Source organism: uncultured Mailhella sp., from assembly GCF_944324575.1.
Lineage (GTDB): Bacteria > Desulfobacterota > Desulfovibrionia > Desulfovibrionales > Desulfovibrionaceae > Mailhella.
Genome location: NZ_CALUWV010000007.1, coordinates 1 through 48,690, shown reverse-complemented (window position 1 = coordinate 48,690; position 48,690 = coordinate 1). Strand labels below are relative to the sequence as shown.

Here is a 48,690-nt window from a genome sequence, read left to right as displayed (position 1 = left end):
GGGTTTTCAGGCGCAGACGGTTCAGGGGAGAGCTGGAGACAGAAGAACACGCGGGAAACATTCCGTTTTTTCAGAAAAAAAGAGGCGGCGTGCCGAAGTTGTTCCGGTACGCCGCCGCAGCGCCGGGCCGCGGGGCGGCCCGGTTTCGAGGGGTTATTTTTCTTTTGCGGCGTCGAAGTCGTAGCGCAGCACGGGGGTACGGGCTGCGCGCACTTCATCGGGCCTGCCTATGGGACAGCAGTGAGGTGCGTCGTGCAGATAGGCCGGGTCACTTTTTGCCTTGTCGAGAATGGCAAGAAGCGCTTCGGCAGCACCGTCCAGCGTTTCGGGACTTTCAGTTTCCGTGGGTTCCACCATGAGGGCTTCGTGCACGATGAGCGGGAAGTACATGGTCGGCGGGTGAATGCCGTAGTCGAGCAGCGACTTGGCCACGTCCATGGCGGAGACGCCGGTGTCATTCTTGAGCTTTTCCAAGGTCATGACGAACTCATGCATGCATATGGTGTCATATGCCATGTCGTAGTGACCGGACAGCTTCTTCATGAGGTAGTTGGCGTTGAGCACGGCCATGGCCGAAGCTTCGGGAATGCCCTCGCGTCCCAGGGTGAGAATGTAGGTAAGGGCGCGCACCACCACAAGGAAGTTGCCGTAGAAGCTGCGCACGCGGCCCATGCTGTGCTCGGGCGTGGCGAAGTCGAAGGTCCCGTCTTCCTTTTTGCACACGCGGGGAGCGGGCAGGAACTGTTCGAGAAAGGCCTTGCATCCCACAGGGCCGCTGCCGGGACCGCCGCCGCCGTGAGGCGTGGAGAAGGTTTTGTGCAGATTGAGATGCACGCAGTCGAAGCCCATGTCGCCGGGGCGGGCGTGTCCCATGACGGCGTTCAGATTGGCGCCGTCGTAGTAGCAGAGGCCTCCGGCTTCATGGACGATGCGCGTGATTTCGAGGATGTTCTCGTCAAAAAGGCCAAGCGTGTTGGGGTTGGTGAGCATGAGACCGGCGGTGTCCGGCCCTGCGGCCTTTCTGAGCGCCTCGAGATCCACGCCACCCTTCTCGTTGGAGGGCACGGAAACCACGGTGAAGCCTGCCATGGTTGCCGATGCGGGGTTGGTGCCGTGGGCGGAGTCGGGCACGATAATCTTCGTGCGGGCGGTATCGCCCCGCAACTGATGATAATGGCGGATGAGCAGAAGGCCGGTATATTCGCCGTGCGCGCCGGCGGCGGGCTGGAAGCTCATGCCGTCCATGCCGGTGATTTCGCAAAGCAGCCTTTCGGCCTCGAACAGCACTTCAAGGCAGCCCTGGGCCGTGTTTGCAGGCTGGAGCGGATGGATGTCCGCAAAACCCTGGAGTCCGGACATTTCTTCATTGATTCTGGGGTTGTACTTCATGGTACAGGAGCCCAGGGGATAGAAACCCTTGTTCACGCCGTGGGTCTGCGAGGCAAGTTCGGTGTAATGCCGTCCGAGGTCTATTTCCGAAATCTCCGGCAGACGAGGCGCCGAGGCGCGCAGCACGGCGGGGGAAAACGACGCTGCAGGCACGTCACAGGCGGGAATCAGGCACTCCCGGCGACCGGGACGGCTTCTTTCAAACAGAAGTTTCATTGTGCACACACCTCCCGGATGGCGGTAATGAGTTCATCCATGTCGCCCCTGGTGCAAAGCTCAGTGCAGCACCACAGAATGCCGCCTTCCACGGGAAGGCCTCCGAGTATGCCCTTTTCGGCAAGCTTCGAGCAGAGCTTTTCGCCGTCCATGGGGCAGTCCGTGAGAAATTCATGGAAGAATTCTCTGCCTTCGTGACGCAGGGAGAAGCCGGGGATGCGGGAGAGCTCCGCAGCCAGATAATGGGCGTGGGCCGCGCAGTTTTCCGCCACGCGGGCGAGGCCCTGCGGCCCCATGGCCGCAAGGTACACCGAGGCGGTCATGGCGCAGAGCGCTTCGTTGGAGCAGATGTTGGATGAGGCCTTTTCGCGGCGTATGTGCTGCTCGCGGGCCTGAAGAGTGAGCACGAAGCAGCGGCGTCCCTCGTGGTCCTGCGTCTCGCCCACAATGCGGCCGGGCAGCCGGCGCATGAGTTCCTTTCTGCAGGCCATGAAGCCGAGGTACGGCCCCCCGAAGCCGAGAGGCATGCCGAGAGGCTGGCCTTCGCCCGTGGCTATGTCGACTCCGTATTCGCCGGGGGTCTTCAAGAGGCCGAGGGAAATGGGATTTGCTCCCATGACTACGCGTGCTCCGGCGTCGTGGGCGGCTGCCACAAGAGCATCCATGTCCTCAAGCACGCCGTAGTAGTTCGGGCTCTGCACATAAAGGCAGGCCGAGGAGTCGGAAAGCGAGGCGGCAAGGTCGGCCGGGTCCGTGGCGCCGTTTTTCACGGGCAGTACCGTGACGGGAACGCTCCGGCTTTCACAGTAGGTCTGTACCGTGGTGATGGTCTGCGGATCGGCGGTTCCGGCGAGGATGACGCCGTTTTTGCGGCGTTCAAGGCACATGAGCACGGCTTCGGCCGCGGCCACGGCCCCGTCGTACACCGAGGCGTTGGATACGTCCATGCCGGTGAGCTCGCAGATCTGCGTCTGATATTCAAAAATAGACTGAAGCACGCCCTGGCTGATTTCCGCCTGATAGGGGGTATAGGCCGTGACGAATTCCTCGCGGGAGGTCACGGTCTTCACGATGGCGGGAATGTAATGACGGTATGCGCCAGCCCCGCGGAACACGCTGCGGAAGCGGACGTTCCTGTCCGCGAGGCCGCGCATGGTGCGGGACACTTCCATTTCGCTCAGGCCTTCGGGAAGGTTCAGGGAGCGTACTCGCACGGACTCGGGAACGACGGAGTAAAGATCCTCCATGGAGCCGAGTCCGAGCTGCTCCAGCATGACCTTCCGCTCTTCGGCCGTGGAAGGGATGTAGCTGCCCATGTTTAGGCCTCCTCGGACTTGCACACGGCCTCGTAGGCGGCGGCATCCAGCAGCTCGCCGGTATTGGTAACGTCCGAAACCTTGATGAGCCAGGCGTCGTAGGGGTTTTCATTGAGCAGGGCAGGATTGTCGATGAGAGCACTGTTCACGGCGGCCACAGTGCCGGAAACCGGGCTGAACACGCCGGAGACGGCCTTCACGGATTCCACATCGGCAAAGGAGTCGCCCATGGTGACGGCGTCGCCTTCCTGGGGAAGGTCGATGAACACGATGTCGCCGAGGGAGCTCTGAGCGAAGTCGGTGAGACCGATGACGACAAGGCCGTCTTCGTTCTTTATCCATTCATGAGAAGCGGTGTATTGGAGTTCGGCGGGGATGTTGGACATGGTAGCCTCCGGAGTGTGTGATAGAGGTTCGGGTAGGGGATTCGGAAGGAAAAATAACCGCCCGGAAGATTCGGCCCGCATGGCGCAGGATTGAGAACGTCAGAAGCCTCCCGGTCGGAGCCTCTCTAGCGATGATAGAAGGGAAGCGGCACGATGACGGCGCCGACACGGCGGCCGCGCACATCGACGTCTACCTGTGTTCCGGGCTCGCTGTGCGAAACATCCACAAGCGCCATGGCAAGAGCCTTGCCTACGGCGGGGCAGTGCGTGCCCGAGGTGGTCATGCCGATCTGCTCATCACCGATGAACACGGGCTGATGCTCGCGGGCAATGCCGCGTCCCGTGATTTCAAGGCCTACGCGTACGCGGGAAGGTCTGCCCGATGCTTCAAGCGCGGCTTTGCCGATGAAGTCGGGCTTGCCCATTTTCACGCCGAAGTCGAGTCCGGCTTCAAAGGGAGTAATGGTTTCGTCCATTTCGTGGCCGTACAGCGGCATGGCGGCCTCAAGGCGCAGGGTGTCGCGTGCGCCGAGTCCGCAGGGAATGAGTCCATCGTCCTTGCCGGCTTCGCGCAGGGTTTTCCAGAGATTCACGGCATTTTCGGGCGCAGTATAGATTTCATAGCCGAGCTCGCCCGTGTAGCCCGTGCGGGAGACCAGGCACTTCATGCCGGCAATGTCCACGTCGCGCACGGCGGTATAGTACTTCTGAGGCAGCTTTTCCGCAGGAACAAGCTTTGCGAGAATGGCCGGGGCGGCGGGTCCCTGAAGAGCGAGCTGTGCCACGGAGTCGGAAATGTCCTCGGCCTTCGTGCCGGGCAGAAGGTTGGCGGCCATATGGGCGTAGTCCTTGTGCCGGTTGGCGGCGTTGACCACGACGAGGTATTCCTCGTCGGAGAACTTGTAGACCACAAGGTCGTCAATGACGCCGCCCCTGTCGTTGCACATGACGCTGTAGCGCACCTTGCCTGCTGGCATGTTCGTAAAGTCGTTGGTGAGCAGGTGGTTCAGCGTGTCGAGCGCCGTGGGGCCGGTGAAGAGAACTTCTCCCATATGGGACACGTCGAACAGGCCGGCCGCCTGACGAACGGCCATATGTTCCTTGATGACGCCGCTTGCATACTGCACGGGAAGCAGATAGCCCGCAAAGGGGACTATCTTTCCGCCTTCTTCAACGTGCACGTCATAAAGAGGGGTTTTCAGTTCCATGGAACCTTCTCCTGCAAAACAAAAAAACGAAATAAAAAAAAGAGGCACAGCAGACGAATCACTTCGTCCTCTGTGCCTCTGTTACCAACCTGAAAGATTCTCCGCCGCGCGGATTGCCTCATGGGTGCATACCTGCTTTCCAGAGTTTGTCCAAAACCGGTCCTTTTGCCTGAGAGTTTTTGCGGCCCCTTCGGCGTCACCCTGCAAGGGTGATCTCTCCCGGTTTCTTCAACCAAGTCCATGCCGGATCTCTATGCGCTTTGGCAGAGCAGCTTGCGCTGTTCTTTAATTCAAGGACAATCTACCACGGCCCTCGGGGCAGGTCAAGCGCGTGGACGGATGTTGATGAAAAAAGTTTTGTGATTTCACGGGAAAAGCGTATTTTTTCACGAGTGAAACAGGAATGTGAGCCTGGAGTGCAGGGCTGGAACGGAAGTGTTTTGGAGGCGGGGCAAGGACGGGGCGCCCCCGTCGGCGCGGGGTACGAATCAGGAGTGTGCGAGGCAGCGGCGAGGAAAAGGGAGAGGCGCAGGGCGCAGAAGGCGGGCGGAACGGAGGGGGAATGCGCAAGGGAGGGGGGGAGGAAAAACACAGGGCGAAGAGACGGGATTGCAGCGGGGAAAGGGGATCTGCGGGGGAGAGCACTCGCCGAAGGAGAGGTTGAGTACGGCGGCGAGGAACGAAAGGATGCGGCCGGTCGGATCTCGGCGCGGAGAAAGGAGACGGCGGCTTTGGGGAACCTGAATTGTCGCGGTGCGGCGGAGATATGCAGGCGCGGCGCGCGGAGGCATCGGGCTGGCAGGTGTCCCCGGCGGAAAAATTGCGTTATAACCGGATCTGCCCCGCAGGGGCAGGGAGGAGATGCAACGTGGAATTCAGTTTCAGATTTGCGGAACGAAAGGATACCGCCCTGATTTTGCAGTTCATCATGGAACTGGCAGAGTATGAGAAGCTGCGGCACGAAGTCGTCGCGGATGAGACGACACTGGAAGAATGGATTTTTGACCGGAAGAAGGCCGAAGTCCTCTTTGTCCTTGAAAACGGCAGGGAAGTCGGTTTCGCCCTGTTCTTCCATAATTTTTCCACATTTCTCGGCAGGGCGGGCATATATCTGGAAGATTTGTACGTCCGGCCGGAATGCCGCGGCAGAGGATACGGGAAGGCTTTGCTGAAGAAGCTTGCCTCCCTTGCCGTGGAACGCGGCTGCGGCCGTCTGGAATGGTGGTGCCTCGACTGGAACAGACCGAGCATTGATTTTTACCTTTCCCTTGGCGCGGAACCCATGAAGGACTGGACGGTGTACAGAATAGCCGGAGATACGCTGCAGAATCTTGCCCGCCAGCCAGAAGCTTTCGGGGCAGAGAAAAGGGGGCGTTGACAGTCTCGGTAATCTGCGGAAAAGCCGAAGCAGGTACGGTAAAAGGAAGGGCCACCCCGGAAAGGGCGGCCCTTTTTCATGCGCAGACGGCGGTCGTTCAGGCCGACTGATCGGTGAGCGTGAGCTTCTTCTTGGTTGCGGAAATGCTCTCGGTCTGTACCTTGCTGCGGTCGGTGTAATGGGTGTGCAGCAGCTCGTGCGCCTTGTGGGAATTGGGCTCGCCGAGGTACTCGTCGTAGAGCTTGATGACCTGCGGGTTGTTGTGGGACTGGCGGCGGGGCATATGGCTGTCGATGGCGTAAAGACCCTTCTGTCGTTTTCCGGTGTGAGGCTGGTAGTCCTGCTTGATGCGGCAGGTGCCGCCGCCGGCTACGCAGCCTCCGGGACAGGCCATGACTTCAATGAAGGTATAGGGCGATGTCCCGGCCACGGCCTGTTCCACGAGCTTGCGGGCATTGGCGAGTCCGTGCACCACGGCTACCTTGATGACGCCGTGCTCCTTGCCGAGATCCACGTCGGACTCGCGCAGGCCTTCCACGCCGCGCACGGGCATGACGCTGACGCCGGGCAGTTCCCTGTGGTTGAGCACGGCGTACACGGTGCGCACCGCTGCTTCCATGACACCGCCGGTAGTGCCGAATATGACGGCCGCACCGGTGGAGTCGCTCATGTAGGGATTGTCGAAGGGTTCAGGTTCCAGGCGGGCGAGGTCTATGCCGCTGCGGCGGAGCAGGCGGGCGAGCTCGCGCACGGTGATGACCACGTCGGTGTCGGGATGACTGCCGACATAGAGCTGGGAGCGGGCAGCTTCATCCTTTTTGGCCGTGCAGGGCATGATGGAGATGTTGCGTATTTTTCGGGGAGAAATGCCGGTCTTTTCCGCAAGATAGCTCTTGACGAGCGAGCTGGATACGGCCTGCGGGGATCGAGTGGTGGACACGTAGGGCAGAACTTCCGGACAGTGCTTTTCCGCATAGTTGACCCAGCCGGGGCAGCATGACGTAAACATGGGAAGTCTGCCGCCGTTTTTGATGCGTCCGAGCAGTTCCGTGCCTTCTTCCATGATGACCACGTCGGCGGCGAAGTCGGTGTCGATGACGATGTCCGCACCGAGACGGCGCAGGGCAGCCACTATTCTGCCTTCCACGTTTTCACCGGGAGCAAGACCGAATTCCTCGCCCATGACCACGCGCACCGAGGGAGCGAAGGCAAACACCGTGGTCAGCTCGGGGTTGGCGAGAAAGTCGAGAACTTCGTCGTTTTCATCAAGTTCGGCCAGCGCGCCGGTGGGACATACCAGCGTGCACTGACCGCACTGTATGCAGGCGGAAGTGTTCTGGCTGGGGGCCATGCCCACGCCTATGTGCGTACCCGTGCCCGTGCCGTCCACGGTGAGGGCGGCCACGCCCTGCACCTTGCGGCATACCTCCACGCAGCGCAGGCAGCGTATGCATTTGCTCATGTCGCGCACCATGCCGTGCATGGTATTGTCGAGAGGACGATCGTGCGGAAGGCGAGGGGCAAAGCGGTTGGTGGAAAGTCCCACGTATTCGGCAAGATCCTGAAGTTCGCAGTCGCCGTGACGGGCACAGGCCGCGCAGTCCTGATCATGATCGGCAAACACGAGCTCAACCTGAAGGCGCTGCATCCTGCGCACGTGGGAGGAAATGGTATCCACGCGCATTCCTTCTTCCATGGGGGTGTTGCAGGTGGTGACCATTTCGGTGCGGCCGTGTCTGTCGGTCACCTGGGCAAGACAGACGCGACAGGTGCCGGGCTTGTGGTTGAGCGGTTGAAAATGGCAGAGGGTGGGAATGAAGATGTCGTTGCGCCGGGCCACCTGAAGGATGGTTTCTCCCGGCTCGAAAGTGTATTCACGTCCGTTGATGGATGCGTTCATGGCGGGTTCTCTCATAAACTAGGCTTTGAAGCCGGGGATGGGGGAGCGGGTGACCACGGACAGGATGCGGTAGCAGCGCATGCAGCGCTTTGCTTCCTGCCAGGCCTCTTCCTGCGACATGCCGAGTTCCACTTCCTTGAAGTTGTGGTCGCGCTCGGCGGGGGTGAGTTCGTTCAGGCGTACGCGCGGCTTTTTTTCCTGGCCGCAGACAGGATCGTCGCCGAAGAGTCCGGCCTGACGAATGAGCTGGCTTATGCGCTCGCGCGCAAGGAACGGCGGTCTGTCGTATTCAAGGTAGCTCGCGATGGCCTGCGCGCCGATGGAGCCCTGCGCCATGCCGTGGATGAGCACGCTCGGTCCCTTGGTGCGCGGGCCGGTGGTGCCGTCGCCTCCCGCGAACACGCCGGGCCGCGAGGTGGCCTGGTATTCGTCCACGATGATGCATTTCTTGCGGTCGAGAGCAATGCCGTCGGCTTCGGTGAGCATGGAAGGATCGCTCTTCTGGCCGATGGCGGCAATGACGTAGTCGCAGGGAATGACGAATTCCGAACCGGGGATGGGCTTTACGCCGCGTCGACCGCTTTCGTCAGGTTCGGTCTGCTGCATTTTCACGCACTGCAGTCCGGTGATCTTTCCGTTTTCCACCACCAGACGGTCCTGTCCGGAAAGGAAGTGGAACTCCACGCCCTCCCGGCCGGCTTCCACGATTTCTTCGCGATCAGCCGGCGCGTCGGACTCGGTGCGGCGGTAGACAAGATGCACCTTGCCCTTCGTCATGCGCACGGCGGAACGGCAGCAGTCCATGGCCACGTTGCCGCCGCCCACGACCACCACGTCGCCGTCAAGTTCGGGAGTGACGCCGGCTTCAAGTGCGTCGTGCACTTTTTCCAGAAATTCTATGCCGTTTTCATACTCGGGAATGCTCGTGTCTTCGCCTTCCATGCCGAGGTAGCCGCCGAGCGGACAGCCCGTGGCGATGAACACGGCCTTGTAGCCGCGCCTGAACAGGTCGTCGATGTTGAAGTCGCGACCGAGTTTCTGATTGAAGAAGAACATGCCGCCCATGTCCTTGACGAGCTCGTTTTCCTGCATGAGCACGTTCTTGGGAAGACGGTAGAAGGGAATGCCGTAGCGGACCATGCCACCGGCCTTGTCATGGGCCTCATAGATGTCCACGGGATATCCCGTTTCCAGAAGCTGATAGGCACAGGTTACGCCCACGGGCCCTGCGCCGATGACGGCTACGCGCTTGTTTTTCGTGGTGGGGCAGGGTTCCGGCTTGAGAATGCCGGGCACAATGGTTTCGTCGGCGGCAAAGCGCTTCAGGTTCTTGATGTCTACCGGGGCGTCCACCTGACTGCGGCGGCAGGCCTTTTCACAGTAGCGTACGCATACGCGACCGCAGCTTCCGGCCAGCGGGTAATGATTGAGAACCACGCCGGCGGCAAGGTCGTTGTGGCCGTCCTGGAGATAGTCGATGTAGCGGGGGACGTTCACGTGACTGGGACAGGCCTCGATGCAGGGGCTGGTGGTCACGGAATAGAAGCCTGCGTCGCCGTGGAAGGGGAAGGGGCGCAGTTCATCGGGAAAATGGGAAAGGGCGTCAAGCAGGGGAGTAGTTCCCGTTCGTCCTACGCCGCACAGAGAGGTCTCATGCATCTGCTCGGTGATGTCGCGCACTTCTTCCCAGTGCACGAGCTCCCCTCGGCAGGCCTTTTCCAGCTCCTGGGCAAGGATGGGAGAGCCGGCGCGGCAGGGGGAACATTTGCCGCAGGATTCGGCAGCAAGGCGCTGATGATGTTTCCACAGCGCCCAGACAAGACTTGCCGTGCGGGAGAAAACCAGAAAGCCCCGGTTGCTGAGGAATATTTCCGTGGGATTTCCCTCGTTGAACTGGTCGAACAGGTCCAGCGGCAGGTCCTCGGGAGCGGTGGGAACCGCGGAGCCGCGGTTGTCGTACACGACATTGTCCCAGACTCCGTAAATCAGCTGCGGCATATGGCAAAGCCTCCTTAGTTGGGCGGTATGAGCAATGGTTGCCGGAAAAGTCGTATATTATGGTCCATGACCTTATGCTCTCGTAAACTATCGACTATATGTAGGGAAAAAAGTCGGATTCGTAAAGAGAGAAGATAAAAGGAACACGCCGGCTTTTTCTGCATTGCCGGGAGCGCCGGGATTTGTGAGTCGTTTACAAGACAGAGCCCTTCACGTTATGGTCACCTCATCAAACGGTGAGGTGAGACATGAATCATCAGATTGTTATGCTGGTTGTCAGCGGCTCGTTGGTGGGTTGTCTTTTCAAGTACCTGAATATCCCCGGAGGCTGCATGCTCGGCGCCGTGGTGGGCAGCATGGCCGTGAAGCTGCTTGGTCTTGCCGACATTCAGATGCCTTCGCTTTTCTACAATGCGGCTCAGCTTGCCATAGGCATCTGCGTGGGATCCATGCTTTCTCTGGATCTGCTCGTAAGCATGAAGGATCAGATTCCCGTGATGTTGCTGAGTACCTTCATTCTGCTTGCGGCGGGGCTGGGATCTGCCTTCGTGGTGCGTCATATGACCGACATTGATGTGATCGGCTCCATTCTCGCCACGTCGCCGGGCGGACTCAATGCGGTCATCGGTCTGGCCGACGCCAATGAGCACCTTCCCAAGATCATGGCTTTTCAGATGACGCGTCTTTACATCGTGATTCTTCTGGTGCCGGTGTTCTGCTGGTGCATGAAGTTCTTTTTCCACAAGTAGCGCGCAGGACTTCGCAGAAGCCGGGAGCGGCGTGCATGTGTGCACAGGGGGCTTCGACGATGAGGCTCCATGTCGCTTGCTCCGTCTGGAGCAGGCTTTCGCCGACGGCTTTTCCATGCACGAAAAACGCCCGCCGTTTCAAAAACGGCGGGCGTTTTTCATTGAAGAGTGCGGGATTTTTTTTTGGGAAATCTTTCGGTTTTTTCGTGTCGGTGGGGACCGGAAATGCGGCCCTCTATCGACGATGACCGCCAGGATGCGTCATGTCAGGTCGGACGCCGGAAGGTTTTCCGGGGGAAGGCCTGGGGGTTCCTCCCGAAGGATGCATGACCGGAGGTCTCGGGTGCGCGCCGGCAGGACGGAGCACGGGCGGGCGCTGGGAATTTCCCGCCGGTCGAACCATGGGCGGACGCGGAGGCCGGGGGGCCGATCCGGGACGCATTGCGGGAGGCCGTGGCGCACCGCCTGCGCCCGGCTTTATCATGGGCGGGCGGGGAGCGCCGGGTCTGCCCGGAGCAACGAACGGAGGTCTCGGTTTGCCGGGAACACCGGGATGCATGGCCGGAGGTTTGATGCCCGGCGGTCTTAGGCCCGGAGGGCGTACGCCGAAAGGCGGTCTGTGATCGGGCCGGGCAAATCCCGGCGGGGGCGGAAGGCGCGGCGGCGGGGGCGGCACGATGTGATGAGGTCGCGGCGGGGGCGGTGTTATGATAACGGGGGGAGGAATAACGGGAAAGAGAAGAGACGTGCCGTAGTAGCCGGGCGAACTGTAGACGCCCGTGCCGACACTGACGCTGCCGCCATACACGCCGCCGGAGCCGACGGCCACGCTGCCCGCCACGTCGGGGCCGTAGGGGTCATAGGCGCAGCCGGAGAGCGCCACCATCAGTGCGACAGCAAGAAGCCTGAGCTTCATGGTTGTCTCCTTGACTTTTGTGTGTAGAATGCGCTGTCATTCAGCATGACGCAAATCCTGTGCCGGACACGCTGCGGAACAGGCCCGAAGCTGTCCGGCCTCCGTCGCACCAGCGACGGGGAAAAGACGGGTAATTCCGCCTTATCACTTGCAGAATAGACATATTGCAGGAAAAGACAAGTTTCGTTTTCTTTCAGATAGTCCTCATTTATTTCTGCGCGAGGGCTTCCCGTATGCGGCATACGCCGCAAATTTCCGTGGAAGTGGGGTAGCCGCAGCGCGTGCAGGGGGAAAGCGTGTCGCCCCGTTCGACTTCCTGCTGACGGAAGGCCGGTTTTCCGCGTTCCAGAAAGCCGTGGTAGAAGTCCATTTTGCGACCGGGCATTTTTTCTTCCAGGTCTATCCACAGGCTTTTCAGCGTGGAAAAGCTCGCGCCTTCGCTGTAGGGACAGGGGGCATAATGGTTTTCTATGCCCATGAGAAAGGCATAGTTGGCCGTTTCAAATTCCGTGAGACGCCAGAACGGCTTGACTTTTCGCGTGAAGCCGTCGGAATCCTCGAGCAGGGGCCCCTGATCGCTGAGGTATGCCCTGTCCCAGCGCAGCGTGTTGCTGGTGAGCCTTGCCACCTCGTCGTCGAGGTTGTGGCCCGTGGCAAGCACGTTGAAGCTGCCTTCACGCGCGGTCTTGTTGAAGTAGTAGCGCTTGATTTTGCCGCAGGCGGAACAGACGGGTCTGCGCAGAGCGGCCTTTACCGCAGGAATGGCCAGACCTTCGGCGGCCATCTCGCGGACGATGAGCGGAAAGTCGTATTTTTGGCAGAAGCGTTCCACAACGCCCCGCGCGGCGGGCGAGGATTCGGGAATACCGAGGTCGATGTGCAGGGCCGTGACGTCGTAACCCTGACGGCCGAGCTCAAGCATGAGAGCGAGCGAATCCTTGCCGCCGGAAAGGGCCACGAGCACCCGGTCCTTTTTCGTCATGAGCCCATGTTCCCGGATGCCTCTGTCGACCTGTTTTGAAAAGAAGTCCAGAAAGCAGTCGGGACAGAAGGCGGTATTGTGGCTGGGCAGGGAGACGACGGCGCGTGCATGGCAGCGGCGGCACTTCATGGGGAGACCTCGTGAAAAATGGCGATGTTCGGGGTTGCGGCGGGAGGGAAAAGCGCTGGAAGCGCACTTCACAGACTCAGAGGAATACGCTAAAATGAAGGAAGTGTAAAACTGCAATCTTTACAGATGTCCGGGCTGCCCCGGGCAAGACGGAGTGTTCCGCTCATGGCCTATTCTTCCCGTACTCTTCGCAACGTCACCGCGTGCGTTTTTGTTCTGTGCTGTCTGGGGGGAGCCGCGTGGTTCCTTGTGCCGGAGGGCAGGATTCCTGTCGTGGACGAAGCCAGAAACGCGGTGCGGGACATGACGGGCGCAGATGCGGGGAACATTGCTCCGGAATCTTCACCGTCGGAAGTGAGCGGTGAGAGCAAGGACACATCCGCGCGGCAGGAGCGTGCGGCGCATGAGGTGACGGCTTCTCTGAGCGACGGGCCCCGTCCCGTGCCGCTTGATCCGCAGGCTGAACTTCTTGCCAGAGTGGACAGGGCCATGGCGCAGCCGGCAACCGTTGCCGCAGATGGTGACAGCACCTCCGGTCCCGTGGAAGATCGTCCGCCTCTGCCCGATGACGGGCGCAAGGATTCCGTGGTTACCCCCCGTTTTGTGAGCGACATGGCCGCATGGCTGGCGTCCGGCTACGTGCCTTCGCATCATGAGGGGCGAAGCGGCCGCACATCGGTCACGCTCATTCAGGCGAATTTCCGTTACAGCAATTCCGGTACGCTGCGCAGCGTGGAGCGTGATCCTCTGAAAAGTCGTTCCTCCATTCTGAGCTATGCGTTCACGCCCGGCATGCTGGAAGTGCTCTATCAGATGTATGCGCCGACGTTTCTGGAGGAAATGGAACGTGCAGCCCGCGAGAGCCGCAGGCGCACGCTTTCCGACGCGCAGGTCGCGGACATGTTCGACGTGTATGCCGACAGATTCAGGCGTCTCGCCGTTTCTCTGGACGCCGCGGCCTCGGTGGATCTTCCCGCACTTTCCGGGGCCATACGTCGGGAAGCCGCGCACGAGGCCGAGGCCAACGACAATTTTGCCAAGGCGTACATGGCGCTTTCTCTGGCCAGAGATCGCGGTGACAGAGATGAGGTGGCCATACAGAGCCGTCGCATGGCGGAGAGCACCCGCGTGGCCGGCATGTACGCCGAAAGACAGGAGCGCGCGAGAAACGACATGGCCTACGCCATTCAGCGCAGGGCGGAAGGCAGGACTCTGTCTTCTTCCGAGCTTCTGTTTCTCGGGGAGTGGCTGAGCCGCAGGAACAGTTCCGTGGAAGCCGTGAAGGCGGCTGCGGACGTGTGCCGCCGCATGGCCGAACAGATGCACGACCGGGCTGATGAGATTCTTCATCGTCGGGCCGACGAGTCGCAGAGCGCTTCTTCCTCTCCGGCAGCAACCTCCGCGACGGAAACACGGAAGATCAGTCCCGAGGAGGAGTCTTCCGGGGCAAAGAGCGATGTTTCCGGGGCAGGACAGGCGTCTTCCCCGACTTCTGCCGCCGCGCGGACAGAGCAGACTCCCACGTCGTCTCCGGTGTCTTCGAGCGGAGGAAAAAGCTCCTCGAAGCCTTCGGCAGGCAAGGTCTTTCCCGAAGTTTCCGGCTCTCTGAATTTTTCTCCCGCGCCTGCGGGAACGAGGGCTTCCGGAGAGAGCAGCGTGCCGCGCCCGGCTTCTTCGGAAGGCGGCAAGTCTTCAGTTGTTTCCGTCTCTTCAGGCGAGTCTGACACGGCGATTTCCGCGTCCGCCCCCGTGACGACGCCTGCGACCTCTTCTGCGGCTCCGGCGGGGGGCTTGCCGGAGCTTTCCTCATCCGTGTCTTCCGCTCCGGCGACGCCTGCCGTGCCGTCTGCTTCTTCATCGGCGGCGGAAAAGGCTGTTTCCGAGGCTTCCGGGGAGACGTCTTCCGCAGTGACCGAAGCCGGAACGGCGTCCTCCGAGGTTACGGCGATTCCAGCATCGGCAGCAGCCTCTGAGTCAGCGACTGCGGTCACTTCTGCGGTTTCCGCGGGGACTTCGTCGGAAGATTCCTCGTCTTCTGTGCCTTCTGTTCCGGCGGCGCCTGCCGTGCCGGCAGTTTCCGAGCCTGCGTCAAAGGATGTGTCGGCACAGTCGTAGGAACTCTCTGTTGCAAAAGAAGAGGCCGGAATTTCGCTGGAGATTCCGGCCTTCTTTTATGGCATTTCGCAGAGCGTGCGTGCGTCGTCGTTACGCCCGGCGGCATTCCTGCAGAAGATCCAGCGCTGCCTTGAGCGCGTCTTCGGGCGAAACCCTGAGCAGACACTGAGGATCGGCGCATTCCGTTTTTGAGCAGGGCTGACAGGACAGCTCCGGGCGCAGCTCACGGTGCAGAGGAGAGGGGAATTTCCATGCCGTACCCGAGGCACCGGGAATGACCAGGCTCGGCACGCCGAGAGCAGCAGCCATATGCCGTGGAGAGGAGCAGTTGCCTATGAGCAGTTCCGCGTTTTTAAGACAGGCAGCCGAAAGACGGATATCCGGCAGGGGCGAGGGCACGAAAAGGTCTTCGGGCTTCATGCCGAGCTCAAGGCACAGCGCGCGAAGCGTTGCTATGTCGGCATCTTCGCCGGGACCGCGGAAGAGCAGAAAGCGGAAGGACGGATCCTCCTTTTTCAAAAGCGCCATGAGGCGGGCAAAGCGTTCCGCAGGCCAGCGTTTGGAGGCGCGGCGATGGGTGGAGTCTATGGCGATGAGCCGGTCGCCCGGCCGGAGGCCGCAGCCTTCAAGGACAGCCCTGGCCTTTTCTTCTTCCTCGGCCGTCAGAAAAATGCGCGGTCCTTCCTTATGCCAGCGTATGCCGAAGGGTTCGAGCAGAGAAACCTTGGTTTCCGAGGCGTAGCCGTCCTTCGGCGTGACAAGACGGTTGTAGATCAGGCCGGAAAGCACGGAGGCCGGGAAGGACAGACGGACGGGGGCTCGGCTCATGAGCGACATCATGCGGCAGCGGGGCAGTTGCTGCAGATCGATGACCACATCGAAGCCGCAGGAAGCCACGTTGCGGTAGAAGGCCAGCTGACGGAAGAATCCGTCCTTTCTGTCGATGAGGTGGAACCTGTCGATGAAGGGATTGTGGCGCAGCAGAGGTTCGCATTTCTTTTCGGTGAAAAGATGCAGCTCGGCTTCGGGAAAGCGCTTTTTCAGAAGCTCGAACACCGGCGTGGACAGCAGAACGTCGCCTATCTGCCGCTGCTGGCAGACGAGGATGCGCCCGGGGTTCAGCGTGGAAAGATCGAACATGAGTGTCCTCCCGTTTTCAGCGTTACGGCTGAGGCGTCGCCTTTTCGCCCTTGCGCCAGTAGGCCAGAAATTCCTGATTGCCCTTGGGCCCCTTGATGGCTGCGGGAGTCACGCCGAGGCATTGCAGTCCTTCCTGTTCCATGAAGGCGAGCACTCTGTCCACGGCGTCCTGACGTACGGCTTCGTCGCGCACTACGCCCTTCACGGTCTGCCCCGGCCCCACCTCGAACTGCGGCTTGATGAGGCCCACGGCTATGCCGCCGTCCTTCAGCCAGCGCAGACAGTGCGGCAGCACCATGGTGAGCGAGATGAACGACACGTCGGCCACGATCATGTCCACGGGTTCGGGCACGGTATCGGGCGGTGCGGTGCGCAGGTTCACTCCCTCGCGGGAAATGACGCGGGGATCGGCGCGCAGGCGCTCATGGAGCTGGGCGTGTCCCACATCCACGGCATAGACGCGGCTTGCTCCATATTGAAGAAGACAGTCGGTGAACCCTCCGGTGGAAGCGCCTGCGTCAAGACAGACAAAGTCCTTCACGTCGATGTGGTAGCGCTCGAGAGCGGTGAGCAGCTTGTACGCCCCTCGGCTTACGAAGCGTTCCACGCCCACAAGCTGAAACTGCGTGGTGATCTTGTAGGGATGGCCGGGCTTCTGCACAAGCTCCGGCGCTTTTTCGGGATGCTCCTCGTCGGGGGCAAGCGCTACCTTGCCCGCCATGATGAGTCGGCGGGCCTGCTCCTTGCTTTCGGCGAGTCCCTGTTCAAAAACGAGCTGATCGGCGCGGGCCTTGGCTATCATGATGTTTCCTCCGGCCTCTGGTTGTACCGGCAAGAAAAAAGGATGGCAAGAAGGAATGAAAGGCGTCGGCTGGAGGGGGAGAAATTGCAGATGTCCGTTCTGCGGCTTTTGGTGCCCGGCGGGCTCGGAAGGCAGACACAAAAAAAGGGCCGCCCTGCGGCGGCCCCTTCAGAGACGGATGTCGAACAGGCTTTAGTCGCCTTCTTCCTGAGCAAAGCGCGCGCCCGCTTCAGGACTGAATTCGCCTTCCCAGCGGGAGACCACGATGGCGCCGGCGGCGTCGCCGAGCACGTTCACGGAGGTGCGGGCCATGTCCATCACACGGTCGATGCCGGCGATGATGCCGATGCCTTCCAGCGGAATGCCCACCTGGGTGAACACGATGGAGCTCATGAGAAGACCGGCTCCGGGCACGCCCACGGTGCCGATGGAGGCGAGCACGCCCACGAGAATGACCTCAATCTGCTTGTCGACGGGCATGGGAATGCCGTACAGCTCGGCCACGAAGATGGCCACCACGCCCATGTAGACGGCCGTGCCGTCCATGTTGATGGTATTGCCGAGGGGAATGGAGAAGGAGGCCACGGGCTTGGAGGCACCGAGCTTCTGCACCTGGATGAGGTTGGTGGAGAGAGCGGCTGCGCTCGAGCAGGTGGTGAAGGAAATGATCATGGGAGCGGCCAGCATCTTGAAGAACAGGGGAATGCTGAGTCCGCAGGCCTTCACGAGAGGCAGATAGCATATAATGACGTGGCATACGCAGGCCAGATACATGACGCCGATCACCTTGATGAGCGGCAGCAGTACGGCCGCACCGTGGCTGGCCACGGTGAAGGCGATAAGGCCGAACACGCCGAAGGGCGCGTAAACCATGACCATGTTGGTTACCTTGATCATGACTTCGGCACATCCTTCAAAGAAGGAGAGCACGGTCTTGCCCTTTTCTCCCACGGCGCTCAGACCGAAGCCGAAGATCATGGCGAAGAAGATGACCTGGAGCATGTTGCCCTTGCTCATGGAATCGATGGGGTTCAGGGGCACGATGTCGAGGAACACGTCCACCATTCTCGGAGCCTGCACGGCCTGAGCCTTGAGCCCCTCGGTGGAGAGGTTGAGACCTTCACCGGGGTTCAGGATGTTCGCGAACACAAGACCGATGAACACGGCCACGGCAGTGGTGCAGAAATAGTAGATGAGGGTCTTGGAGGCCAGACGGCCAAGCTTGCTGAGATCGCCCACGCTGGCGGCGCCGGCCACGATGGTGGCCAGAACGAGCGGTACGACGACCATGCGGATGAGGTTGATGAAAAGCTGACCGATGGGCTTGAACCATGCCGTGTCGAAGCCCATGGAAGGGGCTGCGAGACCGGCGACGATGCCGAGGGCCATGCCTATGGCCATCTGCACAGGCAGGCTGATGCGGTTCTTCATGGATTCTCCTCCGGAAAATATGCGTGCCGCCGGAAGAGGCGGCGGAATGAGTGCGGGGCGTCCGGATCTTCATGCTCCGCAGAAGACCGGTACGTCGGCGTTCCATCTTTTACAAAATCGGAAAATCAGGGACGCCAGACTTGTTTTCCATGAAAGAATCCTTCTGTCAAGGCGGGGCGTCATGAAAAAGCGGAAAGAGAAAAGTGACTCTTTTGTAGAAAAAATCATTGGTTATGCATACCTCGTCCTTTTTTTCCGCGGACGAAAGCATTTGCCATGCGTGCCGCTTTGGGGCATAGTCGGCCTGCGTCGCATTTTTCAGTCAAGGAGGTATGCCGTCCGTCTTTTCGTTTTAGGCCCTGAATGTTCACCCTGAGCCGTGTGCTTGAGAACCACGTAAAAAACAAGCGCCGTGTGCTTGAAAACCACGTAAAAAACAAGCTATGAAACAACATTCCTTTTCGGCAACGTTCATGTTGCTCGGCATCGTTTTCTGTACCTGTCTCATCATTTCCAATCTGCTGGCCGCCAAGATTTTCATGCTGGGTTCTCTTGCCCTTCCTGCGGCCGTCATCGTCTTTCCCGTTTCCTACATCATCAATGACTGCATTGCCGAAGTGTGGGGCTTCCGCAGGGCTCGCTTCATCATCTGGACGGGCTTTGCCATGAACTTTCTCGTGGCGGCTCTCGGTCAGATAGCCGTGTTTCTGCCTTCCGCGCCGTTCTGGGACGGGGCCGCACATTTCAACTATATGTTCGGACTGGCTCCGCGCATTGCGGCGGCAAGCTTCCTTGCCTTTCTTGCGGGCTCCTTTCTCAACGCCTATGTCATGAGCCGCATGAAGGTGGTCTCCCGCGGACGGCACTTTTCGCTTCGCGCCATAGCCTCCACGCTGGTGGGCGAAGGTGTGGACTCGCTCATATTCTTCCCCTGTGCCTTTGCCGGAATGATGTCCTTTTCCGACATGCTTCCCATGATGCTGGCCCAGACTGCGCTCAAGACGCTCTATGAAATCGTCGTTCTGCCCGTGACCATATGCGTGGTGAACCATGTCAAGCGCGTGGAGGAGACCGATGTGTACGACGAGGGCATTTCCTACAACATCCTTAAAGTGCGGGAGGTGGCCTGATGGCCGGAGCTCTTGTTGTATTCAGCGGCGGACAGGATTCCACCACCTGCCTTTTCTGGGCACGCGAGCACTTTGAAAACGTGAGAGCACTGAGCTTCTTCTACGGGCAGAAACACCGCCGCGAACTGGACATGGCCCGTTCCATTGCCGAGGAGGCAAAGATTCCGCTGGACGTGCAGGACGTGACCTTCATTTCCCGCATCGGACACAGCTCGCTCACGGATCCGGCCATGACCATGGACAGGGAAAAGCCCGAGGGCGGCTGGCCCAACACCTTCGTGCCGGGTCGCAACATGTTCTTTCTCGGTGTGGCTGCCGTGTGCGCGAGGGAACAGGGCATGCGGGACATTGTCACCGGAGTGTCACAGACGGACTTTTCTGGCTATCCCGACTGCCGGGATACATTCATCCGTTCCATGAACGTCACGCTCAACCTTGCCATGGGCGAACAGTTCGTCATTCACACGCCGCTCATGTGGCTCGACAAGGCGCAGACCTGGGAGCTGGCCGACAGGCTCGGCGTGTTCGATCTTGTGCGCACGCGCACGGTGACCTGCTACAACGGCATTCCCGGGGACGGCTGCGGCGAATGTCCCTCCTGCCGTCTGCGCCGTCAGGGGCTGGAGCGCTATCTTGAAAAGAAAAGAAAGGCGGGCGGCGTTCCGCCTTCAGGAGACGAAAACCATGCATGACCGCAAGGACGACAACCTCACGCTTTTAGGCTCTCCCACGAAATACCGGCAGGACTACGCTCCGGAAGTACTGGAGACCTTTGAGAACCGTCATGCCGAACATGACTACTGGGTGCGCTTCAACTGCCCGGAATTCACCAGTCTGTGTCCCATCACGGGACAGCCGGACTTTGCGGAAATACGCATCGAGTACATCCCCGACGTGAAAATGGTGGAGAGCAAGAGCCTCAAGCTCTACCTGTTCAGCTTCCGCAACCATGGGGACTTTCATGAAGACTGCGTGAACGTCATCATGAAGGACCTCATTGCGCTCATGGATCCCCGCTATATCGAGGTGACGGGCATATTCACTCCGCGCGGCGGCATTTCCATCTATCCGTACTGCAACTACGGCCGTCCGGGCACGAAATATGAAAAGATGGCTGAGTTCCGCATGCTGCATCACGATCTGTAGAAGCAAGGCTGCCGGGCGACTCCGCATGAAGCTCCGTGCCGGGCGCTGACTGCGGAGGAGAACGCTCGGTACACGCGCCGAAAAAGGGCCTTCGGGCCCTTTTTTCATGGGCCCGGCGGTTTGACAAACACTTGCCTGGCCGGAATAGTGAACCTGTTTTCATGAACGGCGTCAGAACAAAGGAGGCTTCATGCCGGAGAATACGTTTTCCCTGAAACGTCTTGTTACCGAAGACGCACGTGCAGTCCTTGCCGTGGCGCGTTTTGTCCGGGACGAACTCGGGGTGGAGCTTCGGGGCGCAAGGCTTATTGTTGCGCTCTCCGGCGGTGCCGATTCCACGGCGCTCCTCGTTTTTTTCTGCGTGCTGCAAGAACATCTTGATCTCACGCTTTTTGCCGCGCATCTTGACCATGGTCTGCGGCCTGAGAGCGCGGCCGAGGCAAAGGCGGCGGAAGATCTCTGCCGACGCTTCGGCGTGCCGTTTTTCGTGAAGCGGGAAAACGTGGGAGAGATGGCGCAGAAGTGGCATTGCGGCGTGGAAGAGGCGGGACGGCGTGTGCGTTACGATTTTTTGGAGGACTGCCGGATGAGGGCGGGAGCGCGCTGGGTGCTTACGGCACATCATGCAGGTGATCTGGCGGAAGATATGCTCATGCGTCTTTCCCGCGGGGCGTCCTGGCCGGGACTCGGCGGCATGAGAGGCGTGGTGGACGAACCGGGCCGTCATCTGCTGCGTCCTCTGCTCATGCTGGAAAAAAAAGACTGCACGGCCATGCTTCAACGCCTCGGCATCGAGTGGCAGGAGGACGCTTCCAACAAAAGCCGTGCCTGGAAGAGAAACCGTGTCAGGCTCGATGTCATGCCCCTGTTTCTGGAGGAAAACCCGTCGTTTTTTGACTGTGTGCGCCGCTTGTGGCGCGCAGCCCGCAGGGATGAGCGCTACTGGCAACAGCGGGTGAACGCGGCCCTGCACGAGACGGAAGAGGGGATGTTCATCGCCGACGCGACGCTTCGCGAACTCGACGAAGCAGGCAGACTGCGCGCCATGGCGGAAGCGTTGCGCAGACTTCGGGGACAGGCCCGTGCGGATGTGCTGGAAGATATGGAAAAGGCCTGGCGTCGACGTCTCTTCCCACGCCGTTTTTCCTTCGGCGGCGGCGTGAAGGCGGAGCTTTCCGGCCGGGGCGTGCTGTTTCATGCTGCGCCCGGGCGATAGCTCCTGTACGGCGTTTCGTTTTTCTTCTCTCCTGCGGATGACCGGATGATGACGGCGGCGTTCCCGCGTGTGCACGGACTGCCGGAAAACGCGCTTCGGAAAGGGGACGGACAGACATGAGAGCCCGAAGAACTGTAACACTATGCAAGAATTGGCCGAAACAGTGCCCGAGACGGGGAAAATTTGACAAGAAAATATATAATATATTGTTTTTATTTATGAAAAATCATTACCGAATGTTGCCGTGGCGATTGAAAGGAACTTTTTGACCTTTTGCATTACCCTTGCCAGGTGGTGTAGGGTGCTTATTTAGCAGCAGAGAGAAGGCGGGATAGCGCTGCCGCCTTCCATTTTTCTCGCGAGGAGTTTTACCATGCCGCTGTATGATTTTGAATGCAGAGATTGCCGGCACACTTTTGAAGAGCTGGCCTTTGATGACGACGACGTCATAACCTGTCCCAAGTGCGGGTCGCAGAATACGGCCCGGCTCGTTTCCGCACCCAGTCCGCTCAAGACCGGCGCGTTTCCCTTCAAGATAGGACCACGCCCGGCCTGGATGAACGACAAGAGGCTCAACCGGAACGCCCCCTGTCACGGCAACTGCTCTTCCTGCGGCGGGAGCACTGCCGGAAACGGCGGAGCGGCGCAGCAATAAGCCTTTTCCCGGAATTACAATGGCATGACAGGCTCCTGCGCAGTACAAGGAATCAAGGAGCCTTATCTCCCCTGAAATACGAATGCACAAGGAGTTCTCTTATGAACGGCATCCTTAAAAAGACGGCACTGGCCGTCACGGGATTCATGTTCCTGGCCTCGTCGGCCACGGCGGCTCCCATGCTGCCGAATTTTGTTCCTCTGGCGAAGAATGCCGGTCCTGCGGTGGTGAACATCAGCACCGAGCGCGAAGTGGAAAGCCCTGTGATGGGCATGTTCAGCTTCCCCGGCATGGAGCAGTTCTTTGAGCAGTTCGGCGGTCCCTTCGGCATGCGTCCCGGCCAGCCCGCGCCCAAGCAGAAGAGCAGCGCGCTCGGTTCCGGCTTCATCATTTCCGCAGACGGCTACATCGTCACCAACAATCATGTCGTGGAAGGCGCCGACAAGATTACCGTAAAGCTCAACGGCGACAAATCCGACGGTCTTGCCGCCAAGGTGGTGGGCACCGATGCGGAAACCGACCTTGCGCTGCTCAAGGTTGAAAGCAAGACCGCGCTGCCCGTGCTCAAGTTCGGCGATTCCGACGCCATGGAAGTGGGCGACTGGGTAGTTGCCATCGGCAATCCCTTCGGCCTGAGCAACACTGTGACCGCCGGCATTCTGAGCGCCAAGGGGCGCGACATTCACGCCGGTCCCTTTGACAACTTCCTGCAGACCGACGCCTCCATCAACCCCGGCAACAGCGGCGGCCCGCTCATCAACATGGCAGGCGAGGTCATAGGCATCAACACCGCCATTTCCGCCAACGGTCAGGGCATAGGCTTTGCCATTCCGAGCAGTCTCGCGTCCAAGGTCATCAACGATCTGCGCGAAGGCAAGAAGGTCAGCCGCGGCTGGCTCGGCGTGACCATTCAGGACATGGACGATAACACGGCCAGAGCACTGGGCCTCAAGAATGCCAAGGGTGCGCTCATCGGTTCCGTGCTTGACGGCGAACCTGCCGCCAAGGCCGGTCTGCGTGCGGGCGACGTGATTGTCCGCGTAGGCGACACCGACATCGACAGCGCCTCCGCCCTCACGAGAAGCGTGGCCTCTCTCAAGCCCGATACCAAGGTGGACATCGTGGTGCTGCGCGACGGCAAGGAAGTGAAAACCACCGTCACGCTCGGCGAACGTTCCTCTCACAACACCAATGCGCAGAATCCCGGTCAGCAGAGTGAAGGCGGCGATCTCGGCGTGAGCATCAAGCCTCTTACTCCCGAGGATGCCCGTGCGCTTCAGCTTTCTGCCGACGTGAAGGGTCTGCTCGTCGTAAGCGTGAAGGGTAACGGACCCGCCGCCGAAGCCGGCATCCGTACCGGCGACGTGATCCTGTCGGCCAACCTCAAGCCTGTGACCAGCGCCGACGAGCTCGTCTCCATCGTCCGCAAGGAAGGAAAGGAACGCGGAGCCGTCATGCTGCAGATCAACCGCCACGGCGAAACCTTCTTCATCACCGTGACGCTGGACAATAAGTAACGCAACGTGCCCGCAGGGCATGACGATTCAGGCGGCGGGCATTTGCCCGCCGCTTCGCGTTTAAATCGTTTTTCAGAACGCCCCGGTCATGACGAGCGTCTTTTTTCATCTTCCTGAAGTCGACGGATCGTCGGGAAGAACGGGACAGACGACTTCGCAGACACTGGACGAATCATCGTTTCCCCTCTATGTTGCGGGGGTCCGCGTCTTGGGGGGCGCGGAAGAGCTGTGCCGAGCCATAATCGGTTCCTTCGACCCCTGGAGTTTTCATGTCTGTTTCACCTTTTAAAAGCACCGGCGCCCGTCTTTTCATGGCTTCCGTTCTTGGTTTTCTTGCCGCCATGGGCCCGCTCTGCACGGATTTTTATCTTCCCGCCCTGCCTGACATGGCGGCGGAACTCGGCAGTGCGCCTTCACAGATGCAGCTCAGCATCACGGCCTGTCTGCTGGGCCTTTCTCTCGGGCAGATAGTGCTCGGCCCTCTCAGCGACGCAAGAGGACGAAAGTGGCCGCTGCTTGTTTCCCTTGCTGTGTTCATTGTCGCGTCGTTTCTGTGTTCACGTGCGTCAAGCGTGGGGGAACTTATCGCGCTGCGCTTCATTCAGGGCCTTGCGGGCAGCGGCGGCGTCGTGCTTTCCCGTGCCATAGCCTGCGATCTGTTTCGGGGAACGGAGCTCACGAAGTTCTTTTCCCTGCTCATGCTCATCAACGGCGTAGCGCCCATTTTCGGCCCGGTCATCGGCGGGCAGATACTGCGTTTTTCCAGCTGGGGCGGCATATTCGTCTTTCTCGCGGTCTGCGGGGCAGCACAGTTTTCTCTGGTGCTTTTCGGATGCCCGGAAACGCTGCCCGCCGACAGGCGCATTCAGGGCGGTATGGGGCAGTCCGTGCGGGCCATGCTGCGCCTGTTCGAAAACCGTACGTTTCTCTGCTACATGCTTATTCAGGGCTTCGTGATGGCGGGATTTTTCGGGTATATTTCCGCCTCTCCCTTCGTGCTGCAGAACCTTTACGGCCTTTCGGCCCAGCAGTATGCGCTGTGCTTCGGTCTGAACGGCATCGGCATCATGCTGTTTGCCCAGATAACGGGCAGAGTCTGCATGGCCTACGGTGACAGAACCGTGCTCGGCGCGGGCGTCGCGCTGTCCCTCATTGCTTCGCTGGGCATCGTTGTCGTAAGTGTGCTTCATCTGCCCGTACCCTTCATGATTGGCTCGCTCTTTCTCTTCGTGTCGTGCATAGGCATCACCACGACCACCAGCTTTTCGCTGGCCATTGCCGCCCAGACCGAAGGTGCCGGCAGTGCCTCCGGCCTGCTCGGCGTGACTTCCTTCGTGTTCGGCGCGGCTGCTTCTCCCCTTGTGGGGCTTGGCGGCGACAGTACGTCGCTGCCCATGGCTGTCGTGGCCGTGATCTCCGGGCTGCTCGTGCTCCTGTTCTTCCGCATGGCCGCCAGGACACGGCGCGAGGCGAAACGTTCCGAGTGACGCGGAGCATGACGGCTTCGGACGTTTTTCCTCCGTTGTAGGCGACGGATGCGGGGCCGGATGTCACAACTTGTAAAAAGGGGCGGTCTTCCTTGGAAGATCGCCCCTTCTTTTGTCGAAATGGCGGTGACGGACAGGATTGTTCCGTTTTTTCGCAGAACGGGGAAATTGCTTGACTGACAGTGCCCGGCTGTTTTCCGGGGATGGCGTCCCTGCGTGGGCGCCATGTCGCGAACGGCGGAATTGTCAGCGGTCGTTGCTTTCGGAGGCCTGGTTCTTTGCGTGCATGACATGCACGGCGCATCCCAGTCACGGGTCGAAGGCGCGTATGAGGCGCCCGGCGTTGACCGGGCTGTCCTCTTCCGGCACCGGGAGTCCCACGAGGGCTTCTTCCATGGGACCGCGAAGCCCCGCGTCGTCGCGCGGAGAGGCATTCCACAGCGTGGCGGGAAGTACCTGATAAAAGCTCAGACGACCGTTCTCCACGCGCAGACAGTGCATGAGTGAGCCGCGCGGGGCTTCTGTGAGACTGTAGCCCTCGGCGTTCCATATCTTCGGCATGGGCAGGAGCGGATCAGCCCCGGGAACGAGGTCGTCGAGCCATCCTTCCATGGTTTTTGCCACAAGCCAGGTTTCTTCAGCCCGCGCCAGATGGCGGCCCATGATGGAGAAGACGAAGTCCTCCCCCAGTTCTCTGAACGTGCGCGCCTTGATGCCGAGATGCTTCGGCGCAAGTTCCCGTCCCATGGGGGAGAGTTCCAGGTTGCCTATCCACATCCTTGCGTGCGGTCCGACTTCCATGGGCATGCCGTCGTAGCGTGCGGCCTTTGAAAAACTGTACGCTCCTATCTTGTCGAGATCCACGCTCAGAGGCGGGGCGCTGAAGGGACTGCCGCCCGATTCCTCCGTAAACCAGGAATAACGCACGTTCTCCATGACTTTGTGGGCATCGAAGGGCAATTCTTTTCCCCCGGCCCACACGCCAGCGGGAATGGCAAATTCCCCTGTGTCCGGATGGGGAAATACTCCCATGCACATGGCCGTAGCCCATCCTCTGCCCATGCGGGCAAGATCGGCATAGCGTTCCGAGAGCAGATACAGAAGCGGCACATAGCGCTTTTCCACAAATTCGCGCACGGTTTTGAGGCGTGAGCGGAATTCCTGAATCTGTCCAGACGAGGCCGGAGCAGACGTGCCCCCCGGAACGATGCCGTGAACGTGGGGCATGCGTCCGCCGAAGATGGCCGCCATTTCATGACAAAGCGCGCGGATGTCCAGTGATTCCAGATACTGGTCGAGCATCATGCGCGTGGCGGCTTCGCCGAGGCGAAGGTCGGGATGCTTCTGCCGTGGAGAGAAGGGCGGCACGGCCGGCCCCTGAAAGAAGTCCTGACTGGAAAGCTGGTAGAAACTGAGAATGTGCGACTGCAGAAAGTTGGCTCCCTGCATGAGATTTCTGAGCAGTCTGCCTTCGCGCGGCGGAGCGAGCTTTGCTGCGTTTTCCAGCGCCATGCACGAGGCAAGGGCGTGAGAAACGGGACAGACACCGCAGATGCGCTGCACGATCTGTGGGGCGTCCATGGGATCTCGGCCGAGAAGTATGGTTTCAAAGCCCCGGAACATGCCGCCTGTGAGCCAGGCATCCTGAACGATGCCGTCCGAAACTTCCAGTCTGGCCTTGAGATGACCTTCGATGCGGGTGATGGGGTCGATGGCTAGGGAAACGGCCATGGTTGCTTCCTTGCAGATTGTCCTGTCCGACGGCACAGGGCGGTTGAATATGAGTTACCAGAGATTTTTCTGATAGAAGGGGGACTCACCGTCGGGGAAGTCCGGTTGCACGCAGCCTATGCACAGGGCGTTTTCCACGCACCAGTTCACGCGGTCGTTCCAGCGGCGCAGAGGAGAGTCGCACCAGGCTCCGGGGCCCTTGCAGCCTATGCCGTAGCGGCATCCGGCCTTGTCCGTGAGGCTCCCTGCCATGGTTCCTTCGTCAAACAGATAGAGATAGGGACAGTTTTCGTGCGTGGTGCTGCCGTAGAAAACGCGGGGACGTCCCCATTCGTCGAGTCCTGCGGCCACTTCCTTTACGCCTTCGGCCAGACCGCGTCTTTCCACGGCATCCAGCAGCATGAGAATGGTGCCCACCATCCAGTCGGGATGGGGCGGGCATCCGGGAACGTTGACGACCGGCGTTGCAATGTTCTTTCTGCGGAAAAATTCCTGCATACCCATAGCCCCCGTCACCGCTCCGCGAGCCGCGCTCACCCCTCCGTAGGCGGCGCAGCTGCCCACGGCGAGAACCAGAGCCGCATGGGGAGCGATCCTCTCCAGCGTGGAGGAAAGAGCAAACTCCTCATGTCCGGCTTCGCCTATGACGCAGAATCGTCCGTCCTTATCCTCAGACACCGCGCCTTCCTGAACGAGCACGAAGCCGCCGTCGTTTTCCTCGGCTGAGCGGAGCATGAACTCCATGGCGCCTTCGCCTTCGTCGGCCATGAGCGTGGGATGAAAGTCCATGCGGATGACGTGAAGCAGCACTTCGGCAATGCGCGGATGCAGACTGTTGAGGATGGATACGGAGCAGCCCGTGCAGCCCATGCCCTGAAGCCAGAACACCGGCGGCCGCACGGCCGTGAGCGTTTCGGCAAGCGCTTTTGCCGCGCACGGAGAAAAGGCGCCGGAAACGCCGCCTAGAGCCGCGGCCATGAGGGCGGACTGAAGAAACGTTCGCCTGGAAACAGGCGCCTTTGAGTCGGGTCTGTCTTTGGTCATGAAGATTCCTCCCGCAAAAATTCCGGCCTTCGTCATGAGAGAAGCCTGACGCACTCGTCGTGATACGGCCATGATTTTCCCGGAAGCGAGACGTACACATCATTTAACTTCGCTGCTGCGGGAAAGCTGGGGGACGGTCGGCTCAGAAGGTTCTTGAGGGAGGCAGGGAGAGGGGGCTCTTTTTCCGGCGTATCGCCGCGCGGCGAGACAGCGGTATATGGAGGAAAAGACAGGCGTGCAGGAGTACTATGATGCAGGTTTTTGAAATTATGACTTTTTTATCTTATTGACAATCGTTCTTATTATTGTTATTCAAAAATAACCAGTGATTTTGAGGAGCAAACATGTCCAAGACAAGGATGACGAACCAGCGTCGAATCATTCTTGAGGAACTGCGCAAGGTAGACACTCATCCCACGGTCGATGAGTTGTATGCCATAGTCAAGGCCCGCATGCCGCATATCAGCCTGGGAACTGTGTATCGGAATCTCGATCTTCTGGCTGAGATAGGCGAAGTATTGAAAATAGACTCCGCCGGCAATATGCGTCGTTTTGACGGACGAGTGGAGCCTCATCGCCATGTGCGCTGTCATGTGTGCGGTCGAGTGGCCGATGTGTTCACGGACGGGAAGGATGAGCCGGGTATTGGTTCCCTTCGCGTTCCCGGTTTCAAGATAACCACCGTAAGAGTGGAATACGACGGTATTTGTGAAGAATGCGAGCGAAAGTCTGCCGCTGCGGCGGACGCCATGCAGGAAGCGAACCAGAGGCGCGCCTGCTGACAAGACACCTCTGCCCACTTTAGGAGAATCTTTCATGAAATCTTTGAAGGGTACCCAGACCGAGAAGAACATTCTTACCGCCTTTGCCGGTGAGTCCCAGGCCCGCAACCGCTACACCTACTTTGCCTCTCAGGCCAAGAAGGACGGCTATGTCGAAATGCAGAAGGCCTTTGAAGAGATTGCCAATCAGGAAAAGGAACACGCCAAGCGTCTGTTCAAGTTCCTTGAAGGCGGCAGCGTGGAAATTACGGCCAGCTATCCTGCCGGTGTGATCGGCAGCACTCTCGACAATCTGAAGGCCGCGGCCGCCGGTGAAAATGAGGAATATTCCGACATGTATCCTTCCTTTGCCGATGTTGCCGACGCCGAAGGCTTCCCCGCCATTGCTGCCGTCATGCGCAACATTGCCGTGGCGGAAAAGCATCATGAAGAGCGCTTCCTCGCCTTTGCCGCCGCCATCGAAGCGGGAACCGTGTTCAAGTCCGACAAGCCCCGCGTGTGGCGCTGCCAGAACTGCGGCTATGTGCATGAAGGTCTTGAGGCTCCCGAATCCTGCCCGGCCTGCGCGCATCCCCGCGAATACTTCCAGGCTCTGTAACGACTCTTTGCGCGACGCTCAGCCGGCGTCGGGAAAACAAGCATGTTTTCTGCCTCGCTTCGGATGTCCTCCCATCCTTGTCTGAGGCACGCTTCCGCGTCGTTCTGAGTGCCGGAGTCTCCTTCTTTTCGAGCCGTGTTTCCTCGGCAGTCTCCCTGCCTGGACTTTTGGACGGAAACATAATGTCGTTCAAGCAGTCGTGAGGGAGACTATCCCCCTGCTTCTTCGGAGGCAGGGGGCTTTTTCATGCCTTCCCGCATGGTTCAGAAATACTGCAGACGTATGAGGCTCCTTGATGGAGCATGTCTTCGGCTTTTTCGTGTTCAGGGAGCGGGAGTCTGGCAGGAGGGAGCGTGCTGTTGCAGCGTGGCGGCAGCGTTTTGCCTCTTCGGAGAACTTACGGGATATTTTTCCGCAGAATATGCCGTTTTTTCTCTTGCCAAACAGGGCGAATGAGGGCATATTTTCCGTTGCTGGACCCGTAGCTCAGTTGGTAGAGCCCCCGGCTCATAACCGGATTGTCGTAGGTTCGAGGCCTGCCGGGTCCACCATACATTGTTGAAAAGAAGCGGACAGAACAAAAGTTCTGTCCGCTTCTTTTGTCTTGCTCTGGATAAGCGTTGCGCAGCAACCGATGGAAACATAATGCTTTTTTTGAACAGGCGATTGCGTTTTTTTAAAGTATTGCCGTTTCAGACGGGCATGTCATGCGGAGAATGGCGGCATACCATATTGTTTTCAGGCAGTATGAGGGGGGCGAACGGTATTTTCCGTACGGTGTTGGCGGGAATGGAGAAAAAATGGACTGCATGACTTGGCATTGACGCTTTCTTCAGCAACTGGTGGGGATATTGCGGGGAACGGCAGCGAAGCTGATGACGTGCCGGGCAGAGGAAATGACACGCTGCAGAGCGGGAGGAAAGAACGTCAGTCGGAGCTTTCCAGCCGTGAAACCAGTTCGACCAGAGTTACCTCCAGGCCGTTGGCCAGTTTTTTCATGGTGGCAAGCGTGGGAGAGGACGGATTGCGTCCTTCCAGTTTTTGAAGATATTTATAGTCCACGCCGGCTCTCTGAGCCAGAGCTTCCTGAGTGAGCCCTTTCGCTTTTCTCAGTTTTTTCAAAGCGTTGGCAAAACGAAGGTCAACGGTGTCCATTGACGTAGCATAGGGATTAGTCTATAAAGTAAACACCGTATATATACGGTTAATAATGGACGAAAAAAAAACACTGCTTGTAAAAATAATTATTTGTTTTTATTATTTTTTTGTGTGTTTTTCTCGTCCGTCAGTTCGCTGCTTTGGAGTGGCCCTGGAGGAGACGGGAGTGCCGTCGAAAGCCTTGTCCGTCAGTTTCTTGCCGGGGCGGATGGCTGAGTCAGCATCGTAAAGACTCCTCCCGGTCAGATTGCAAACAGAGTGTACGAAAACGGTCATGAGACATATATGATATACTTTATATTTTCATGTATCGTATGCGTCATGTTATATGTGACGTTTCGTTTTATATTAAAAAATACAAATATATTAAGACCATTAATATGGTTATGGATAGTTTTGACTATTTTTTAACTTCAATTTGTATAGAACAGTCAAGTAATAAATATTTTATATTCTGCAGCGAATGGAAAGATAATAATATTATGCAGAATGAATTTTCAGAAATTTCAGCATTGTCATATATAGAATGTGTGTGTATATCAATATGCATGTTTATTTCAGACAGTAATTATACGCCTAAAGAGAAAATATATATTCTTAAAATTATAAAAAATAATTACAATATAATGAAGAAAATGTATGATAATTATGTAATAACTATTAAATATCCAAAAAGAAGAAGTTTTTTTATTTATAATGAAATAGAAATGACGCAGTGCATTTCATTTGAAAGATTTTTCAGACTTGTTGATGAATTGACATCGTAAATGATTTTGTAATGGATATGCTCTTGTTTCTTTGACAAGTGGAAAACTGTAGTTTTTCTTCTGTGAGGTGACGACGCTTTTCAGCGGATTTTGGCGCATGAACAACAACGGCGTTTTTCCTTTAAGACAAAAAAAGGGGTGGACGCCGGTCGCGTCCGCCCCAGGACCATATGGCTGCCCTGATGACAGGGATCAGATTCTTTCGCAGATTTTTTCGATGAAGCGGGACTTGAGCTGCTTCTGAGCCAGAGAGCGCTTCACGGCAGGCATTTTCAGAATCGCACCGAGCACGCCGGCCAGCAGACGGTGGCTGAAGAGCATGCGGTTGTCGAAGATGAGATCCTGCAGATTTCCTCGTTCGGTGGCCATGACCACGGCTCTGTGAGTGGTGTTGAGAGGCGTGATGGTGCGTTCGGGACGGGGCACGAGGGTAAGGGCGCCGTGATTGCAGCCGCGCGTGCACACGCCGCAGCCGAGGCACAGTTCGGCGTTGAAGTCGATGTACCGGTTGCCGTCGGCATCCCGTTCCAGCGTAAGGGCGTTCACGGGGCAGAGCTGGGCGCAGCGACCGCAGTTTACGCAGGCGGACTCGTTTCTCTGCATGATGAAGTTGGAGTGGATGGTCTGCGTCATCTGGAAGCGTTTCACCGCACCGAGAGCCTCGCAGCAGCAGCCGCAGCAGTTGCAGATGAAGTTCACGCCCTGACGGACGTTTTCGCCGAACTGCACGAGGTTGTGCTCCCAGGCCTGATGCAGAAGCTCCATGCACTCGCTCTTGCTTACTTCGCGCGCATGACCATGCTTGATGAGCGAATGGGCTGCGGTGTTGAAGGTCATGCAGATGTCCATGGGCGCGTCGCAGGCCGTGCCGAGATGCTGCTTTTTGTGTCGGCAGTAGCACATGCTTATGCCGCACTGAGAAGCCGTTTCAATGACGTGCGTGGCCTTTTCCCAGTCGAGGATCTCCATGGCGTAGGGTTCCTTTACCGTGGGCTCCTGCACGAACACCCGGCCGAGGCCGGTATCGCCGGTGACGAAGAGCTCGCGCATGAAGTCCTCTTCCACGTTGATGTACTGGTTGAAGAGCTCGGCAAGGGTTTTCTGGTCGATGTCCTTGCGTACGCGCATCATGGAAAACTCAAAGAATCCGGCCATGGGCGGGGGCAGGCAGTACATCTGTTCGCCATGATTGTCCATATCCACGAGCATGGCGCGGCTCGCCAGGTTATCCAGAATCTTGTGAGCTTCCACTTCGGACATTTTCCAGCGCTTGGCAGCGTCGGCCGCAGTGAAGGGCTTGATGGGCATTTGCGCCACAAGATCGGCTTCCTTTTCCGTGAAGAGCATTTTCAGGATGGAGTAGAGTGTTTCCGATTCCGGCGCGCCCTGGGGAAAGCGGTTGAGTCTGTCGATCATGCGTCCGTAGGCGGACTGTTTTTCAAGCATGAGGTGATGTCCCACAGGCAATCTCCTTGTATGGTGTCGGAGCGAGAGACCAGCCGTTTTCCGACGGGTCGGCCTTGAAGTCGAAAGGGAGGGAAAACGGTTCTGCAATATCGTGACGGGTGGCGATAAAAAACGTCTGCATGATTCTGAACGCGTTGTCACGATACGGGTCATGCGCTCAATTTGGCAGAAGAAGTGTAGCGCGTTGCTGAGAAACATCAAGTCCGTGAACTGTCTTTCAAAATATAACCATGAGGGTTACAATGCTTTTTCAGTGATATGATTTTGTATCAATACGGGGCCTTGTCGTGAGGCATGGCGGAAGAGGCCCAGGGAACCCGGTGTTTGTCAGATTTTTGACGGTCCAGCGGCATGACAGAAAAAAGAATGCCGCGCCAGACAGGGGCACGGCATTCGGACATAACGGGGAAAGGTGTGGGCAGAGGAGTCCGGAGGGTACGGCTCAGGCCTGTCGTTCGTTGCGCACGGCCAGTACCACCACGCTTGCGACAAACCAGACGCAGCAGACGAGAATGATGGTTGCGCCCGTGGCGGTGCCCATCCATGGCTGAACGGAAAGCGCAAGGCCGGTCACGGCTGAGGTCAGGCTCACCACAATGGCCCACCAGAACATGCCTCCGGCGCTGCGGGCGAAATTTCGTGCGGCGGCTGCGGGAACGATGAGCATGGCCGTGACGAGCAGTACGCCCACGCCCCATACCGAGAACATGACCACAAGCGCGAGCAGCGCGGCGAAAAGGTACTCGAAGAGCGCCACGGGCACACGGTGCGCCCGGGCGATGATGCTGCTCGTGCTTGCGTAGAGCAGACGGTTGAAGGCAACGATCTGGAAGAGCACGAAAACAGCAAAGAGTGCGAGCAGCCAGCAGATGTCGGTTTCGGTCATGGTGAGAATGTCGCCGTAGAGAAACTGCTGAAGGTCTCTTGCTATGGTGTTGTTGCGGCTCACCACGGCAAGGCCTGCAGCCACCACGGCGGAGAAGACCACGCCGATGACGGTGTCAGAAGGCAGGGCGCTGAAGCGCTGCATGAACATGATGACAAGACCTACGGCAAGCCCGAAGAGAGGCATGGAAATGTGAGGATTCACGCCCAGAACCAGGCCTATGGCCACTCCTGCAAAGGCGGAATGGCCCACGGCGTCGGAAAAGAAGGCCATGCGGTAGCAGACCACCTGCACGCCGAGAGCCGCCGTCATGGGCGCCAGAAGGACGAGAGCCACAAGCGCCTGCTGCATGAATCGCATGTCCATGCCGTCCAGGGGAAACAGGGAGGCCAGATGGAAAAGCCAGGAAAGATCAATCATGATGCAGTTCTCCGCAGGAAGCAGTATGCCCGCTTCCGGCAGGCATGGCGTGCAGGTGGTCCTGCGCGCAGATAAGTCCCATATGCATGCCGAAAAGTGTCTGCAGAACCTCGCCGGTAAGTACTTTTGCGGGCGGTCCCTGCGCGATGACCCGGCGCTTCAGGCAGATGACGCAGGTGGCGTGATGGGCCACCATGCCCAGATCATGGCTGACCATGATCTGGGTGAATCCCTGACTCTTGCGCAGATCTTCCAGAAGCTCGCAGAAGAGCCGTCCGCCTTCAAAGTCCACGCCGGCCGAGGGCTCGTCGAGCACCAGAAGTTCCGGGTTCTGCTGCAGGGCGAGCGCCAGCAGAACCCGCTGCATTTCACCGCCGGAGAGCGTGCCCACGCGGCGTCGTATAAGATGTGTCGCGTGCACCAGATCCAGCAGATCGCGGGCCTGTTTTCTGGCCTGGCGGGAAATGCCGAGCCACAGGGGGCGCTTTTGTATGCCCATGGACAAAAATTCCGCCACGGTGAAGGGCATGCCTCTGTCGAGGGCCAGCTTCTGTGGCACATAGCCTATGCGCAGCCCCCGGCCCCCGCCGAGAGTGATGTTGCCGCGGTAGTTCACCTCGCCAAGCAGAGCGAGCAGCAGCGTGGTCTTGCCCGCACCGTTGGGACCGATGAGCACGGTGCAGCTGCCGCGGGGCACGGAGGCGTTTACCTGATCAAGAATATTGAGGCCGCTTCGCGTCACGCTTACATGATCGAAGACGATGGCGGGAGCATTGTCATTTTCCAAGAGCTTTCTCCAGCACGCGCAGGTTCTCGCGCATGACTTGTTCATAGTAGTCGGCAGGAGCGTCGACCGGCCCTCCGGCCACGGGGTCCAGGGAAATGCAGGGAATGCCGGCTTCAGCGGCAAGCGTTTTGCCCGTGCGTGCGGGATACTGCGGTTCCGTGATGACGACGGCCGTCTTTTTGTCGCGCATCACGCGCACGAGATCCAGCATTTCCCGGGCGGAAGGCTCCTGTCCTTCATGGGGCTGCACCACAGCATCCACGGTCAGGCCCGTGTCACGGGCCAGATAGCTGAACACGTTGTGCTGCACGGCGATGCCGTGACCGGAAATGCTGCTCCCGAGGGCTGCATAGTCGCCGGCAAGTTTCAGAAGCGGCGTCTGCACGCGCTTTGCGTTGGCCCGGTATATGGAAGCGTGCTCCGGATCCTTTTCGGCAAGCTGCTCGGCCAGTGATTCCGCCATGCGGGCCATCATGGAAGGACTGGCAAAAATGTGCGGGTTTCGGGCGTTCTCGTGCCCCTCGTGCCCGTCGTCACCTTCGGACAGAAGGTTGTCCATGCGGCTTGAAATGTCGATGACGACGGCGTCGTCCTTCATGAGCTGCGACATTTTTGCCGTCTCGCCGAGAAAGCTTTCCAGCCCGAGCCCGTTGATGACGAGGACATCGGCCCGGGCAAGATCGCGTCTTTCCTGCGGCGTCATGGAGTAGTCGTGCGGGCAGCCCGTACCGGCGGGAAGAAGCAGGCCTACGGAGGTGTCGGGCACGTCTCTTGCCACCTGCCTGAGCAGAAGCCATACGGGGAAGACGGAGGCCACAAGTTCCCTGCCGGAAGCAAGAACGGGCGAGACAATGCCCAGTGCAAGGCAGAGCAGAAGAGAAAGAAAGATTTTCATGGGCAATCCTGAAAGGAAGAAGATTCCCGTTGAAGGTGACCGTGCGGCGGCAGGGAAAAAAGAAGCCGGATGGTGTCGTCCGGCATGCCGTGGGAGCGGCCAGAGAACAAAAGAGCTTTAACCTGCCTGTCTGTCAAGTCCCGGAAGGGAAGTCCGGCCCCTGGAGGTGAATGCCAGACCAAATGCGCTCTGCGGGGGATTCGGCGACGAAGTCGGGGCGTTTGAACGGCTGGATGCGGAATATGCGTCCGGCATGCCTGAGTATCGGCTGTTCAGAAAAATTTCCGTATGGCTGCGAGACTTGACGCCTGTTGCGCAGAAGGGGCATCCCGGTCATTCTGCACAGCATGCAGTGAATTTCCCGGTCGGAATGGCTGCCCGGACGCGATCGAAGGACGTATCGTGCAGGCTGCGGGGGCGTTTCGGACGGGGCACTTTCTTTTTCAGTTGCCGAGTGCGTTTTGTGGGGAACCTTGAAGCGTAATCGGCTTTCATCGGCGTCCAGGGAAGCGGGCAGGACTCTCCGGCGAGAAACTCGGAGAGAGGCAGACACAAAAGCAGTGCGGCTTTCGGACGTGATGCCCGGAACCGCACTGCCTGAGAATGAAGAGCGTTCTTCTATCCGCCTATGGCGGACATTCTCTTGTGAGCCACAGGGCCGTGGCTTGCGGCGAGTATTTCCGCACCCACGGGCTTGCGGGCGACCGCGTCGATCATGATACGTTTCACCTCGTCCATGCCCTTTTTACGCATGACGTCGCGTATGGGATACTCTCTGTCGTCGAAGAGGCAGGTGCGCAGATTGCCTTCTGCGGTGAGGCGGAGCCTGTTGCAGGACTGGCAGAAGCTCTGTGTCACTGAAGTGATGAGTCCGAAGCTTCCTTTGGAGACGCGTCCCTTTTCATCCTTCAGCTTCCACAGCTTGGCCGGGCCGCGCTCCTCGGCGGCCTGCCCTTCGTTTTCCTGGCCGTCCTTTCGGCGCAGGGCCACCGGTTCGAGAGTCCAGTGTCTGCGAGCTTCTTCCAGAATGTCGGCGGCGGGCCAGAACAGGTTGTTCGACCAGATGGTGGAATCTCCCATGGGCATGAACTCAATGAAGCGTACGTCCACGGGCCAGTCCATGGCCATGGCGGCCAGAGCTGGCAGCTCGTTGTCGTTGATGCCGCGCATGGCCACGGCGTTGATCTTGAGGGGAATGCCGAGATCGAGCATGCGGTGCATGTTGTCGAGCACCACGGGCAGCATGTCCTTGCCGGTGATGGCGGCGTATTTTTCCCGGTCCAGTGAATCAAGGGACAGATTGACCGAAACGCCTATGTCGCGGAGCGTTTCCAGCGCGGGGGCAAGAAGCGTGCCGTTTGAGGTAAGCTTGAGTGCCACCTGTGGAAATCGCCGGTGTATCTTTATAAGAAAATCGAGAAAGCCTTTTCTGGCAAAAGGCTCGCCGCCGGTAAAGCGCAGCTTGTGCACTCCGAGCTCTATGGCGGCTTCGATGATCTGTTCTATTTCCTCGAAGCGCAGTATGTTTTCATGCGGAATAAACGGAACGCTGTCGTCCCGGCAGTAGCGGCAGCACAGATTGCAGCGGTCCGTCACCGAAATGCGCAGATAGCGTACCGTTCTGCCGTGAGCGTCGGTGAGCGGCGAGGGAAGAGCTTCGTTGGGTTCCGCCATGGCTCAGCTCCTTCCGCAGTCGCTCATGTCGCCGTTCAGCTTTTCCAGCGCATGGGGAAGCACGGGCAGAAGTGCGGCAAGATCTTCCTGCGCAGCAAGGCGACTGCCGGGCAGAGCGATGAGCATGGTGCGGCCGATCGTGCCGGCAAGGCATCGGGAGAGCACGGCGCGAGGCGTGTGGGTCAGGCCTTCGGAGAACATGACCTGTTCAAAGCCCGGCAGGCGGCGATCCAGTACGGGAATGAGAGCCTCGGGCGTGAAGTCGCGCGGGGAAAGTCCGGTGCCTCCCGTGGTCACGATAAGTCCCCAGCCGGAGGCGGCAAGATCCTTCACGAGTTTTCGCAGGGCGCGCGGGTCGTCTGGCAGCAGGAAGAGCTGACTTTTTGCCGGAGAGAGCTCCTTCAGCATGTCGAGAAGCACGGGACCGCTTTCGTCGACGCGCTCGCCGGCGTAGCCCTTGTCGGAAAGGGTGATGCAGGCCACGGCGAGGCCTTTGCCGCTCCATGCCTCGGGCGCGGGCCGGGGGGCGGGCAGAGGCGTATCGTTTACCTCAAAAAGCAGAGGCTCATCGGTCTTGAACAGGCCGCTCTTGCCGCCGGACTTGAGAATAAGACGCACGTCGCGGATGACTACGTCCTTCTGCACGGCCTTGACCATGTCGTAGATGGTGGCCGCCGCCACCTGGGCGGCAACGATGGCTTCCATCTCCACACCGGTGCGGCCGGCGGTGCTGGCCGAAGCTTCGAGAAGAACGGACGGGGGCGTGTCCTGAACCTTGAAGCGTACGTCGACATGGGTGAGAGGCAGAGGGTGGCACATGGGGATGAGTTCGGAGGTTTTCTTGGCCGCCATGATGCCGGCCACCTGCGCAACGGTAAGCACGTCGCCCTTGGGCAGCGCTCTGGCTTTGAGCATGTCCAGCGTGTCGGCGTTCAGTTCCACCACGGCGCGGGCTATGGCCGTGCGCTTCGTTTCCGCCTTGGCGCTCACATCCACCATGCGGGCGTTGCCCGAGGCGTCAATATGGGAGAATTCAGACATGGGAGCCTCGGAATTTACACCTGGGGAAGTACCTGGGGGCGGAAGGAAATACGGAAGCTGTCGCCGGGCTTTACCACGCCGCCCTTGATGATGCGGCAGAACACGCCGCGGCGCGGCATGATGCAGTCACCCACCTGCTGACGTATGGCGCAGCCCAGATGACATTCCTTGCCGATCTGCGTGAGCACCAGTTCAATGTCGTCGCCGATGACGAAGCGGGTACCCACGGGACAGGTGTAGAGTTCCACACCCTCGGTGGTGAGGTTTTCGGCAAAGTCGCCGGGATGAACGTCTGCCCCCATGGAACGCATGTATTCGATGTCTTCCATGGCCAGCAGGCTGAGCTGACGGTGGGTGCCGTCGGCATGGACGTCGCCCTCAACGCCGTGGTTGGCCACAAGCGTCACCTGCGGCTGATTGACTTTCTTTTCTCCCTTGCGGGCACTCGTGGATACGGCAACGATACGCATGATATTCTCCATCCTTGCGGAAAAACGGTTGAGTTGCTGGTGAACTGGCGGCTAGGGTCTTTCGTTGACGATACGTATTTCCCGGGCATGAAGCGCTGCGGGTATGTCTCGGTCGTGCGTGGCGCACACCACGCTTACGCCCTTTTCGCGAAGAGAGCGCACAACATTGAGTATGGCCTTTTCGCTTGCCGCGTCAACATTGGATGTCGGTTCATCGAGTAAAAGTACAGATGGGGAGAGAATAAGTCTGGAGGCGAGGGCGATGCGCTGCCTCTCTCCGCCGGAAAGTTCGCCGGGACCGCGCGAGGCCATGCTTTCCGGATCGGAAAATCCCACGGCCAGCATGCTTTCCCGGTAGCCCCTGTGCTGCTCTTCTGGTCCGAATCCGCGCAGACGCAGCCCGAGAGTCACGTTCCAGAACACGGAAGCCTTCATGAGGTAGGGTTCCTGAAGCAGCAGCGTGACTTCCTTTCTCGGCTCGCTTTCATTGCCGAAGTAGCGCAGCGTGCCCGATGTGGGAGTCTCCAGAAAGGCGAGAAGCCGCAGCAGCGTGGACTTGCCGCTGCCGTTTCTGCCGGTGAGGGCCACGGTCTCGCCCTTTTCCATGAAAAAGGAGGACAGATGGAGCGCGGTGATGCTGCCGTAGCACTTGCGAAGGTCGTGCGCTTCAAAAAGAGTGTTCATGCGCGCCCCTTGTGTCTGAGCCAGGTCAGAAGAAAGTTAACCAGAAAGGCAATGAGAAGAAGCACCAGCCCCAGCGCTATGCCCTGGGCGAATTCCCCCTTGCTTGTTTCCAGCGAAATGGCCGTGGTCATGGTTCTTGTGGAATAGCGGATGTTGCCGCCGAGCATCATGGCCACGCCCACTTCCGTGACCACGCGGCCGAAGGCCGTGACGCATACCATGCCGAGATCGTAACGTATCTCGCGTATGGTGTGCAGAGCGACCTGTGCAGGCGAAGCCCCCAGCGTGAGCAGGGTTTCCCGGCACCGGCTGTCCAGAGTTTCCACGGCCTGCGCCGTCCAGGAAACGACAATGGGCAGGGCCAGAATGCTCTGGCCTATGACCATGCCGGGCACGGTGAAGAGCAGACCGAACTGTCCGAACGGTCCGCGGTAGGTGATGAGCACATAGACAACGAGGCCGATGAGCACCGTGGGGAAAGCCAGAAGCGTGTCGGAAACAAGACGCAGAAGCTTTTTTCCCGGAAAACTGGTGTATCCGAGCAGAAAGCCCAGAGGCAGCCCCAGAACGGTGGCGATGATAAGGGCGCAGCTTGTGGAGGTGAGCGTGGCCTCTATGGCGGAAAATGTGGCGTCGTCCATATGCAGCAGAAGGTTTATGGCCTTCTGCATGCCGTCGCTGAAATATCCCATGATGACCTGCGGAGAAAAAAGGGAACGCGGGCCGGAGCTCCGGCCCGCGCTGCGGCTTACTTGCCGGCGTTGGGGAAGAAGAGCTGCTTGCCTTCCAGCTTGTAGTCTTCAATGAGCTTCTGAGTCTTGGGGTTCACCCACCAGTCTTCGAACTTCACGGCGAGATCCTTCTTGACGTTGGGGCAGAGCTTGGGATTCGTCGTGATGACGCTGTACTGGTTGAAGAGCGCGCTGTCGCCCTGCACGACGATGGCGAGAGGATTGGCCGCGCCCTGCTGGCTTTCGTATTTGATCCAGGTGCCGCGGTCGGTGAGGGCATAGGCGCCCTTTTCGGCGGCGATGGCGAGAGTGGCCATCATGCCCTGACCGGCGGAAATGTAGAAGGGCTCCTTGTCGGGCTTCAGGTTGAACTTCTTCCACAGATTGAGTTCGGCGGAATGGGTGCCGGACTTGTCGCCGCGGCTGACGAAGCCGGCCTTGGCGTCATAGATGGCCTTCAGCGCTTCGCCGGTGGTTTTGCCCGCAATCTTGGCGGGGTCGGACTTGGGACCGACGATGACGAAGTCATTGTACATGACCTGACGGCGGTCGATGCCGTAGCCGTCGTCGATGAACTTCTTTTCCACGTCGGGAGCGTGGACGAGCAGCACGTCGGCGTCGCAGTTCTTGGAGATTTCAAGAGCCTTGCCGGTGCCTACGGCCACCCACTTGAGGTCGATGCCGGTTTCCTGCTTGAACACGGGCGCGACGTATTCCAGCAGACCGGAATCCTGAGTGCTGGTGGTCGTGGCCATCATGAGGGTGTCGGCAGCCTGCACGGGAAGCGCGCAGGAGAGCGAGAGCAGGGCTCCGAAAAGGAATTTGCCGAAATGGTTCATGGATATGCTCCTTGTTATGGTTGCGGCCCTTCGGAAGTGAAGAGCCGGCGTTGTCAATCCGTGGAAAGGGTCACGGCCCGCGCGGGGAAGCTCAGATAGACCCGGCTGTCCTGGCGGACGCGAAGGCGCGCAAGATGCGCGGTTTCCTGCACTGTGTTCAGTCTCGTTCCGTCGGCGAGTTCCAGCACGAGGAATGACTCCACCGTGTCCTGATGCAGGGCGGCCACTGTGGCCCGTACCGGCCCCTGAAGGGCCAGAGGCGCTTTTTCCGAAGAGAGGACTATCATCTCCGGATCGACTCGGACCGTGGCTACCTGATTGATATGCAGCTCCGAGTTCAAAAACTGCCTCACGTCACATCTGGCCGTGATGACGAGATCGGAAAAGGTGGTGACTTCCACGCTGGCCGCCCGCATGCCCGTGCGTATGTTCGTGATGATGCCGATGAAGGCATTGTCCGTCTCCTCATCCATTGCCGGTCTGCCTGCGGAACTGTTTTTTACGATACGTTTGGCCTCCCCTCCGGCAAAGTCCAGAAATTCCGCAATCTGTGCCGTTTTCTGCTGTCCGAGATAGGCCTGAACCACGTTGAACGGCACGTGCAGCTCCAGAAGTTCCAGACCTCTCGCGTAGCGTATGGCGCGCGGTCCCGCCATGCCCGGGATCAGCCCCATGCCTTCGGCCACGGCGTAGAACTTCCTGCGGACAAAGCCCTGGTCGAAGTGAAGAAAGGATTCGCTTTCGGCCTCGGGAAGGCTGAGTATGCGCCGGATGTGCTTCATGCACGTGACAGGCAGAAGCACGTCCCGGCCGCCGGGGTCGGGAACGTGTACCATGCCCGTCACCGTGTCCACGTCCTGCCGCACGTTCAGGCTCAGCGCCTCGCCGAGTCTGAGACCTCCGTAGCGGATGAGCAGGAAAAGCAGATGAAGCCTTGCACGGACGATTTTTTTTGCCGTGGTCGTGGCTTCCTTTTCCCATGCCTCCCAGCGGATCGTGAGCTGTTCAAGCAGGCTTCTGGTCAGATGTTCCTGAGACAAGATGCACTTCGTCGTTTATCCGTTCCGCCCCAAGGAAATCACGGGACGGGAGCAGTTATGAAATCATGCCGTTTCATAAGTGACATAAAACGGTCATGGTGTATACACTGTGAAAAAATGTTCGTTGTTTAATTATGAAATGAATCGCATGGGACAGATTCGCATTTCAATATAACGCAAAATTTTTTCATGAGCAATACTGAAATGGGGAAATTGTCACTGAACGGCTTTTTATTTCAAAATTATCATATTTTTTTTCAGGGTGATTGCGCGAAAAATGAAATATTGCCAAAAGGTCTCGGGTTTGGCGCCGAGCGTGAAGCTAGGAACGGCTTTTCTTTTTCCTTCAAAAGTCTATACTCCGCACAGTATCATTCCATTTACCCGGGAGAAGTCATGAAGTCCTTTCTTACCCTGAAATCGGTGGACGAGGTGCTGTCGCTCGTCAAGACCTTTGAGCCTCTTGAAGAGGAAAGCGTTCCGCTGGACGATTGCGCGGGGCGCTGCCTTGCGCGGGACTGGACGGCGCCCGAAGATCTGCCGGGCTTCGACCGCTCCACAGTGGACGGGTATGCCGTCCGGGCTCGGGACGTGTTCGGCGCGCAGGAAGGCTCTCCCGCGCTTCTGGAGTGTGTGGGCGACTGCCCCATGGGAAAGGCTCCGGACTTTTCGCTTGCGCCGGGACAGACGGCGCGCATACTCACGGGCGGCATGCTGCCCGAGGGCGCGGACTGTGTGGTCATGGTGGAATATTCCCGTCCTGCGGGCGGCAGTCTGGTGGAGCTCGTGCGGACGCAGGCGCCGGGCGACCATGTACTTGAACACGATGAGGACGCCGCCGCAGGAAAAACGCTCATCGCTGCCGGACGGCGTCTGCGTCCGCAGGAAATAGGTCTGCTTGCGGCTCTTGGTCAGGTACGCGTGCCGGTGACGAGGCTGCCGCGCGTGGCCATTCTTTCGACGGGAGACGAGGTTGTCCCCTTTGACGAGAAGCCTCTTCCCGGGCAGGTGCGCGACGTGAACTCCCATTCCCTTGCTGCGCTGTGCCGTCAGGAGGGCGCGTGCGTGCGCTTTGAGGGGCTTGTCCGCGACGACGTGGCAAAGCTGGAAGCGTCTGTTCGTCACGCTCTGGACTGGGCCGACGTGGTGCTGCTTTCGGGCGGCTCCTCGGCGGGCATGCGGGATCATACCGTGGACATTTTTCTTTCCATGCCCGGAGGGGAGCTGCTGGTTCACGGAGCGGCCATCAGTCCCGGCAAGCCGTTTATCCTTGCCCGTTCCGGCAAAAAGTGCCTTATGGGACTTCCCGGGCACGTTTCGAGCGCTCTCGTATGCGCAAGAGTCTTTCTTGCGCCGCTTCTCCGCCATCTTCAGGGGATGGAGGAGCCTGTCCCCGCAGGCGTACGGGCCGTACTCTCCCGGGGCGTGGCCTCGGCGCAGGGCCGCAGAGACTTCATACGCGTGAAGCTCTCTCGCTCTGGAGATGGCTGGACGGCTGAGCCCCTCACCGCGCCTTCAGGACTCATTTCCGGCCTCGTGGAGGCCGACGCTCTTGTAGTCTGCCCGGAAAACAGTGAAGGACTGTACGCCGGACAGGAAGTGTTTGCAGAGCTTCTGCGCTGAGGCTCCGTCCCGCCCCCTGTCGGATGCCGCAGCACGGCTGTCCTTTCCGTAAGGCGGCTTTCTGCTTTTTCCCGTTCGACCGGCAGAGGCGCCGGTTCTTTCGGCGCAGGGCCGGACGGCGAGAGAGGCGACGGCGTTTCTGCCGCTCTGCCGTGAATAGACTGTCATCATGGCGCGCTGCGCCAGGAGAGAACATATGCCAAGACATACCTATCTTACGATGAAGACTCCCGACGAAGCCCGGGAACTCTGGTTCGCCCGCACGGATGCGCTTGAGGCGGAACTTTCCGAAGAGGAAGTCCCGCTTTCCGCCGCGCTGCATCGCGTGCTTTCCCGTCCCGTGGAGGCGAGGCGTTCCTCGCCTGCGTTTCACGGCGCGGCCATGGACGGCGTGGCCGTGAAGGCCGAGGATACGTTCACGGCCTCCGCCCGCAGACCGCTGCGTCTGGAAATCGGCAAAAACGCCTTCTGGATCAATACCGGTCACCTTATGCCCGAAGGCTGCAACGCCGTGATCATGGTGGAGCATCTCAATGTGGAGGAAGGCGGAAAGTACGTAGTCACGGAAAAGGCCGCCTTTCCCTGGCAGCATGTGCGCAAGCTCGGTGAAGACATGGTGGCTACGGAGATCATTCTTGCGCCGGGCGTGGTCGTTGGGCCGTACGAACTCGGCGCTCTGGCCGCAGCAGGCGTAACCCGTCCTTCCGTGTTCCGCAGGCCCGAGGTGGCCATCATACCCAGCGGTTCGGAAATCGTGGCTCTCGACGAGGCGAAGGAAGAGGATCTTCGATCCGGGCGCGCTCTGCCGGAATTCAACTCCCTCATTTTTTCCGCCATGGTTGAGGAGGCGGGCGGTCATGCCCGCGTGTGCCCCATTGTGCCCGATGACGTGGAGCTCATCCGCGCGGCCATAGCTTCGGCCGTGGAGGGCGGGGCGGATCTTGTCATCATGAACGCGGGTTCATCCGCAGGAAGTCATGATTACACGGCCGACGTCATTGCCGGCATGGGCGAGCTTCTGGTGCACGGCGTGGCCGTCATGCCGGGCAAGCCCACGGCGCTCGGCATTGTGGAGTCCGGGGGACGCAGGGTACCTGTCATCGGCACGCCGGGCTATCCGGTATCCGCCATCGTGGCCATGGAGGAATTCGCACTTCCGCTGCTTGCCCGCTGGCAGAAGCGGGGCATCAGGCATCGTGAGTCCGTTTCCGTCATTCCCTGCAATCCCATACCTTCGCGTCCCGGCATGGAGGAGAGGCTTCGCGTGAAGCTCGGCATGGTGGACGGAACCTGTTACGCCGTCACGCTTCCCCGCGGGGCAGGCACCGTGACCAGCCTTTCCCGTGCGGACGCCGTCATTCCCATAGAGCGCGACCGCGAGGGGCTTGACGCGGGAGTGCCCGTGCGCGCGGAGCTGCTTCGTACCCGGGAGGAGATAGAGGGCGCGCTGCTCGCCGTGGGCAGTCATGACAATACGCTGGATCTCATCGACAGCATGCTGAGACGAAAGCATCCGGGCTTCCGGCTGACCTCGGCTCACGTAGGTTCTCTCGGCGGTCTTCTCGCGCTTCAGCGAGGCCAGTGTCATCTGGCAGGCAGCCATCTGCTCGACGAGGAGAGCGGCGTGTACAACCGACGGGCCATTCAGGAGAACTTGAAGGGAGTGCCCGCCATGCTGGTGCAGCTTGTGGATCGCGAGCAGGGCATCATGGTACTGCCCGGCAATCCGAAGCATATCGTGTCCTTCGAGGATTTGTGCCGCGAGGACGTGCAGTTCATCAACCGGCAGAGAGGCAGCGGCACGCGCGTGCTTCTTGACTACGAGCTTAAAAAGCGCGGACTGTCGCCAGCACGCATACAGGGCTACCGCGACGAGGAATACACGCACATGAACGTGGCGGCCGCCGTGCTTTCCGGTCGTGCCGACGCGGGGCTCGGCGTGCGCTCAGCGGCTGCGGCCCTCGGGCTGGACTTCATTTCCGTAGGCGTGGAGGAGTACGATCTCGTCATTCCGAAGCGCTATGCGGAGGATGCGCGCATTCTGGCTCTTCTTGACGTCATCCGTTCCGACGAGTTCAAAAAAAGCGTCCAGGAAATGGGCGGATACGGCACGGACAGAACCGGGGAGATCATCTGGGAATACGACGGAAAATAACGGAAGAGACGCTCGTCTTTCTGCGTTACCAGGGCCGTGGGGAGCGGGCTCTTTCCTTGTTTTGCCGCCCCCTCCTGTGCCCGGTCCCGCAGAAAAACGTGGGCGTGCACGATGCCACATTAAAAAGGTTCCGACGTCTGAACTTCAGACCTCGGAACCATGGGGAAAAGACCGTCTGAAAAAGCCTTCGGGAAGCGTTCGTGCGGATTTCTGGACAGGAAAGTCTTCCCGAAGGCTTGCCGCAGAACGGGAAAATGCGGAGAGAGGGGCCTCTTTTGGCAAACTCCCCTGTGGATGATACTCGTCAGGAATCGGCCTGCGAGTTTTTGCTGGGACTGACGTATTTCTTCATGGCCAGGCTGCACTTGCCGGTCTTGATTTTGCGCGGCGTGGTCGCATTTTCGGAAAGCTGCACGCTTGCAGGCAGGCAGGAACGGATGATGTCGAAGGTTCCGTCCTTTTTCCATGCCGTAAAGCGTCGCCATGCCGTGACATAGCTGCCCATGTCGCGGGGCAGGTCGCTCCAGCGGCAGCCTGTGGTAAGGACATAGAGAACGGCTTCGAGCGTTTCGCGGTCGCTCTTGCGGGGGCGTCCTACTTTCTTGCCCCGGGCGAGAAACGGCTCTATGCGTCTCCATTGCTGATCGCTGATGAATGCCATGCCGTGATCCTTTATTTGATGATGTGTTTTTTCGGTTCAGACGGAAAAGGAAAGGGGTTCCAGTTCTGGAATGGAAAGGTCGAGATGAAAAAGCTTTCCGCCGTCATTTTTGTTCATGCAGAGCCACCGCATGAGAAGAGATACCATAAGAGTGGCGGTGCCTGCTACTGTGAGCACGTGAGTATTCATGGCGGTGCCTTCCAGATTTCCTGAAACTTCGCCGGGATACACTCTGGAGAAGGGCAAGGCGAAGGAACTGTCGAAAAGGGCGAGGCCTTCGTTTCTCGCCACGGAACCCTGCACGCAGGGAACACCGGCCTTCTCGGCCTCGTGTTCCAGCATTTTTTTTCTGGCCACGGAATCAAGGCAGTCCATGACCGCGTCCACGCCCCTGAGCAGGCTGGGAAGGTTGCTTTCGTCCAAGGCAACGGCATGAGCTTCAACGTTCATGTAGGAGGCGAGCTCCAGCAGGCCTTCGCGGCAGGCTTCCGCCTTGAGACGACCGAGAGTTTTTTCCGTACAGAAGTGCTGGCGGTTGAGATTGCTTTCCTCAAATCTGTCGGGGTCGCAGAGTACCAGATTTCCTGCGCCCATGCGTGCCAGAAGTTCGGCCACGTGTCCGCCGAGGCCTCCGCATCCGGCCACAAGAATTCTGGCGGAGAGCAGACGGGAGAGCGACTGCGCGGAAAAGGCTCCCCTGCAGCGACTGAAACGTTCCGGCCAGAGATCGCGGGAAAGTAGCTCCGCCATGACGGCGCGCTCCGTCATTCCCGTTTTCTCGGACAGAAGACGTATGCCCGCTCTGGACACGTCCGTTTCGTCCGCTCTTCGGGTGAGGAAAGGCTCGATTGCTTTCAGCAGCGTCTGTGTGTCCGGAAGACTGGCCATTTAACCTCCTCCCACGGCGGGGAAGTAGGCTACACGGTCTCCGTCGTGCACGACGCTGTCGAGTTCGCTCTGGCGACTGTTGATCATGATGATCTTGATTTCCTCCAGAGGAATGCCGATGCGCGCGGCCAGGTCGCCCGCCGTGACGGATTCTTCACCGTTCTCCAGGGAGACGGAGAGGCCCGTTTCCGGATCGTAGCCGGGAACCATGTCGCGCAGAGTTGTGCTCAGTTTTATCAGTATGCTCATGGTCGGAAGGTCCCGCGCGGAGAGGCTCCGCGCGGGACGGACAAAGGTTACTTCTTTATCCAGTTGAAGGTGGTCTGCAGTTCTTCAGGCGTGAAGTCGAAGGTGGTGTTGTGAGGCGCCACGGGCTCGTCGGTGAAGAAGTCGGGCAGATGGTCGGCGGCTTCGGTGATGCCGGCACGACGGTTGAAGTCGATTTCGGTGGACAGAATGCGCTGACCGAGGGTGACCACGTCATCGCCGGTAAGCTTCCAGCCGAACTTGGCGTTCAGCATGTCCACGATGGCCGCAAGAGCGTCCGGAATGTCGAGGATGGCGAAGGCCGTGAACAGGCACAGGCCCACGCTGTCCACGGAAGCCGTGGCAATCTGCAGGTTGCGGGAAAGCTCGATCTGACCGTCCTTCTTGAGCGGATCGACCTTGCCGCCGCAGGAGAGAATGTTGGCGGTCACCGCGTAGCCGGCGGTGTGGTCCGCGCCCATGGGGGTGGTGGCGTAGGTGACGCCCACGCCCTTGACCGCACGGGGATCATAGGCGGGCAGGCTCTGACCCTTGACGCAGGGCACTCTTCTCACGCCGAACACACGGCCCGTGGTGGCCGTGCCGCAGCCGATGATGCGGCCGAGCGGGGTGCCTTCGCTGATGCCCTTCATCGCTTCCATGACGGCCTTGCCGTCGCCGAGCGGAATGCCGCCGCCGGCCATGGCCACGCCGACGGCCACGCCGACGTCAATGGTGTCCACGCCGATGTCGTCGCACATGTGGTCGAAGGTGCAGATGAGGTCGAGGTCGTCGATGTTGCTGTGGGGGCCGAAGCACCACAGGGTTTCATATTCCGGCCACTTGCTCTTGAACTTGCCCTGGGCGTCGGGGAAAATGCCGCTGCAGCGGATGATG

42 protein-coding genes, 1 tRNA gene and 1 riboswitch are annotated in these 48,690 nt (G+C 59.3%); of the genes, 15 read left to right on the top strand and 28 right to left on the bottom strand.

Annotation, left to right across the window (positions count from 1 at the left end):
- Nucleotides 1-153 precede the first annotated feature (153 nt).
- From gcvPB to gcvT, 4 genes are all read right to left on the bottom strand, one after another.
- Complete coding sequence (gene gcvPB, locus Q0J81_RS01830) at nt 154-1,605, bottom strand: aminomethyl-transferring glycine dehydrogenase subunit GcvPB (RefSeq protein WP_294445709.1); 1,452 nt, start codon at nt 1,603-1,605, stop codon at nt 154-156.
- Complete coding sequence (gene gcvPA, locus Q0J81_RS01825) at nt 1,602-2,921, bottom strand: aminomethyl-transferring glycine dehydrogenase subunit GcvPA (protein WP_294445708.1); 1,320 nt, start codon at nt 2,919-2,921, stop codon at nt 1,602-1,604. The genes gcvPB and gcvPA overlap by 4 nt, the downstream gene beginning before the upstream one ends.
- 2 nt (nt 2,922-2,923) lie before the next feature.
- On the bottom strand, nt 2,924-3,307 hold the full coding sequence (gene gcvH / locus Q0J81_RS01820; RefSeq protein WP_294445707.1) for a glycine cleavage system protein GcvH: 384 nt from the start codon (nt 3,305-3,307) through the stop codon (nt 2,924-2,926).
- Nucleotides 3,308-3,432: 125 nt separating this feature from the next.
- Nucleotides 3,433-4,515: a glycine cleavage system aminomethyltransferase GcvT gene (gene gcvT, locus Q0J81_RS01815; RefSeq protein WP_294445706.1), complete on the bottom strand. Its 1,083-nt coding sequence runs from the start codon at nt 4,513-4,515 to the stop codon at nt 3,433-3,435.
- 147 nt (nt 4,516-4,662) lie between these two features.
- Nucleotides 4,663-4,747: riboswitch (glycine riboswitch) on the bottom strand.
- 636 nt (nt 4,748-5,383) lie between these two features.
- Here gcvT and Q0J81_RS01810 point away from each other — a divergent pair.
- Nucleotides 5,384-5,893, top strand: a complete 510-nt coding sequence (locus Q0J81_RS01810; protein WP_294445705.1) for a GNAT family N-acetyltransferase — start codon at nt 5,384-5,386, stop codon at nt 5,891-5,893.
- 97 nt (nt 5,894-5,990) lie between these two features.
- Here the strand turns inward: Q0J81_RS01810 and Q0J81_RS01805 are convergent, their stop codons facing one another.
- Together Q0J81_RS01805 and Q0J81_RS01800 are read right to left on the bottom strand one after the other, a co-directional pair.
- Nucleotides 5,991-7,793 carry a [FeFe] hydrogenase, group A gene (locus Q0J81_RS01805; RefSeq protein ID WP_294445703.1) on the bottom strand — a complete coding sequence of 601 codons (1,803 nt, stop codon included), beginning with the start codon at nt 7,791-7,793 and terminating at the stop codon, nt 5,991-5,993.
- 18 nt (nt 7,794-7,811) lie between these two features.
- On the bottom strand, nt 7,812-9,791 hold the full coding sequence (locus Q0J81_RS01800; RefSeq protein WP_294445702.1) for an FAD-dependent oxidoreductase: 1,980 nt from the start codon (nt 9,789-9,791) through the stop codon (nt 7,812-7,814).
- Between the two features lie 248 nt (nt 9,792-10,039).
- On the opposite strand from Q0J81_RS01800, the gene Q0J81_RS01795 reads away from it, so the two are divergent.
- Nucleotides 10,040-10,540, top strand: a complete 501-nt coding sequence (locus Q0J81_RS01795) for an AbrB family transcriptional regulator (RefSeq protein WP_294445701.1) — start codon at nt 10,040-10,042, stop codon at nt 10,538-10,540.
- Between the two features lie 1,124 nt (nt 10,541-11,664).
- Here Q0J81_RS01795 and Q0J81_RS01790 read toward each other — a convergent pair.
- Entirely contained in the window at nt 11,665-12,567 is a 903-nt protein-coding gene (locus Q0J81_RS01790) for a TIGR00269 family protein (protein WP_294445700.1), read from the bottom strand.
- 165 nt (nt 12,568-12,732) lie between these two features.
- Here Q0J81_RS01790 and Q0J81_RS01785 point away from each other — a divergent pair, with 165 nt between their 5' ends.
- Nucleotides 12,733-14,682 (top strand): hypothetical protein, encoded by a 1,950-nt coding sequence (locus Q0J81_RS01785; protein ID WP_294445699.1) that lies wholly within the window; start codon nt 12,733-12,735, stop codon nt 14,680-14,682.
- 90 nt (nt 14,683-14,772) lie between these two features.
- Here the strand turns inward: Q0J81_RS01785 and Q0J81_RS01780 are convergent, their stop codons facing one another.
- The 3 genes from Q0J81_RS01780 to Q0J81_RS01770 form a co-directional block, all read right to left on the bottom strand.
- On the bottom strand, nt 14,773-15,822 hold the full coding sequence (locus tag Q0J81_RS01780; protein WP_294445698.1) for a glycosyltransferase family 9 protein: 1,050 nt from the start codon (nt 15,820-15,822) through the stop codon (nt 14,773-14,775).
- A gap of 22 nt (nt 15,823-15,844) precedes the next feature.
- On the bottom strand, nt 15,845-16,624 hold the full coding sequence (locus Q0J81_RS01775; RefSeq protein WP_294445697.1) for a TlyA family RNA methyltransferase: 780 nt from the start codon (nt 16,622-16,624) through the stop codon (nt 15,845-15,847).
- Between the two features lie 192 nt (nt 16,625-16,816).
- Nucleotides 16,817-18,055, bottom strand: coding sequence for a dicarboxylate/amino acid:cation symporter (locus Q0J81_RS01770; protein WP_294445696.1), 1,239 nt, complete (start codon nt 18,053-18,055; stop codon nt 16,817-16,819).
- A 443-nt stretch (nt 18,056-18,498) separates the two neighbouring features.
- Here Q0J81_RS01770 and Q0J81_RS01765 point away from each other — a divergent pair, with 443 nt between their 5' ends.
- The 7 genes from Q0J81_RS01765 (at nt 18,499) to Q0J81_RS01735 (ending at nt 25,206) form a co-directional block, all read left to right on the top strand.
- Nucleotides 18,499-19,185: a queuosine precursor transporter gene (locus tag Q0J81_RS01765; RefSeq protein ID WP_294445695.1), complete on the top strand. Its 687-nt coding sequence runs from the start codon at nt 18,499-18,501 to the stop codon at nt 19,183-19,185.
- Nucleotides 19,185-19,877, top strand: coding sequence for a 7-cyano-7-deazaguanine synthase QueC (gene queC, locus Q0J81_RS01760; protein ID WP_294445694.1), 693 nt, complete (start codon nt 19,185-19,187; stop codon nt 19,875-19,877). The genes Q0J81_RS01765 and queC overlap by 1 nt, the downstream gene beginning before the upstream one ends.
- Nucleotides 19,870-20,331, top strand: a complete 462-nt coding sequence (gene queF / locus Q0J81_RS01755) for a preQ(1) synthase (RefSeq protein ID WP_294445693.1) — start codon at nt 19,870-19,872, stop codon at nt 20,329-20,331. Before queC ends, queF begins: the two co-directional genes overlap by 8 nt.
- Before the next feature lie 190 nt (nt 20,332-20,521).
- On the top strand, nt 20,522-21,547 hold the full coding sequence (tilS, locus tag Q0J81_RS01750) for a tRNA lysidine(34) synthetase TilS (protein WP_294445692.1): 1,026 nt from the start codon (nt 20,522-20,524) through the stop codon (nt 21,545-21,547).
- A gap of 373 nt (nt 21,548-21,920) precedes the next feature.
- Complete coding sequence (locus Q0J81_RS01745; RefSeq protein WP_294445691.1) at nt 21,921-22,202, top strand: zinc ribbon domain-containing protein; 282 nt, start codon at nt 21,921-21,923, stop codon at nt 22,200-22,202.
- Nucleotides 22,203-22,303: 101 nt separating this feature from the next.
- Nucleotides 22,304-23,719 carry a DegQ family serine endoprotease gene (locus Q0J81_RS01740; protein ID WP_294445690.1) on the top strand — a complete coding sequence of 472 codons (1,416 nt, stop codon included), beginning with the start codon at nt 22,304-22,306 and terminating at the stop codon, nt 23,717-23,719.
- A 269-nt stretch (nt 23,720-23,988) separates the two neighbouring features.
- Complete coding sequence (locus tag Q0J81_RS01735) at nt 23,989-25,206, top strand: multidrug effflux MFS transporter (RefSeq protein WP_294445689.1); 1,218 nt, start codon at nt 23,989-23,991, stop codon at nt 25,204-25,206.
- A 309-nt stretch (nt 25,207-25,515) separates the two neighbouring features.
- Here the strand turns inward: Q0J81_RS01735 and Q0J81_RS01730 are convergent, their stop codons facing one another.
- Nucleotides 25,516-26,937 (bottom strand): nickel-dependent hydrogenase large subunit, encoded by a 1,422-nt coding sequence (locus Q0J81_RS01730; protein ID WP_294445688.1) that lies wholly within the window; start codon nt 26,935-26,937, stop codon nt 25,516-25,518.
- A 54-nt stretch (nt 26,938-26,991) separates the two neighbouring features.
- Nucleotides 26,992-27,981 (bottom strand): hydrogenase small subunit, encoded by a 990-nt coding sequence (locus Q0J81_RS01725; protein ID WP_294445687.1) that lies wholly within the window; start codon nt 27,979-27,981, stop codon nt 26,992-26,994.
- A 344-nt stretch (nt 27,982-28,325) separates the two neighbouring features.
- Between Q0J81_RS01725 and Q0J81_RS01720 the strand changes: the two genes are divergently transcribed.
- From Q0J81_RS01720 to Q0J81_RS01710, 3 genes are all read left to right on the top strand, one after another.
- Nucleotides 28,326-28,763, top strand: a complete 438-nt coding sequence (locus Q0J81_RS01720) for a Fur family transcriptional regulator (RefSeq protein ID WP_294445686.1) — start codon at nt 28,326-28,328, stop codon at nt 28,761-28,763.
- 34 nt (nt 28,764-28,797) lie between these two features.
- The gene (gene rbr / locus Q0J81_RS01715) at nt 28,798-29,361 is read left to right on the top strand and encodes a rubrerythrin (protein WP_294445685.1); all 564 of its coding nucleotides are present in this window, start codon (nt 28,798-28,800) and stop codon (nt 29,359-29,361) included.
- A gap of 475 nt (nt 29,362-29,836) precedes the next feature.
- Nucleotides 29,837-29,912: transfer RNA gene (locus tag Q0J81_RS01710), tRNA-Ile, on the top strand.
- Between the two features lie 376 nt (nt 29,913-30,288).
- Here the strand turns inward: Q0J81_RS01710 and Q0J81_RS01705 are convergent.
- The 12 genes from Q0J81_RS01705 to Q0J81_RS01650 form a co-directional block, all read right to left on the bottom strand.
- Nucleotides 30,289-30,516: a helix-turn-helix transcriptional regulator gene (locus tag Q0J81_RS01705; protein WP_294445684.1), complete on the bottom strand. Its 228-nt coding sequence runs from the start codon at nt 30,514-30,516 to the stop codon at nt 30,289-30,291.
- A 962-nt stretch (nt 30,517-31,478) separates the two neighbouring features.
- Nucleotides 31,479-32,732 (bottom strand): 4Fe-4S dicluster domain-containing protein, encoded by a 1,254-nt coding sequence (locus Q0J81_RS01700; RefSeq protein ID WP_294445683.1) that lies wholly within the window; start codon nt 32,730-32,732, stop codon nt 31,479-31,481.
- A gap of 463 nt (nt 32,733-33,195) precedes the next feature.
- On the bottom strand, nt 33,196-34,059 hold the full coding sequence (locus Q0J81_RS01695) for a metal ABC transporter permease (RefSeq protein WP_294445682.1): 864 nt from the start codon (nt 34,057-34,059) through the stop codon (nt 33,196-33,198).
- Nucleotides 34,052-34,846, bottom strand: coding sequence for a metal ABC transporter ATP-binding protein (locus Q0J81_RS01690; RefSeq protein WP_294445681.1), 795 nt, complete (start codon nt 34,844-34,846; stop codon nt 34,052-34,054). The genes Q0J81_RS01695 and Q0J81_RS01690 overlap by 8 nt, the downstream gene beginning before the upstream one ends.
- Nucleotides 34,836-35,741 carry a metal ABC transporter substrate-binding protein gene (locus tag Q0J81_RS01685; protein WP_294445680.1) on the bottom strand — a complete coding sequence of 302 codons (906 nt, stop codon included), beginning with the start codon at nt 35,739-35,741 and terminating at the stop codon, nt 34,836-34,838. The genes Q0J81_RS01690 and Q0J81_RS01685 overlap by 11 nt, the downstream gene beginning before the upstream one ends.
- Before the next feature lie 618 nt (nt 35,742-36,359).
- Nucleotides 36,360-37,415 carry a GTP 3',8-cyclase MoaA gene (gene moaA / locus Q0J81_RS01680; RefSeq protein ID WP_294445679.1) on the bottom strand — a complete coding sequence of 352 codons (1,056 nt, stop codon included), beginning with the start codon at nt 37,413-37,415 and terminating at the stop codon, nt 36,360-36,362.
- Between the two features lie 3 nt (nt 37,416-37,418).
- Nucleotides 37,419-38,456, bottom strand: coding sequence for a bifunctional molybdenum cofactor biosynthesis protein MoaC/MoaB (gene moaCB, locus Q0J81_RS01675; RefSeq protein ID WP_294445678.1), 1,038 nt, complete (start codon nt 38,454-38,456; stop codon nt 37,419-37,421).
- 14 nt (nt 38,457-38,470) lie between these two features.
- A complete protein-coding gene (locus tag Q0J81_RS01670) occupies nt 38,471-38,926 on the bottom strand; it encodes an MOSC domain-containing protein (protein ID WP_294445677.1) in 456 nt (151 codons plus the stop codon).
- Between the two features lie 51 nt (nt 38,927-38,977).
- Nucleotides 38,978-39,610: an ABC transporter ATP-binding protein gene (locus tag Q0J81_RS01665; RefSeq protein WP_294445675.1), complete on the bottom strand. Its 633-nt coding sequence runs from the start codon at nt 39,608-39,610 to the stop codon at nt 38,978-38,980.
- Nucleotides 39,607-40,302, bottom strand: coding sequence for an ABC transporter permease (locus Q0J81_RS01660; protein ID WP_294445674.1), 696 nt, complete (start codon nt 40,300-40,302; stop codon nt 39,607-39,609). The genes Q0J81_RS01665 and Q0J81_RS01660 overlap by 4 nt, the downstream gene beginning before the upstream one ends.
- Nucleotides 40,303-40,358: 56 nt before the next feature.
- Nucleotides 40,359-41,180, bottom strand: a complete 822-nt coding sequence (locus Q0J81_RS01655; protein ID WP_294445673.1) for a substrate-binding domain-containing protein — start codon at nt 41,178-41,180, stop codon at nt 40,359-40,361.
- A 53-nt stretch (nt 41,181-41,233) separates the two neighbouring features.
- Nucleotides 41,234-42,220 (bottom strand): transporter, encoded by a 987-nt coding sequence (locus tag Q0J81_RS01650; protein ID WP_294445672.1) that lies wholly within the window; start codon nt 42,218-42,220, stop codon nt 41,234-41,236.
- Nucleotides 42,221-42,616: 396 nt separating this feature from the next.
- Between Q0J81_RS01650 and glp the strand changes: the two genes are divergently transcribed.
- Complete coding sequence (gene glp / locus Q0J81_RS01645; protein ID WP_294445671.1) at nt 42,617-43,843, top strand: gephyrin-like molybdotransferase Glp; 1,227 nt, start codon at nt 42,617-42,619, stop codon at nt 43,841-43,843.
- Nucleotides 43,844-44,039: 196 nt separating this feature from the next.
- Nucleotides 44,040-45,998, top strand: coding sequence for a molybdopterin biosynthesis protein (locus tag Q0J81_RS01640; protein ID WP_294445670.1), 1,959 nt, complete (start codon nt 44,040-44,042; stop codon nt 45,996-45,998).
- Nucleotides 45,999-46,302: 304 nt separating this feature from the next.
- Here Q0J81_RS01640 and Q0J81_RS01635 read toward each other — a convergent pair whose 3' ends face one another.
- The 4 genes from Q0J81_RS01635 to Q0J81_RS01620 form a co-directional block, all read right to left on the bottom strand.
- The gene (locus Q0J81_RS01635; protein WP_294445668.1) at nt 46,303-46,659 is read right to left on the bottom strand and encodes a transposase; all 357 of its coding nucleotides are present in this window, start codon (nt 46,657-46,659) and stop codon (nt 46,303-46,305) included.
- Between the two features lie 36 nt (nt 46,660-46,695).
- Nucleotides 46,696-47,547, bottom strand: a complete 852-nt coding sequence (locus tag Q0J81_RS01630) for a ThiF family adenylyltransferase (protein WP_294445666.1) — start codon at nt 47,545-47,547, stop codon at nt 46,696-46,698.
- Nucleotides 47,548-47,796 (bottom strand): MoaD/ThiS family protein, encoded by a 249-nt coding sequence (locus tag Q0J81_RS01625; protein WP_294445665.1) that lies wholly within the window; start codon nt 47,794-47,796, stop codon nt 47,548-47,550.
- A 47-nt stretch (nt 47,797-47,843) separates the two neighbouring features.
- A partial coding sequence (locus Q0J81_RS01620) for an aldehyde ferredoxin oxidoreductase C-terminal domain-containing protein (RefSeq protein WP_294445664.1) occupies nt 47,844-48,690 on the bottom strand: 847 nt, incomplete at its 5' end.

Bases quoted from the DNA above. Each gene is read 5' to 3' on its own strand.
- Q0J81_RS01630 (WP_294445666.1), bottom strand. From the start codon at position 47,547: ATGGCCAGTCTTCCGGACACACAGACGCTGCTGAAAGCAATCGAGCCT.
- Q0J81_RS01660 (WP_294445674.1), bottom strand. From the start codon at position 40,302: ATGGGATATTTCAGCGACGGCATGCAGAAGGCCATAAACCTTCTGCTG.
- Q0J81_RS01775 (WP_294445697.1), bottom strand. From the start codon at position 16,624: ATGATAGCCAAGGCCCGCGCCGATCAGCTCGTTTTTGAACAGGGACTC.
- Q0J81_RS01730 (WP_294445688.1), bottom strand. From the start codon at position 26,937: ATGGCCGTTTCCCTAGCCATCGACCCCATCACCCGCATCGAAGGTCAT.
- gcvPB (WP_294445709.1), bottom strand. From the start codon at position 1,605: ATGAAACTTCTGTTTGAAAGAAGCCGTCCCGGTCGCCGGGAGTGCCTG.
- Q0J81_RS01635 (WP_294445668.1), bottom strand. From the start codon at position 46,659: ATGGCATTCATCAGCGATCAGCAATGGAGACGCATAGAGCCGTTTCTC.
- Q0J81_RS01625 (WP_294445665.1), bottom strand. From the start codon at position 47,796: ATGAGCATACTGATAAAACTGAGCACAACTCTGCGCGACATGGTTCCC.
- Q0J81_RS01640 (WP_294445670.1), top strand. From the start codon at position 44,040: ATGCCAAGACATACCTATCTTACGATGAAGACTCCCGACGAAGCCCGG.
- Q0J81_RS01765 (WP_294445695.1), top strand. From the start codon at position 18,499: ATGAAACAACATTCCTTTTCGGCAACGTTCATGTTGCTCGGCATCGTT.
- gcvPA (WP_294445708.1), bottom strand. From the start codon at position 2,921: ATGGGCAGCTACATCCCTTCCACGGCCGAAGAGCGGAAGGTCATGCTG.
- moaA (WP_294445679.1), bottom strand. From the start codon at position 37,415: ATGGCGGAACCCAACGAAGCTCTTCCCTCGCCGCTCACCGACGCTCAC.
- tilS (WP_294445692.1), top strand. From the start codon at position 20,522: ATGCCGGAGAATACGTTTTCCCTGAAACGTCTTGTTACCGAAGACGCA.
- gcvH (WP_294445707.1), bottom strand. From the start codon at position 3,307: ATGTCCAACATCCCCGCCGAACTCCAATACACCGCTTCTCATGAATGG.
- queC (WP_294445694.1), top strand. From the start codon at position 19,185: ATGGCCGGAGCTCTTGTTGTATTCAGCGGCGGACAGGATTCCACCACC.
- Q0J81_RS01725 (WP_294445687.1), bottom strand. From the start codon at position 27,981: ATGACCAAAGACAGACCCGACTCAAAGGCGCCTGTTTCCAGGCGAACG.
- Q0J81_RS01790 (WP_294445700.1), bottom strand. From the start codon at position 12,567: ATGAAGTGCCGCCGCTGCCATGCACGCGCCGTCGTCTCCCTGCCCAGC.
- rbr (WP_294445685.1), top strand. From the start codon at position 28,798: ATGAAATCTTTGAAGGGTACCCAGACCGAGAAGAACATTCTTACCGCC.
- Q0J81_RS01745 (WP_294445691.1), top strand. From the start codon at position 21,921: ATGCCGCTGTATGATTTTGAATGCAGAGATTGCCGGCACACTTTTGAA.
- queF (WP_294445693.1), top strand. From the start codon at position 19,870: ATGCATGACCGCAAGGACGACAACCTCACGCTTTTAGGCTCTCCCACG.
- Q0J81_RS01785 (WP_294445699.1), top strand. From the start codon at position 12,733: ATGGCCTATTCTTCCCGTACTCTTCGCAACGTCACCGCGTGCGTTTTT.
- Q0J81_RS01740 (WP_294445690.1), top strand. From the start codon at position 22,304: ATGAACGGCATCCTTAAAAAGACGGCACTGGCCGTCACGGGATTCATG.
- Q0J81_RS01705 (WP_294445684.1), bottom strand. From the start codon at position 30,516: ATGGACACCGTTGACCTTCGTTTTGCCAACGCTTTGAAAAAACTGAGA.
- Q0J81_RS01795 (WP_294445701.1), top strand. From the start codon at position 10,040: ATGAATCATCAGATTGTTATGCTGGTTGTCAGCGGCTCGTTGGTGGGT.
- gcvT (WP_294445706.1), bottom strand. From the start codon at position 4,515: ATGGAACTGAAAACCCCTCTTTATGACGTGCACGTTGAAGAAGGCGGA.
- Q0J81_RS01655 (WP_294445673.1), bottom strand. From the start codon at position 41,180: ATGAACCATTTCGGCAAATTCCTTTTCGGAGCCCTGCTCTCGCTCTCC.
- Q0J81_RS01780 (WP_294445698.1), bottom strand. From the start codon at position 15,822: ATGTTCGATCTTTCCACGCTGAACCCCGGGCGCATCCTCGTCTGCCAG.
- Q0J81_RS01800 (WP_294445702.1), bottom strand. From the start codon at position 9,791: ATGCCGCAGCTGATTTACGGAGTCTGGGACAATGTCGTGTACGACAAC.
- Q0J81_RS01770 (WP_294445696.1), bottom strand. From the start codon at position 18,055: ATGAAGAACCGCATCAGCCTGCCTGTGCAGATGGCCATAGGCATGGCC.
- Q0J81_RS01685 (WP_294445680.1), bottom strand. From the start codon at position 35,741: ATGAAAATCTTTCTTTCTCTTCTGCTCTGCCTTGCACTGGGCATTGTC.
- glp (WP_294445671.1), top strand. From the start codon at position 42,617: ATGAAGTCCTTTCTTACCCTGAAATCGGTGGACGAGGTGCTGTCGCTC.
- Q0J81_RS01720 (WP_294445686.1), top strand. From the start codon at position 28,326: ATGTCCAAGACAAGGATGACGAACCAGCGTCGAATCATTCTTGAGGAA.
- Q0J81_RS01665 (WP_294445675.1), bottom strand. From the start codon at position 39,610: ATGAACACTCTTTTTGAAGCGCACGACCTTCGCAAGTGCTACGGCAGC.
- Q0J81_RS01700 (WP_294445683.1), bottom strand. From the start codon at position 32,732: ATGCTTGAAAAACAGTCCGCCTACGGACGCATGATCGACAGACTCAAC.
- Q0J81_RS01670 (WP_294445677.1), bottom strand. From the start codon at position 38,926: ATGCGTATCGTTGCCGTATCCACGAGTGCCCGCAAGGGAGAAAAGAAA.
- Q0J81_RS01805 (WP_294445703.1), bottom strand. From the start codon at position 7,793: ATGAACGCATCCATCAACGGACGTGAATACACTTTCGAGCCGGGAGAA.
- Q0J81_RS01695 (WP_294445682.1), bottom strand. From the start codon at position 34,059: ATGATTGATCTTTCCTGGCTTTTCCATCTGGCCTCCCTGTTTCCCCTG.
- moaCB (WP_294445678.1), bottom strand. From the start codon at position 38,456: ATGTCTGAATTCTCCCATATTGACGCCTCGGGCAACGCCCGCATGGTG.
- Q0J81_RS01735 (WP_294445689.1), top strand. From the start codon at position 23,989: ATGTCTGTTTCACCTTTTAAAAGCACCGGCGCCCGTCTTTTCATGGCT.